Annotated in this window: 50 protein-coding genes and 10 pseudogenes; 24 read left to right on the plus strand and 36 right to left on the minus strand. The window is 68.5% G+C overall.

Going from position 1 to position 55,736, the window contains the following annotated elements:
* Positions 1-418: 418 nt before the first annotated feature.
* From ACX28W_RS33230 to ACX28W_RS33240, 3 genes are all read right to left on the minus strand, one after another.
* The gene (locus ACX28W_RS33230; protein ID WP_459003725.1) at positions 419-1,165 is read right to left on the minus strand and encodes an SDR family oxidoreductase; all 747 of its coding nucleotides are present in this window, start codon (positions 1,163-1,165) and stop codon (positions 419-421) included.
* 288 nt (positions 1,166-1,453) lie between these two features.
* Positions 1,454-3,154, minus strand: coding sequence for an L-aspartate oxidase (locus tag ACX28W_RS33235; RefSeq protein ID WP_459003775.1), 1,701 nt, complete (start codon positions 3,152-3,154; stop codon positions 1,454-1,456).
* A gap of 196 nt (positions 3,155-3,350) precedes the next feature.
* On the minus strand, positions 3,351-4,586 hold the full coding sequence (locus tag ACX28W_RS33240; RefSeq protein ID WP_459003726.1) for an NAD(P)/FAD-dependent oxidoreductase: 1,236 nt from the start codon (positions 4,584-4,586) through the stop codon (positions 3,351-3,353).
* A 211-nt stretch (positions 4,587-4,797) separates the two neighbouring features.
* Between ACX28W_RS33240 and ACX28W_RS33245 the strand changes: the two are divergent.
* Positions 4,798-5,001: pseudogene (locus ACX28W_RS33245) on the plus strand (indolepyruvate ferredoxin oxidoreductase subunit alpha); the annotation flags it as partial.
* A gap of 159 nt (positions 5,002-5,160) precedes the next feature.
* On the opposite strand, the gene ACX28W_RS33250 reads toward ACX28W_RS33245, so the two are convergent.
* Positions 5,161-5,583 (minus strand): OsmC family protein, encoded by a 423-nt coding sequence (locus ACX28W_RS33250; RefSeq protein WP_459003727.1) that lies wholly within the window; start codon positions 5,581-5,583, stop codon positions 5,161-5,163.
* A 289-nt stretch (positions 5,584-5,872) separates the two neighbouring features.
* A complete protein-coding gene (locus tag ACX28W_RS33255) occupies positions 5,873-6,316 on the minus strand; it encodes an SbtR family transcriptional regulator (protein WP_459003728.1) in 444 nt (147 codons plus the stop codon).
* 304 nt (positions 6,317-6,620) lie between these two features.
* On the opposite strand from ACX28W_RS33255, the gene ACX28W_RS33260 reads away from it, so the two are divergent.
* Positions 6,621-7,022 (plus strand): hypothetical protein, encoded by a 402-nt coding sequence (locus ACX28W_RS33260; protein ID WP_459003729.1) that lies wholly within the window; start codon positions 6,621-6,623, stop codon positions 7,020-7,022.
* Between the two features lie 76 nt (positions 7,023-7,098).
* Here the strand turns inward: ACX28W_RS33260 and ACX28W_RS33265 are convergent, their stop codons facing one another.
* Positions 7,099-7,698, minus strand: a complete 600-nt coding sequence (locus tag ACX28W_RS33265; protein ID WP_459003730.1) for a DinB family protein — start codon at positions 7,696-7,698, stop codon at positions 7,099-7,101.
* 98 nt (positions 7,699-7,796) lie between these two features.
* Between ACX28W_RS33265 and ACX28W_RS33270 the strand changes: the two are divergent.
* Positions 7,797-8,048 (plus strand): annotated as a pseudogene (locus ACX28W_RS33270) (IS200/IS605 family accessory protein TnpB-related protein); the annotation flags it as partial.
* A gap of 750 nt (positions 8,049-8,798) precedes the next feature.
* On the opposite strand, the gene ACX28W_RS33275 reads toward ACX28W_RS33270, so the two are convergent.
* Positions 8,799-9,296 carry an Ohr family peroxiredoxin gene (locus tag ACX28W_RS33275; RefSeq protein WP_459003731.1) on the minus strand — a complete coding sequence of 166 codons (498 nt, stop codon included), beginning with the start codon at positions 9,294-9,296 and terminating at the stop codon, positions 8,799-8,801.
* Between the two features lie 255 nt (positions 9,297-9,551).
* Here ACX28W_RS33275 and ACX28W_RS33280 point away from each other — a divergent pair, with 255 nt between their 5' ends.
* Complete coding sequence (locus ACX28W_RS33280; RefSeq protein ID WP_459003780.1) at positions 9,552-9,758, plus strand: hypothetical protein; 207 nt, start codon at positions 9,552-9,554, stop codon at positions 9,756-9,758.
* On the opposite strand, the pseudogene ACX28W_RS33285 reads toward ACX28W_RS33280, so the two are convergent.
* The 4 genes and pseudogenes from ACX28W_RS33285 to ACX28W_RS33300 form a co-directional block, all read right to left on the minus strand.
* A pseudogene (locus tag ACX28W_RS33285) lies at positions 9,682-10,095 on the minus strand (carboxylesterase/lipase family protein); the annotation flags it as partial. The gene ACX28W_RS33280 and the pseudogene ACX28W_RS33285 sit on opposite strands and share 77 nt — an antisense overlap.
* A gap of 142 nt (positions 10,096-10,237) precedes the next feature.
* A pseudogene (locus ACX28W_RS33290) lies at positions 10,238-10,340 on the minus strand (biotin/lipoyl-containing protein); the annotation flags it as partial.
* 109 nt (positions 10,341-10,449) lie between these two features.
* Entirely contained in the window at positions 10,450-13,137 is a 2,688-nt protein-coding gene (aceE, locus tag ACX28W_RS33295) for a pyruvate dehydrogenase (acetyl-transferring), homodimeric type (RefSeq protein ID WP_459003732.1), read from the minus strand.
* 142 nt (positions 13,138-13,279) lie between these two features.
* Positions 13,280-14,020, minus strand: coding sequence for an SDR family oxidoreductase (locus ACX28W_RS33300; RefSeq protein ID WP_459003733.1), 741 nt, complete (start codon positions 14,018-14,020; stop codon positions 13,280-13,282).
* Positions 14,021-14,494: 474 nt separating this feature from the next.
* On the opposite strand from ACX28W_RS33300, the gene ACX28W_RS33305 reads away from it, so the two are divergent.
* The 3 genes from ACX28W_RS33305 (at position 14,495) to ACX28W_RS33315 (ending at position 16,154) form a co-directional block, all read left to right on the plus strand.
* The gene (locus ACX28W_RS33305; protein WP_362088723.1) at positions 14,495-14,860 is read left to right on the plus strand and encodes a cupin domain-containing protein; all 366 of its coding nucleotides are present in this window, start codon (positions 14,495-14,497) and stop codon (positions 14,858-14,860) included.
* Between the two features lie 77 nt (positions 14,861-14,937).
* Complete coding sequence (locus ACX28W_RS33310; protein WP_459003734.1) at positions 14,938-15,531, plus strand: DUF5134 domain-containing protein; 594 nt, start codon at positions 14,938-14,940, stop codon at positions 15,529-15,531.
* Between the two features lie 413 nt (positions 15,532-15,944).
* Entirely contained in the window at positions 15,945-16,154 is a 210-nt protein-coding gene (locus tag ACX28W_RS33315; RefSeq protein WP_459003781.1) for a hypothetical protein, read from the plus strand.
* Positions 16,155-16,203: 49 nt separating this feature from the next.
* On the opposite strand, the pseudogene ACX28W_RS33320 reads toward ACX28W_RS33315, so the two are convergent.
* From ACX28W_RS33320 to ACX28W_RS33335, 4 genes and pseudogenes are all read right to left on the minus strand, one after another.
* Positions 16,204-16,299, minus strand: a pseudogene (locus ACX28W_RS33320) (cupin domain-containing protein); the annotation flags it as partial.
* A 517-nt stretch (positions 16,300-16,816) separates the two neighbouring features.
* The gene (locus ACX28W_RS33325; protein WP_459003735.1) at positions 16,817-17,290 is read right to left on the minus strand and encodes a carboxymuconolactone decarboxylase family protein; all 474 of its coding nucleotides are present in this window, start codon (positions 17,288-17,290) and stop codon (positions 16,817-16,819) included.
* Between the two features lie 498 nt (positions 17,291-17,788).
* On the minus strand, positions 17,789-18,721 hold the full coding sequence (locus ACX28W_RS33330; RefSeq protein WP_459003736.1) for an RNA polymerase sigma-70 factor: 933 nt from the start codon (positions 18,719-18,721) through the stop codon (positions 17,789-17,791).
* Positions 18,722-19,505: 784 nt separating this feature from the next.
* On the minus strand, positions 19,506-20,243 hold the full coding sequence (locus ACX28W_RS33335; protein ID WP_459003737.1) for an SDR family oxidoreductase: 738 nt from the start codon (positions 20,241-20,243) through the stop codon (positions 19,506-19,508).
* Between the two features lie 360 nt (positions 20,244-20,603).
* Between ACX28W_RS33335 and ACX28W_RS33340 the strand changes: the two are divergent.
* Positions 20,604-20,741 (plus strand): annotated as a pseudogene (locus ACX28W_RS33340) (alpha/beta fold hydrolase); the annotation flags it as partial.
* 46 nt (positions 20,742-20,787) lie between these two features.
* On the opposite strand, the gene ACX28W_RS33345 reads toward ACX28W_RS33340, so the two are convergent.
* Positions 20,788-21,255, minus strand: coding sequence for an RrF2 family transcriptional regulator (locus ACX28W_RS33345; protein WP_459003738.1), 468 nt, complete (start codon positions 21,253-21,255; stop codon positions 20,788-20,790).
* A 230-nt stretch (positions 21,256-21,485) separates the two neighbouring features.
* Between ACX28W_RS33345 and ACX28W_RS33350 the strand changes: the two genes are divergently transcribed.
* On the plus strand, positions 21,486-22,691 hold the full coding sequence (locus tag ACX28W_RS33350) for an NAD(P)/FAD-dependent oxidoreductase (protein WP_459003739.1): 1,206 nt from the start codon (positions 21,486-21,488) through the stop codon (positions 22,689-22,691).
* Between the two features lie 241 nt (positions 22,692-22,932).
* On the opposite strand, the gene ACX28W_RS33355 is transcribed toward ACX28W_RS33350, so the two are convergent.
* On the minus strand, positions 22,933-24,144 hold the full coding sequence (locus ACX28W_RS33355) for a serine hydrolase domain-containing protein (protein WP_459003740.1): 1,212 nt from the start codon (positions 24,142-24,144) through the stop codon (positions 22,933-22,935).
* A 706-nt stretch (positions 24,145-24,850) separates the two neighbouring features.
* Here ACX28W_RS33355 and ACX28W_RS33360 point away from each other — a divergent pair.
* The 5 genes from ACX28W_RS33360 to ACX28W_RS33380 all read left to right on the plus strand — a co-directional run bounded on the left by ACX28W_RS33360 (position 24,851) and on the right by ACX28W_RS33380 (position 28,713).
* Complete coding sequence (locus tag ACX28W_RS33360; RefSeq protein ID WP_459003741.1) at positions 24,851-25,729, plus strand: patatin-like phospholipase family protein; 879 nt, start codon at positions 24,851-24,853, stop codon at positions 25,727-25,729.
* 26 nt (positions 25,730-25,755) lie between these two features.
* Positions 25,756-26,949: a macrolide family glycosyltransferase gene (locus tag ACX28W_RS33365; RefSeq protein WP_459003776.1), complete on the plus strand. Its 1,194-nt coding sequence runs from the start codon at positions 25,756-25,758 to the stop codon at positions 26,947-26,949.
* A 3-nt stretch (positions 26,950-26,952) separates the two neighbouring features.
* Positions 26,953-27,441, plus strand: coding sequence for a hypothetical protein (locus ACX28W_RS33370; RefSeq protein ID WP_459003742.1), 489 nt, complete (start codon positions 26,953-26,955; stop codon positions 27,439-27,441).
* A complete protein-coding gene (locus ACX28W_RS33375; RefSeq protein WP_459003743.1) occupies positions 27,438-28,376 on the plus strand; it encodes a hypothetical protein in 939 nt (312 codons plus the stop codon). Before ACX28W_RS33370 ends, ACX28W_RS33375 begins: the two co-directional genes overlap by 4 nt.
* A gap of 154 nt (positions 28,377-28,530) precedes the next feature.
* Positions 28,531-28,713, plus strand: coding sequence for a hypothetical protein (locus ACX28W_RS33380; protein WP_459003777.1), 183 nt, complete (start codon positions 28,531-28,533; stop codon positions 28,711-28,713).
* Here the strand turns inward: ACX28W_RS33380 and ACX28W_RS33385 are convergent.
* Both ACX28W_RS33385 and ACX28W_RS33390 read right to left on the minus strand, forming a co-directional pair.
* Positions 28,691-29,650, minus strand: coding sequence for a UTP--glucose-1-phosphate uridylyltransferase (locus ACX28W_RS33385; RefSeq protein ID WP_459003744.1), 960 nt, complete (start codon positions 29,648-29,650; stop codon positions 28,691-28,693). The genes ACX28W_RS33380 and ACX28W_RS33385 overlap by 23 nt on opposite strands.
* A 781-nt stretch (positions 29,651-30,431) precedes the next feature.
* Positions 30,432-30,830, minus strand: a complete 399-nt coding sequence (locus ACX28W_RS33390; protein WP_459003778.1) for an ROK family protein — start codon at positions 30,828-30,830, stop codon at positions 30,432-30,434.
* A gap of 104 nt (positions 30,831-30,934) precedes the next feature.
* On the opposite strand from ACX28W_RS33390, the gene ACX28W_RS33395 reads away from it, so the two are divergent.
* Together ACX28W_RS33395 and ACX28W_RS33400 are read left to right on the plus strand one after the other, a co-directional pair.
* Positions 30,935-31,306, plus strand: a complete 372-nt coding sequence (locus ACX28W_RS33395; protein WP_459003745.1) for an SDR family NAD(P)-dependent oxidoreductase — start codon at positions 30,935-30,937, stop codon at positions 31,304-31,306.
* A gap of 272 nt (positions 31,307-31,578) precedes the next feature.
* Positions 31,579-31,743 (plus strand): hypothetical protein, encoded by a 165-nt coding sequence (locus ACX28W_RS33400; RefSeq protein WP_459003782.1) that lies wholly within the window; start codon positions 31,579-31,581, stop codon positions 31,741-31,743.
* Between the two features lie 116 nt (positions 31,744-31,859).
* Here the strand turns inward: ACX28W_RS33400 and ACX28W_RS33405 are convergent.
* The 10 genes and pseudogenes from ACX28W_RS33405 to ACX28W_RS33450 form a co-directional block, all read right to left on the minus strand.
* Positions 31,860-31,949 (minus strand): annotated as a pseudogene (locus ACX28W_RS33405) (hypothetical protein); the annotation flags it as partial.
* A 131-nt stretch (positions 31,950-32,080) separates the two neighbouring features.
* The gene (locus ACX28W_RS33410) at positions 32,081-33,613 is read right to left on the minus strand and encodes a glycoside hydrolase family 43 protein (protein WP_459003746.1); all 1,533 of its coding nucleotides are present in this window, start codon (positions 33,611-33,613) and stop codon (positions 32,081-32,083) included.
* 80 nt (positions 33,614-33,693) lie between these two features.
* Positions 33,694-35,594: pseudogene (locus ACX28W_RS33415) on the minus strand (glycoside hydrolase family 3 C-terminal domain-containing protein).
* 329 nt (positions 35,595-35,923) lie between these two features.
* Positions 35,924-37,093, minus strand: coding sequence for an XdhC family protein (locus tag ACX28W_RS33420; RefSeq protein WP_459003747.1), 1,170 nt, complete (start codon positions 37,091-37,093; stop codon positions 35,924-35,926).
* Between the two features lie 276 nt (positions 37,094-37,369).
* Positions 37,370-39,565, minus strand: a complete 2,196-nt coding sequence (locus ACX28W_RS33425) for a xanthine dehydrogenase family protein molybdopterin-binding subunit (RefSeq protein WP_459003748.1) — start codon at positions 39,563-39,565, stop codon at positions 37,370-37,372.
* Positions 39,562-40,542 carry an FAD binding domain-containing protein gene (locus tag ACX28W_RS33430; protein WP_459003749.1) on the minus strand — a complete coding sequence of 327 codons (981 nt, stop codon included), beginning with the start codon at positions 40,540-40,542 and terminating at the stop codon, positions 39,562-39,564. The genes ACX28W_RS33425 and ACX28W_RS33430 overlap by 4 nt, the downstream gene beginning before the upstream one ends.
* 6 nt (positions 40,543-40,548) lie before the next feature.
* Entirely contained in the window at positions 40,549-41,190 is a 642-nt protein-coding gene (locus ACX28W_RS33435; protein ID WP_459003750.1) for a (2Fe-2S)-binding protein, read from the minus strand.
* Positions 41,191-41,425: 235 nt separating this feature from the next.
* Positions 41,426-42,046: a flavodoxin gene (locus ACX28W_RS33440; protein WP_459003751.1), complete on the minus strand. Its 621-nt coding sequence runs from the start codon at positions 42,044-42,046 to the stop codon at positions 41,426-41,428.
* 346 nt (positions 42,047-42,392) lie between these two features.
* Positions 42,393-43,244: an aldo/keto reductase gene (locus ACX28W_RS33445; protein ID WP_459003752.1), complete on the minus strand. Its 852-nt coding sequence runs from the start codon at positions 43,242-43,244 to the stop codon at positions 42,393-42,395.
* A gap of 43 nt (positions 43,245-43,287) precedes the next feature.
* A complete protein-coding gene (locus ACX28W_RS33450) occupies positions 43,288-44,736 on the minus strand; it encodes an MFS transporter (RefSeq protein ID WP_459003753.1) in 1,449 nt (482 codons plus the stop codon).
* 163 nt (positions 44,737-44,899) lie between these two features.
* Between ACX28W_RS33450 and ACX28W_RS33455 the strand changes: the two genes are divergently transcribed.
* Complete coding sequence (locus ACX28W_RS33455) at positions 44,900-45,817, plus strand: helix-turn-helix transcriptional regulator (protein ID WP_459003754.1); 918 nt, start codon at positions 44,900-44,902, stop codon at positions 45,815-45,817.
* Between the two features lie 56 nt (positions 45,818-45,873).
* Here ACX28W_RS33455 and ACX28W_RS33460 read toward each other — a convergent pair whose 3' ends face one another.
* From ACX28W_RS33460 to ACX28W_RS33470, 3 genes are all read right to left on the minus strand, one after another.
* Complete coding sequence (locus ACX28W_RS33460) at positions 45,874-45,999, minus strand: hypothetical protein (RefSeq protein WP_459003755.1); 126 nt, start codon at positions 45,997-45,999, stop codon at positions 45,874-45,876.
* Positions 46,000-46,261: 262 nt separating this feature from the next.
* Positions 46,262-46,591 (minus strand): hypothetical protein, encoded by a 330-nt coding sequence (locus tag ACX28W_RS33465; protein WP_459003756.1) that lies wholly within the window; start codon positions 46,589-46,591, stop codon positions 46,262-46,264.
* A gap of 76 nt (positions 46,592-46,667) precedes the next feature.
* Complete coding sequence (locus ACX28W_RS33470) at positions 46,668-47,645, minus strand: quinone oxidoreductase family protein (RefSeq protein ID WP_459003757.1); 978 nt, start codon at positions 47,643-47,645, stop codon at positions 46,668-46,670.
* Positions 47,646-47,781: 136 nt separating this feature from the next.
* Between ACX28W_RS33470 and ACX28W_RS33475 the strand changes: the two genes are divergently transcribed.
* Positions 47,782-48,126, plus strand: coding sequence for an ArsR/SmtB family transcription factor (locus tag ACX28W_RS33475; protein WP_459003758.1), 345 nt, complete (start codon positions 47,782-47,784; stop codon positions 48,124-48,126).
* Between the two features lie 387 nt (positions 48,127-48,513).
* On the plus strand, positions 48,514-49,167 hold the full coding sequence (locus tag ACX28W_RS33480) for a TetR family transcriptional regulator (RefSeq protein WP_459003759.1): 654 nt from the start codon (positions 48,514-48,516) through the stop codon (positions 49,165-49,167).
* Between the two features lie 53 nt (positions 49,168-49,220).
* On the opposite strand, the pseudogene ACX28W_RS33485 reads toward ACX28W_RS33480, so the two are convergent.
* Positions 49,221-49,430, minus strand: a pseudogene (locus ACX28W_RS33485) (alcohol dehydrogenase catalytic domain-containing protein); the annotation flags it as partial.
* Positions 49,431-49,435: 5 nt separating this feature from the next.
* Between ACX28W_RS33485 and ACX28W_RS33490 the strand changes: the two are divergent.
* Positions 49,436-50,349, plus strand: a pseudogene (locus ACX28W_RS33490) (helix-turn-helix transcriptional regulator).
* 339 nt (positions 50,350-50,688) lie between these two features.
* Here ACX28W_RS33490 and ACX28W_RS33495 read toward each other — a convergent pair.
* The gene (locus ACX28W_RS33495) at positions 50,689-51,102 is read right to left on the minus strand and encodes a (R)-mandelonitrile lyase (protein WP_459003760.1); all 414 of its coding nucleotides are present in this window, start codon (positions 51,100-51,102) and stop codon (positions 50,689-50,691) included.
* Positions 51,103-51,161: 59 nt separating this feature from the next.
* Positions 51,162-51,482 (minus strand): carboxymuconolactone decarboxylase family protein, encoded by a 321-nt coding sequence (locus ACX28W_RS33500; protein ID WP_459003761.1) that lies wholly within the window; start codon positions 51,480-51,482, stop codon positions 51,162-51,164.
* A 214-nt stretch (positions 51,483-51,696) separates the two neighbouring features.
* Between ACX28W_RS33500 and ACX28W_RS33505 the strand changes: the two genes are divergently transcribed.
* The gene (locus ACX28W_RS33505) at positions 51,697-52,605 is read left to right on the plus strand and encodes a helix-turn-helix transcriptional regulator (RefSeq protein ID WP_459003779.1); all 909 of its coding nucleotides are present in this window, start codon (positions 51,697-51,699) and stop codon (positions 52,603-52,605) included.
* Between the two features lie 433 nt (positions 52,606-53,038).
* On the opposite strand, the gene ACX28W_RS33510 is transcribed toward ACX28W_RS33505, so the two are convergent.
* Positions 53,039-53,329 (minus strand): hypothetical protein, encoded by a 291-nt coding sequence (locus ACX28W_RS33510; protein WP_459003762.1) that lies wholly within the window; start codon positions 53,327-53,329, stop codon positions 53,039-53,041.
* A gap of 327 nt (positions 53,330-53,656) precedes the next feature.
* Here ACX28W_RS33510 and ACX28W_RS33515 point away from each other — a divergent pair, with 327 nt between their 5' ends.
* The 3 genes from ACX28W_RS33515 to ACX28W_RS33525 all read left to right on the plus strand — a co-directional run bounded on the left by ACX28W_RS33515 (position 53,657) and on the right by ACX28W_RS33525 (position 55,631).
* Positions 53,657-53,950 (plus strand): DUF2089 family protein, encoded by a 294-nt coding sequence (locus tag ACX28W_RS33515; RefSeq protein ID WP_459003763.1) that lies wholly within the window; start codon positions 53,657-53,659, stop codon positions 53,948-53,950.
* Positions 53,947-54,243 carry a hypothetical protein gene (locus ACX28W_RS33520; RefSeq protein ID WP_459003764.1) on the plus strand — a complete coding sequence of 99 codons (297 nt, stop codon included), beginning with the start codon at positions 53,947-53,949 and terminating at the stop codon, positions 54,241-54,243. The genes ACX28W_RS33515 and ACX28W_RS33520 overlap by 4 nt, the downstream gene beginning before the upstream one ends.
* A gap of 401 nt (positions 54,244-54,644) precedes the next feature.
* Entirely contained in the window at positions 54,645-55,631 is a 987-nt protein-coding gene (locus ACX28W_RS33525; protein WP_459003765.1) for a hypothetical protein, read from the plus strand.
* The last annotated feature ends 105 nt before the right edge of the window (positions 55,632-55,736 follow it).

A 55,736-nucleotide genomic window follows, 5' to 3' on the forward strand; every position in this document is an offset into this window, starting at 1 on the left:
AGCTCCGCTGCAGCACGACCCGCATCACCGACATCGTGAAGGCCGTACTCGTCCTTCACCGCTCCTCAACGTCAGGTTGAAAAGGCCTCAATGGTGTAGACGCCGCTCATCCCTTCATGGAGGGCCGTATGAGAATTAGTGGTTTCCTTTTGGTTGAGCATGGCGAGCCGGTTCCTTTGTGCGGGGATCTCAGATAATGGCGAATTCCGGCACACTGCGGCCGTACAGTCGAATTCAGGGCTGCTTTTCGAGCAAAGTGCTGCCGGTCATGAACGTCGAGCCTGGACCCACGAGAGATGAAGAAACGGCTCGTCCTGGCAAGGAAGGCCAAGGCAGTGGCTGTGTATGCGGGTGGAGTGAACCTGCGGCCGAAGCGCAGTGGTGGCCCGTGCCTGTCGGCAGGGGCCACCCACAGGACTTACTGCTGCTGCGCGACCCAGTCGGCGAACCGGGTCTCGGCGAGATGCGCGTCCGGACCGGGAACGAGCGTGGTCTCCTGCAGCTCGGCACCGGAGTACTTGGCGTGCGGGTCCGTGACAACCGTACGGGGGTCGTTCTTGGCGGCGAGTCCCTTACGGATGAGCTCATCGAGCTGGAACACGTCGGGGCCGGCGATCTCCACCACGCCGTTGACCGGGGCGCCGACCGCAGTGCGGCCGACAGCGGCGGCCACGTCGTCGGAGTAGATGGGCTGGATCTTGACGGGGGCCAGACGCACGGTGTCGCCCTCGGTCGACATGTCCGCGAGTCCCTTCATGAACTCGAAGAACTGCGTGGCGTGGACGATGGAGTACGGGATCTCGGACGCCTTGATCAGCTCTTCCTGCGCCTGCTTGGCACGGAAGTAACCGCTCTCCTGGAGGCGGTCGGTGCCGACCACGGACAGCGCCACGTGGTGCGTCACGCCGGCGTCCGCCTCCGCCGTCAGGAGGTTGGTGGTCGAGGTACGGAAGAAGTTCATGACGTCGTCGTCCGCCCACGAGGGCGAATTCGACACGTCGACCACGACCTGCGCGCCCTGGAGGACCTCGGCCAGACCCTCGCCCGTCAGAGTGTTGACCCCGGTGTTGGGCGAGGCCGCGACCGCCTCGTGACCGTGCTCGTTGAGCTTGCCGACCAGCTTCGAACCGATGAGCCCGGTTCCGCCGATCACTACGACCTTCATAACGGATTCCTCTCGGAGGTTCTCACGGTGCGCGCATCCTGCGATGAGCTGCTCACCCGTACTGAAAAATTCTGTCCGCACTAGAAGAGACAAGACAGTGGATCTACTTGTGACAGGGGGTTCGCCGGAATCGAGAAAATTTCCCGATGCGGACCTCGGAGGCCGGTTGCACGAGGAAGCGCGGCTGTTCATTCGCTCGCATCACGACTCCGTCGGCGGTCACTTGGCGTGCTCGAAGGAGAGCGCACGGGCATGCCGTCATTAGGCGCCTCGTAGGGTCGTACAAGGTTATTCGACGAATTTTCCATCAGTCGAGACCTCCTGCATCAGAGAGGCAATCTCTTCCGGGATGGCCGGAATGCTCTCGCGGGTGATCCCAGTCGTCGGGGACCACACGAGATTGACCTGCAGAGCGGGATCCATGTCCGGATAGTCGCTGCGGTTGTGGCAGCCCCGGGTCTCACGACGCTCAAGCGCTGCTTCGAGGGTGGCCCGGGCTGCCAGAGCGGCGGACTTGAGGTCGAAGGCGTGCGCGAGATCCTGGTAGCCGGCGATGTCGGGATGGATGCCGACGTTCTCCATCCTCTTCTCGATCACGCTGAGCTCTGCCAGTCCGGCGCCCAGGCCCTCTTCGTCGCGTACGACACCCGCATGCTCGGTCATGGTGTTGCGGATGGCGCGCTGCAGGGCGCGTACGTTCTCCGGACCGTCGGCCGCGAGAAGTTCGTCGATCTCCGCGCGAGCCTCCGCTATTGCGGACGCCGACCGCGGCTGCGCGGTCAGTGACTGCGAGTAGGCGGCGGCCGCCTGGCCCGTGATGCGGCCGAAGACCAGCAGCTCGATGAGACTGTTCCCACCGAGGCGATTGGCGCCGTGCAGCCCGCTCGACGCCTCACCGATGGCGTACAGGCCACGCACGTCAGTGCTGTGGTCCTCGGGACGCACCCACACCCCGCCCATCGAGTAGTGCGCGGTAGGCGCGATCTCGATCGGTTCGCTGGTGATGTCCAGCATCTGCAGGTCCAGAAGAGTCTGATAGACGCGGGGGAGCCGCGTCATGATCGTCTGCCGTGGCAGGTGGGAGACGTCGAGCCACACGCCACCCTTGGGGGTCCCCCGCCCTTCCTTGATCTCCGTGTAGGCGGCCAGGGCCACGCGGTCGCGGGTGGACAGCTCCATACGCTCAGGGTCGTAGCGGTTCATGAACCGTTCCCCGAGCGCGTTGCGCAGGATCCCGCCCTCACCCCGAGCGGCCTCGCTGACGAGGGTGCCGGCCGCGTTCTCCGGCTCGATGATCCCGGAAGGGTGGAACTGGACCAGCTCAGGGTCGCGCAGGCGGGCTCCGGCCTCCACGGCCAGGCGGAAGGAGTCACCCGTGTTCTCGTCGCGCCGCGAGGACGTGCGCCGCCAGATACGGGTATGGCCACCCGCGGCAAGAATGACGGCATCGGCGTGGATCAGGTAGCGCCTTCCGTTCGTGAGGTCGAAGCCGTAGGCACCGAAAACGGCGCCGTCATGCACCAGGAGCCGAGTGATGTAGACGCCGTCGAGCACGGGGATATTGAGTTGATCCGCGCGCCTGGTGAGCGTGCGCTGGATCTCCAGACCGGTGTAGTCACCGGCGAAGGCGGTCCGCCGGAACTTGTGCGCGCCGAAGAAGCGCTGGGAGATGCGGCCGTCCTCTTCCCTGGCGAAGGCCATGCCATAGCGTTCCAGGTCGCCGATGCCTCGGCCGGCGCCCTCAGTGACGATCTGGGCGGTGCGAGGGTCGGCGAGCAGATAACTCTCCTTGAGAGTGTCGGCTGCGTGCTGCTGCCAGCTGTCCTCGGGATCCATGGTGGCGAGTGCCGCGTTGATTCCTCCGGCAGCAAGGGCCGTATGGGTGTCCTCCTTGGGGCGCTTGCCGACTGCGAGGACGTCGATACCGGCCTCAGCCAGTTCGATTGATGCTCGCAGTCCAGCACCTCCGGTGCCGATCACCAGCACCATGGTGGACAGACGTTGTTCGGTGATAGCCACGATCTTCTCCGATCGCCGGGGTTGTCACTCAGTACGACCAGGCCGTACCGGGATCTGTGACAGCCTTCCGTTGCTGGCGCGCCCGTGAACCCGTGGCGGGCCCCACTGACACCAACGAGGGCGAGAGGCGATGTGCAGTCCGGCCCACTCTCGCCCGCGCCGGGCGTCACGGCAGGATGCGGTCCAGGGGTACGTCAGGGTCGCAGAGAAGCGCGTCGTCGATGTCCGACCCGGATGTGATGAGGGACCGGATCGGGTCCATGACATCCCACACGTTGACACTCATGCCCGCCAGCACACGGTTCCCCGCCATCCAGAACGCGATGAACCGTCGTTCGGACGGCTCACCGCGGAAGACGACGCGGTCGTAGCCGCCGGGTTCCGTGTAGCCCGTGTACTCCATTCCGAGGTCGTACTGATCGGTGTAGAAGTACGGCTGTCTGTCGTAGACAGCGTCCTTGCCGAGCATACTGAGCGCCGCCACCTCCGGCTGATGCAGCGCATTGGCCCAGTGCTCGACCCGCAGGTGGCGGCCGAGCAGCGGGTGATAAGCGTTGGCGACATCGCCTGCAGCGTAGATGTCGGCCACTGAAGTCTGCAGGTGCTCGTCGGTGACGATGCCGTTCTGCACGTCCAGGCCCGCCTCCTGGGCGAGCTGGACATTGGGGGTGATACCGATGCCCACCACCACGGCGTCCGCGGCCAAGTGGCGGCCATCAGCGAGCCGCACCCCGTCTACCCGGCCGTCTGTTCCGGTGAGGGATTCCACCTGCACGTTGGGCAACAGATCGACGCCGTGATCAGTATGGAGAGCAGCGAACACTTCAGCCGCTTCGCGCCCGAGCACCTTCAGCAGGGGAAGCTCCGAGTGCTCGAGCACCGTCACCTCGGCGCCGGCCATCCGGGCGGCCGCGGCGGTCTCAAGACCGATCCATCCGGCACCGATCACGACGATCTTCGCCCCCGCGCTGAAGGCGGACTTGAGCCGTTCGCTGTCTCCCACGCGGCGCAGATACAGAATGTTGTCCAGGTCCGCTCCGGGGACAGTCAGACGACGTGGAGACGAGCCGGTAGCCAGGAGCAACTTGGTGTAGGAAACCTGACGCCCATCGTCCAGTTCCACCTTCCGTGCCCGCCAATCGACCGCGCGCGCACGCGTGTTCAGCAGCAAGTCGACATTGTGCTTCCTGTACCAGTCATCAGGATGCACGAAGATCGAATCGCGCTCCTCCTTGCCCAGCAGGTAGCCCTTGGAAAGCGGCGGCCGAATGTACGGCTTCTCGCGCTCGTCGCCGATGATCACGAGCGGGCCGCTGTGGCCGTGCTCCCGCAGTGCCTCGGCCGCCTTGCCCGCGGCCAGACCGCCACCGACGATCACGAAAGTATTCACAGGGTTCCTCATCTCAGATGTCGCATGCTGCGAGTCATGTGGGGAGGGGTCACCCAACAGACCGCATAGCCCTTCATCCTGTGACAAGTCGGCTACGGCCCAGGCGGGATACGCGCCGGGCTGTCACAATGTCGTGATCTTCATGGTCCTACCTTCAGCCGGAAGACTGCCTGCCGCAAGTCGGTTGACCGCTGATCATCTCCGTCGGACGAAAGAGGAGAAAATGGCGTACGTCATTGCCCAGCTTGCGTCGACGTCAAGGACAGAGCCTGCCTCACCGAATGCCCTGTGGATTGCATTTATGAGGGAAATCGGACGCTCTACATCAATCCCGCCGAGTGCTTGGACTGCCAAGCCTGCGAGCCGGTCTGCCCGGTCGAGGCCATCTTCCACGAAGAGGACGTCCCACAGCACTGGGCGCAGTACACAACGATCAACTCCGATACTTCGAGACGCCCTCGGGGCAGCAGGGCGAGCCGTTCGTCCTTGACGGCGATCACCGCCTGATCGCCCAGTTGCCACCGCAGAGTTCGCACAAGAAGGACATCGCCGTCTTCATGGGCCCTCTCATGGACGTCTCAGGGGGTCATTGCGGCAGTGTCTGGCTGTGGGACTCGCGAGGCCTCGCCAGAACAGTGGGCACGGTGACGACTGAGGCCTCTCTGGTCAGGAGACGTTGCACAGGGCAGCGCCCGGCAGCTGCCAGCAGTTGCTTTATGTGGACAGGCTGCAGATCGCCGGTCAACCGGATGTTCTTGACGATCTGTCCTTGCGGATCGAACTGCACAGCCACCTCGACTTGGTCGAGCGGCCAGTCGTGTCTGTCCGCAGTGGCCCGGACGGTCATGGAGGTACACGACCCGAGCGCGGCCAGGAGCAATTCTCCGGGTGTGGGTCCCGTATCGGTGCTGATGGGCTGGGGTTCGTCCGCAGCCAGTGTATGAGGACCGACCGCAATGGAGCGGGCGAGACGCGGGCCTTCACTTACAGACACGATGCGTGCGTTCATCAGTCTTCCTCTCGGGCGAGGCGAGGTGCACCGCCGTGTGGCCGGTGATCACCAGGGCGGGGTGGCGAGTTACGTGGGATGCAGTGACTCGTCCCTCAACTGCTAAGACAGGAAGGCTCTCGCTCATGTGACACATTTCCCGGAAAGCCCCGGGCAAGGCGTCGGCTCCACGTGCCCGGGGTTGGGTGGAGCTCGGCCGGCCGGCACCGCCATAGGACCCACCGGCTTCGGGGAGAAGGCGCCTTCGGTGGGAACGAGTCCTGCCGACACTGTCGAAGGTCAGAGACTTTCACACAGTGCAGCGCTGCCCGGTCCTACCGACAGACCGCCGAACAACGCTGCTGAAACCGTCATACCGAACACGCGCATGGTGTCTCACGCGCGCGGCTGCGGAACAGAGAGCCACGCGCGACAAATCCCGAGTCATCAGCATCGGGCCTGACGACGTCGAACGTGCTGCGGCCATGCATCGCGGGTGCCCCGTGCGCACGCTGTGGGGCCGGTCATTCGTGCCGCGCCGGCGCCCCGCCGTCAGTGCGGCCACGACGAAGGCCTGGACGTCGGCGGCATCCACGTCGTTGGGCACCGCCCCCGCGTCCTGGGTGCGAGTGAGGAGCGCACCGAACAGCTCGCGCAACTGCGCCGACAGTTCCTCGGTTTCGGCGCCCATGAGCCTGACCGCCGCCGTGATGGCTTCTGCCAGGTCCCGCTTCGCATCGGCTTCTCCGGTCATCCGGGTGAGGAAGGCGAAGAACGTCGGCCCGGCGTCTGTGCCCGCCAGTGCGGCGCGGACGTCGTCGGCCAGCTGCTCCAGCTCGTCATCGCCGACTACCGCCTCGACGGCCGCGTTCTGGCCACCGGGAAGCGATTCGCCTTCGACATGGTGATGTTCGCCCGTATCAAGGACGGGCTGATCGCATGGTCGCGCAGCTAGTCCAACCCTGTGCTGCGCCGCGGCCGTCCGGCTGGGCGGGGCCCTGCGGGTGCTCGCCGCCCGGGCAGGGCTGTCCGACCGCTAGGACACGGCAGCGGCCGGGGTGGAGCACCTCACGGCCTCCCTCGGCGGGGGCGAACTCGACGACGGCGTGCTGGGGCCGGCCTTCTCGGCGAACTGGACCCTGGGCGACAGGTACCCAGCCGAGCTGCCAGGCACGGAGTTCTTCAGCGCGGGCCTGAAGATCGTGTTCGTCGCGCTCGTCCTCACCCGGCCGGATCAGCAGCTTGTCCCCGCGCAAGGGCTGGACTGGGCCCTGGAAGCGGCGGCCGCTTGGCCATCGGAGGTCCGCATCGACTCGTTCACGCGGCTCGACGACTTTGAGCTGGCCTGCCAGGTGGAGGCGGAGGAGCGGCTCAGAACGGGTGGTCTGTCTGCCTTGCGGGAGCTGGCCGAGGCGCAGGCTGATCAGTACCGCCGGGCGGCTGCGTCGCTGGTCGGATAGCAGGCGCAGGGCACAGGTCGCCTGCGCGCCACATGGCCGATCCCAGAGCCGGTGAAGTCGGTGGCAGCAGGGCGGATCAGCCGTTGCCGGCTTCCCGCGCCACGCGCTCCAGTCGGCGCCGGTGGTTCTCCCACCATGCCTGATCTCCTGGCGGCATGTTGTCGTTGCCCTTCAAGTACCCGACGGTTCCGTCGATGAGCTCTCTCACGATGTCGGCGTGGCCGGCGTGCCGCTGGGTATCGGAGATCACGCGTACCAGGATGTGGTGCAGTGTCACCTCTCGTCGTTCCTCCGGCCACCACGGGACGTGACCGATCGCGTCAAGTGCCAGCGTCGCGATCGTGCCGTTGGAGTGCTGCCACGCCTGGTGATACAGCCCGACGATCTCTTCGCGTGACTCGTCTGCAGTGGCCCACATGTCCGAGTTGGGTTCTGCGTCCTCCGTATACCACCAGGGCGGCGGCGCCTCGTCGAAGAATGGCCGTCCGAACGTGTCACCGAAGTACCCCAGCTCCACGCTGGCGATATGTTTGACCAGCCCCAACAGGTTCGTGCCCGTGGGGGTCAGTGGACGGCGGACGTCGTATTCCGAGAGCCCATCGAGCTTCCACAACAGGGCGTCACGCGCGTCTTGCAGATACCGGAGAAGGTCCGCTTTCGGATTCGGCTCGATCATGCCGGGCAGTCTTCCACCCAGCACTGACAGCCGGGCTCTACGGGACGCTGCTTCAGGCAGTCGCCTCGCGACATCGCCTCGAAATGACTCCCGGAGAGAAGCATGTGGTGGCCGAGGCAGAACGCACCGGTCGCGGAATCGCCCTGGAAGACCTCACGGGCATCCGCGAGCGGGTACGGCTTGCAAAGCCCCAACGGGCCACCCACTCCAGCTGGTCCTTCCACCAGCTCGGACAGTTCATCGCGTACAAGGCCCGCAAGGCCGGGGTGCCGGTGGTGTACGTCAATCCGGCGTACACCTCGCGCACCAGCGCCGAATGCGGGCACATCGACCAGGCGAACCGGGTCTCCTAGGGGGTGTCGTTTGGATCACCTCGGATCAGGCCGCGGCGCCTGGTGCGGCGCATCGCAAGGCGGAGCATTACCCGCGTACTGGGCGTACTCGGGTGATGCGACAACGCGGCGAGGTGCCGTGCCAGGCGCCGCGGACCCGGGGTGATCCAAACGACACCCCCTAGGCCCCCTTCGCGTGCCGGTCCTGCGGATTCGTTGATCACGCGGACCGGAACGGCCCAGAGCTCTGGGTTCTCCGTGGCGGCCCTGGACAGGCAGGCTCGACCCTGATCCAGGTCAATGGCGGTCACTCAGCGGTGATCCGCTGGCTGACCTCCACTGCTGCAGCCGGACCCTGGCGCCAGGGCAGGTCCAGCGGTGCAACAAACCCCAGCGGGCGTGCGGCGAGACTGTCCAGGACCACCGACACCCCTCGAGAGACCTCTGCTACGGTCCCGTCGCAGAGGTCACCGACCTGGATCCCAGCCAGAAACCTCCGGGAAGCCTCGTCGTCCGATGCTCCGCCCATGCCCGTCCAGCCTCTCATGGGGCGCCGTGCGTCAGCCCACAGGTGGACTCGTGCGCGGCGGCTGAGACAGCGACGGCGGTCGTGTAGCGGAGGCTGGTGTTGGCGCCGAGCAAGAAGACATGCGCACGACGGCTACAGCAAACAGCCTGAAACGGCATACGCATGAGCAGGTAACAGCCGATGTCCTTGGCCGACGGGGCTGCGTGTTCATCAGCTCGGACGATCGCAGATGTGCCGACTCAGGAAGCCAGCGTGATGGTCGTCGGCGTTCCCTGCCAGGCCATCCTCGCGTAAGGGCACAGCGAATCGGCCTTCTCCAGGAGCGGAGCGGCGATCTCAAGATCGACGTCCGGCCACTTGACCACCAGGTCGACATGCAACAAGTAGCCGCCGTCTCCCGGATCGCGCCCGAACGCCACGGTCGCGTCCACGGAGATCGCGGCGGGGTCGAGCGCAGCCTGTCGTGCCACCAGGCTCAGTGCTCCGTGGAAGCAGGCGGCGAAGCCGGCGGCGAACAGCTGCTCAGGATTCGTTCCCTGACCGTCTCCTCCCAGTTCGGCAGGCATGCGCAGGTTGAGATCCAGGGCTCCGTCGGCCGAGCGTGCTGTCCCCGAGGCCCGCCCGTGACTCGCCATCCCACCGCTCACTGTCACCGTCGTGGTGTAGATGGGGGCGAAGGACCCTCCGTCGAAGTCCTTGTCGGTGGACAGATTGGGCAATCGGATCTGCTCGGTCACCGCATGACTCCGTCAATGTTGCAGTACACGGCTGGGCGCGGTGCCGGCATTGATGCGGGCAGGCCGGTGTCCGTCGGCGTCGGCATCTCACGCCGACACGTGATGCGAGACGGCCGACTATGGGCAGAGCCCACCGAACAAACTAGGCAAAATGCCATACTTTATGCCCCTTCATCTCGTGGGTGCCCCGGGTTCGGGACGACTAGTTGACCGACAAGTCATCCCTCTTGTGACAGCCGCCGACATGCGGCCCGCTTGCCCCGTGCCTCAGCCCTCGTCATCCGCGAGACCGGCGTCACGCTCAACCGGACCCGGATGGACCGACAGCTCGAAGAGGCACTCACCCACGGGCCCGACGCCCTCCACCTGGCCGCCGTCTTCGGCATCAGCCAACGCGCCGCGATCCCCTCCGCCAACGCCGCTGAGGCATTCCTCGAGTCCTCACTCGAACAGAACCAGTAGTCCCGGCCGGCCGGGTGTCGAAGCGCTGAACGAGGCGTTGATCGGTGTCGTACGCGGGCCAACCGGGGTCGCCGTGGGCGGCGAACGAAGCCCATGCGGCGCGCATCCGGGTGGACAGGGCCTCTGCCTCCGGGGAGGGTGTTTCACCGATCAGCATCGCAGGCCGGCCGCGGTCCAGGCTGCCGAAGACGACGGGTACGTCGAGGCCGTGGCAGGCGCCGAGGGCGCCGCCCCTGCCCGGGGCCGGCCAGGCCAGCTCGTAGACATGCGCGCGGCCGCCGGCAGCCGTCTGGGCCTCGGCGAGGTGGAGCGACGGCATGCGGAACAGCCAGTCGGTCATCTGCGGTCTGGCCACGCAGCGACGACACCTCCGGCCCACCCCTCCCCAGGCGTCTGCGCAACCACGGCAGGCGGGGCAGGGGTGGCCTCGGGTTCAGCGACGGCGCTCCGCGCCGGCGGGGCTGCAAACGCCACTCCTGTGGCTCGTCGGCCTCGACCGTATCGCCGACCTGCTTCAGCCAGCGGGTGACCGTGCCTTCAGTGACGCTCTCGCCAAGCCGGCAGGCTTACGGAAGCCGTCATGACGTCGGTTGCTCCTCACGAATCGACAGGGCGCGGGGGCACCCTTGGTCTTTGCACGCCCTGCAGTGCGCAGGTTCACTTCCGGCGCACCGTGCCATCGACAAGATGCTCACCCCTGCCAGCCGTAGCGGTCGCGCGCTTGGACAACCGTGTCCGGGTCGACCGCGCCGGCCCTCGCCAACTGGTCCAGGGCGGCGACAACAATCGACTCGGCGTCCACTCGGAAGTAACGGCGCACGGCATCACGGGTGTCCGACAGCCCGAAGCCGTCCGTTCCCAGCGACGAGTAGTCCTGCTCGACCCACTGGCTGATCTGATCGGGAACCTGCCGCATCCAGTCGCTGACCGCCAGTACGGGCCCTCGTGTGCCCGACAGCGCCTCGGTCACGTACGGGATGCGCTCCTCACCCCGCAGCTGCGCCCTGTCGGCGTTCAACGCATCGCGGCGCAGCTCCGTCCAGGACGTCACTGACCAGACGTCAGCGTGGACTCCCCACTGGGACATGAGGAGCTCCTGGGCCTCCAGCGCCCAGTGGATGGCCGTGCCGGAGGCCAGCAACTGGATCCGCGGTCCTGTGTCGCGGGTCTCTGCCTGCCGGAACCGGTATATGCCCCGCAGGATCCCTTCTTCGACGGACGGCCCGGTGGGCATGGCCGGCTGCTGCTTGGGCTCGTTGTAGACCGTCAGGTAGTAGAAGATGTCTTCTGGCTGGTCGCCGTACATCCGCCGCAGCCCATCCCTGACGATCACCGCGATCTCATACGCGAAGGCCGGGTCGTAGCTCACAGCGGCCGGATTCGTGGATGCCAGCAGATGGGAATGCCCGTCGGCGTGCTGCAGTCCCTCGCCGGTCATCGTCGTACGGCCGACCGTCCCCCCGACGACGAACCCGCGGCCCATTTGGTCTGCCAGGGCCCAGAACTGGTCGCCCGTGCGCTGGAACCCGAACATGGCATAGAAGATGTAGAAGGGGATCATGGGTTCGCCATGTGTGGCGTACGACGTCGCCGCAGCGGTGAACTCGGCCAACGACCCGGCTTCGGTGATGCCTTCGTCAATGAGCTGGCCGTCCTTGGCCTCCCTGTAGTGCAGTAGCTGATCGGCATCGACCGGCTCGTAGTTCTGACCCCCCGGCGAGTAGATCCCGGCCGTCGGGAACAGGGATTCCATCCCGAATGTACGTGCTTCATCGGGGACGATCGGCACCCAGCGCCGCCCCGTCTCCTCGACACGCATCAGGTCCTTGACCAGCCGGACCAGCGCCATGGTGGTGGCCACCTCTTGTTTTCCGAAGCCCTTCTGGAGGGCTTCGAAGGGGCCGGACGGCGGCTGCTTCAACGGCTTGGCCACAACCCTCCGCACCGGGACGGGGCCTGCCAGAGCAGAACGCCGGTCACGCAGGTACTGCACCTCTTCGGAATCCTCACCGGGGTGCCAGTACGGCACCAGGTCCCCGCTCAGCGCGCTGTCCGGAATAGGCAGTTCCAGCGCGTCGCGCATCCGCCGGAACTGGGCCATGGTCAGCTTCTTCATCTGATGGTTGGCGTTGCGGGACTCGAAGTCCGACCCCAGCGTGTGTCCCTTCACCGTCTGGGCGAGGACGACGGTCGGCTTCCCCCTGTGCTCAACCGCGGCCCTGTAGGCGGCGTAGACCTTGAGGGGTTCGTGCCCGCCCCGGGAGTTCTCGAACAGATCGGTGAGCTGCGCGTCACTCAGCCCCGCAGCCATGCCGGACAACGCATCGCCGGTGAAGAAGTGCTTCCGTATGTAGGCGGCGTCCCGCACGGCGTACGTCTGGAGCTGTGCGTCGGGTACCTCGCCGAGGCGGCGGACGAGGGAGCCGTCGGTGTCCTGCAGCAGCACGGGGTCCCAGGCCTCGCCCCACAGAGTCTTCACCACATGCCAGCCCGCGCCGCGGAACCGGGCCTCGAGCTCCTGCACGATCTTGGAATTCGACCGCACCGGACCGTCCAACCGCTGCAGGTTGCAGTTGATGACAAAGGTGAGGTTGTCGAGACCCTCACGAGCGGCAAGTTCCAGCGCAGCCGTCGACTCGGGCTCGTCCACTTCCCCGTCTCCCAGGAAGGCCCATACGTGCGACCCGGAAGTATCCTTGATGCCCCTGTTGTGCAGATAGCGGTTGAATCTGGCCTGGTATACGGCGGCAAGGGGGCCGAGCCCCATGGAGACGGTCGGAAACTCCCACAGCCACGGCAGGCGCCGGGGGTGCGGGTAGGACGGCAGACCGTGACCGTCGGCCTCGCGCCGGAAACCGTCCAGCTGGTGCTCGCTCAGCCGGCCCTCCAGGAACACCCGCGCGTAGATGCCGGGCGAGGCATGCCCCTGCAGGTACAGCTGGTCCCCGGAACCGTCTCCGTCCTTGCCTCTGAAGAAGTGATGGAACCCGATCTCATAGAGCCATGCCGCCGAAGCGTAGGTCGAGATATGGCCGCCGAGACCCAGGCGGGAACCGCGGGTCACCATCGCGGCCGCATTCCACCTGTTCAGCGCGGTGATACGGGACTCCATGGCGAGGTCGCCCGGGAAGGCCGGCTGGGACGAGGCCGGGACCGTGTTGATGTAGTCCGAGGAGAGGAGCCCCGGGAGGGCTACTCCGGACCTGGCTGCGTACTCGTGCACGCGCCGCAGCAAGTACACGGCACGCTCGGGCCCGGCATGCCTGAGGACAGCGTCGAGTGACGCCTGCCATTCCTTCGTTTCCTCGGTGTCACGGTCGGGTAGCTGGTCCAGCTCACTCGTCGCGGAGGACTCTGTGGGCCGAGTCGGATCACTCATTGCAGCTTTCCTGTCAACGCGTGGGGTGGGGGAGGGGGAGAGACGGACGGCGTTGCCGGAACGAACATGCTTCTGGCGGCCGTCGAGAAGAGGTATGCGAGAAGAGATATGCGTGGGGAAGTCGCCGCACCATCCGCGTGCGTCAGCGCTGTGCGAGCCACTCGCTGAAGGTCGTGTGACCGATGTGGGCGTGCGGGTCGGGCAGAAGCGTGGGTTCCTTCAGTTCGGCGGCGAAGAGCCCGGCGCGCGCATCGGTGACGACGTCCCGCGTGTCCCCCCGGGCAGCCAGAAGCTTCGCCGCGAGGTCGTCAAGGCGGTACTCCTCGGGACCGGCCACCTCGAGCGTCCCGAACAGCGGCAATCCCACAGCGACGTGTGCGACCGCGGCAGCGACATCGTCTGTCGCCACGGGACGTATCAGAACAGGAGCGACGCGGACCTCGTCCGGGTGCGTGTCAGAGAGAGCCATGGCCTCGAGGGATTCGAAGGACACCGCAGCACGCACGATCGAGTGAGGCATCGGAGAGGCCCGTACATGGTCCTCCTGCAGCAGCTTCGCGCCGAAGTAACCCGACCGCAGCCGCTCGGCTCCCACCATCGACAGGACCACGTGATGCTCGACGCCTGCCGAGGCCGCCGAGGCCAGGAGGTTGGCCGTAGCGGTACGGAAGAACCGCACACCCGCTTCCTCGGTGCGCGCGGGCGCATCGGTGACGTCCACCACCACCTCAGCGCCACGCAAAGCCTCGTCGAGACCGTTGCCCGTGATGACGTCAACACCATGGCGGCGTGAAACGGGCACGACCTCCACGCCGTGATCACGGAGCCTGGCAACTGTTCTGGAGCCGATCAGCCCGGTGGCCCCTGCGACAACGACTCTCATCTGGGTCCCTTCCCGTCGCGGGGGCAGCGCCCCGCTTGCGTCCTGGTGACGGCGAAATCAGCCATGTGCACTACATACGACAGAACTCGCACCGTTGTTGTGACACTGAGTTGAGGAGTGTCACAGTGCATCCACTGAACGCTGCGGCCTTCGTTGCTGCGCGGAGGTAAACCCGTGCAGGCCGGGACCCGGCATCCGCTTCGAGCGGAGCTCTGGAGCAGCGACACCTGTCACAGAAGCAGGACTTACTCGGTCATCACTTTGAGGCAGCCGTGTGAGCCGCCTGAAACTGCACGGACGCTGTTACCGTCAGGCGAGGGATGTTGGTACACCAAATCTCACCATCTGACGGCACACAGTCATCTGGCCTCATGCAGGGCAACAACTCGGAGGTGCAACACAGTGTCAAGCAAGAACTCAGCGGGAGAGACCAACGAGAATCCTCGTTCCGAGGCGTGGAAGACCGCAGCGAAGATGCTGCAGGACACCGATCCGCTCACCGTCCCCGAGGGTGCCTCGGCGATGACCATCCTGGTCGAGTGGCAGCCTGGTGACCCCGGCACTCCTCCGCACCGCCACTCGGGGCCGGCGTTCGGCTACGTGATCGAGGGCGAGGTGCGCTTCGAGCTGGAGGGGGAGCCGGAACGCGTGGTCAAGGCCGGTGAGACGTTCTGGGAGCCGGGCGGTGACGTGATCCATTACCAGGACGGCAACGCCCGAACGGACGCGCCGTGCCGGTTCGTCGTGGCCATGCTGTGTGCGCCGGGTCAGCCGATGCTCACCCTGGTCGACGAGGAGGAACTGGCACAGCGGGCCCATCTGCGTGCTCCGCGCCCGTGAACTGACCAGCGGCTTCCTGTTCAGGGCAGGTCGGCTCCGACCGAAGTAGACCCACTCCGTGGGAGGGCGCGAGAAGCATGAGCGCTACTGATGTCGTGTGCTCCATGCTGACAGCGCTGTTCGCGGCCGCAGCCATCCACGAGCTGCGACACCGCGTACTGCCACGGAGCTCCGGGTGGCGCGTGCGGATCGACGGTCTCCTGCACACCACCATGGCAGTGGCCATGTCCGCCATGCCGTGGAGCTGGGGCGCTCCGATGCCTGCGAGGGCGCAAGCAGTCTTCTTCGCGGCCGCAGCACTGTGGTTCCCCCTGTCCGCGCTCAGCCGGCGTCGCGGGGCAAGACTGCCCGCGGTGGCACGGAGTTGGCCGTCCGCGGCCGGCATGGCCGCGATGGCCTGGATGGCACGCCCGACGGCAGGTTCGGGACACGAGGCTCTGGCGGTCCATGCCGGTCACTCGATGGGGGACCCAGGAACCCACGACGCAGGCACGGGGATACTGGTGCTGTATCTGCTTGTCTGCGCCCTCCGGTCGCTCACGCGCGACATGCCGGGGCTGCGACGGGACACGGGCAACCCGCATACCCCTGCCATCAAAGAGCTCTACGGCCACTTCTGGGAGGGTGCAATGCACCTTGGAACGGTCGTGACGCTCCTCATGCATCAATGACTGTGCCCCCAAGACCGCAGCTCGTGGGTGTTCCTGCCCGGCGTACGACCGGGCCCCGCCGGCGCGGCCTCGAAACCAACGGGGATCAGCACATCCCACGACTGAGCATCTCAAGGACACGTGTGAACGACAGCCCCGCCGCCCGCCGGCCCAGGTCTCAGGCGTCCCGTCGCCTGCGGTCCCTGGCACGGGGATGGCTGACCCTGCTGGCTCTGGCAGCAGCAGGGGGCGCGGCCGCCTGCGACCAGGCCGGCGGTCAGGACACAGGCGGCCGCATAGCCGTGGGCCGAGACTGCCGCTCCACACTCGCACAGGGGATGGAGCTTTCCTGCGGAACCAACGGATTCGGGGACCTGCGCCATGTCTGCCGGACCACGGACACCAGCGGCCATCGGTGCCTGCCGACGACAGCCGTGACGGTGCGCAACACCGGGCGCTCTGTCGTGCTGGTGACGGTCATCAAGGGGGCCAGGCAGGGCATCCGTGAACAGAGCAGAGAACAAGCGCTCGCACCCGGGCAGTCGGCTGTCCTGCGTCCCGGTGTAGGAGAGTTCCTGTTCGATATCACCTTGCGCAACATGGGGAGCGCACGGGGGAGCCTGCTGGTGACCCGGGTGCAGTGATGCCGACGCCCAGCGGGGACCGGGCGATCGTCGTTGCGGGGCAGCAGTCCTGCGGTACATGCAGGAAGTCGCCCTGCTGCCCGTCGATCCACTGTGCGCCGTCGAAAAGACGAACGGTGCCGTTGAGGATGAAGAAGGACTCCGACCCTTTCCTACGTCGGATGCGCACCGACGGCTGACGGGGCATGCGCGGACCACTGCAGTGCCCGCAAACCGCCAGGCCTCTCTCAGCGAGTCTGCGACCACGCCCCTCACAGGACAGACCGAGCACCCCCAGCGGGTGTGACGCCTCCTCGGCTGCCTGCGCAGCAGATCGCCCCCTCGCCCAGCCGCCCCGGACACCGCGCACGGGTGCGGGATGTGGTGCGGTTGTGGACAGGAGCCCGGGCGGCTGGCCCGCGGTGAGGAGCCCGGTGATGACGGGGAGACGGCGATGGCCGAGTGTGCCCCGGTAACTGGGCCGCGGCATGCGCAGATTGATCAGAGATGGCGGGCGGGTGTACGGCCTGTCCGAGCCGACCCATGGTGATCCTGGGCTGCGAGGCGGCGAAGCCATGGTTGAGCGGGACCGGTTGACGCCGGTAGTCCGTCTCCCGCCGTAGGTCGGGGCGGCGTGGAGACGGACCGTACGTGGCCGACCGGCCGGCCGGGGCAGGTGCCGGTCAGCCGAACTGGCCGGGCTGGTAGTCGCCGGCGGGCTGCTGGTTGATGACGTTGATGCGGTTGTAGGCGTTGATGACGGCGATGAGAGAAATCAGGGCGACCAGCTGGTCCTCGTCGAAGTGCTTGGCCGCGTTCGTCCAGGCCTCATCGGTGACACCACCGGCTGCGTCGGCGATGCGGGTGCCCTGTTCCGCCAGCTCCAGGGCGGCCCGCTCGGCCTCGGTGAACACCTTGGCCTCCCGCCAGGCCGCGACCAGGTTGAGGCGCTGCACGGTCTCCCCGGCGAGCGCGGCATCCTTGGTGTGCATGTCGGTGCAGAAACCGCAGCCGTTGATCTGGCTTGCGCGAATCTTCACCAGCTCTTGGATCACGGCCGGCAGCGTTGAGTCCGAAACCACCTTGCTAGCCGAGTTGATGTGCTTCAGCACCTTTCCCGCGAGGGGGTGACCGAAGTAGTTGAGACGCGATTCCACGGTGATCTCCTAGCCATGTTGCGGATACACACTACTGACCGGACAGCCCGGCGAGGTGTGACAGGAAGCCGAGTGTGATGTGCGTGACCGTGTTTGCCTGGTGTCGGCTCACTGCGGGAGATCCGAGGTGATCAGCTGGAGGAGAGCGATCGGACGGCGTCCACCGGATTCAAGGCCGGGGCGTAGGAGGGGGGTTGCACGATGGTGAGCCCGTCGTGTGTGGGGCCGGAGCCGTTGAGATCTTGAGGTGGTAACTGGGCACTGTCGGCGGGTTGTCAGCCGGCCAGGTCGCGCTGATCGTAGGTGTAGGCGGTGTCCGTGGCGGCAAGCCCGAGCGGCCATGTCAGGGAGCCGGCAGCACAGTCGCTCGGGTTCTGCGTCGGGAGGCGCCAGGGCGTGCCGGAAATCGAGCGCCCCTGCGGCCTGGCATTGGAGGATGCCTATGTCACCGGTGCGAGTGCGGGGCAGAAGGTTGAAGGGGGCCTGAGCACTTGGTCGTCATGTTGGGGGCGCGAGCGCAGATGTGGAGCGATGGCGTGAGCCGAGGAATGCGCTGATCTTGCTGGGGGTCCATACCCACATGAGCTGATGGATGCCCTCGGGCGATGCGGCAAGTGTCATCAGCATCAAGGGCTTACCGTCCTGGTGGAGCATGATGCCTGCGCGCCCGTTGACCTCAACAGCACCAACCTCGGCATCCCTCCAGTAATGCTTCGCGGCGCCGGCGGCTGCCAGGTGAACCACCCGTGCCCGGCCCAGAACGGGTACGCGAGCCGCCCCCCGGATACCGTTGCCATCGGACACACTGACCACATCGAGAGTGAGTAGGGACTCCAAGGAAGCGACGTCCCCTTTTTGCGCAGCCGCGACGAACTTCTCCAGCAAGCGTCGGTGCTCCGCGGTGCTCACGGTTTCCCGATGTCCGTCCGACAGATGCTTGCGGGCTCGGCTCACAATCTTCCGAACATTGACAGGGCTGAGCCGGAGGATGGCGGCAATTTGCTCGTACGGGTAGTCGAAAGCCTCCCGTAGTACGTACGCCGCCCGTTCGGTGGGGTTGAGCCTCTCCAGTAGAAGAAGGAGGGCCATTTCTACGGCCTCCGCCCGCTCAGCCCCCACCTCAGGATCCATGCTGGTATCGATGGGCTCAGGCAACCACGGCCCTACATATGTCTCCCGGCGCGCCCGTGCAGAGTGGGCGACATTGACGGCGAGGCGGGTTGTGGTACTCGTCAGAAAGGCCGACGGGTTAACCACCACCGACCGATCGGTGCGTTGCCAACGCAACCAGACCTCCTGCACCACGTCTTCCGCCTCGACCACACTGCCCAGCACCCGGTACGCAACGCCGAAAAGCCGCGGCCGAAGAGGCTCGAAGACGGAAACAGCCTGATCGAGAGTGTTGGTTGGGGGGAGCGGTTCGATATCCATACTGCAGCCTCCGATCTGGCGATTCTACCGGCGTGACTCCACATCCGCTGAACCGGGAGATAAAAGATCGGCTACCGCTCAGGGATACACGCTTAGTGACTGTCCCCTTTCCATATGTCAGCGACTTCCATGTCCGGCCGTATTGCCTTTCACGGACGACGGCGCTCACTCAAAGCCACGACTGCTGCAATCGCATCACCTCATGGATCAGACGCGTCCTAATTGTGGGGAACCCTGGGGCACATTATTGGCATGCTCGCCCGGTCACGTTGGCCAGTCTTCTGTCGCGCCAGCGTAGGAGAGCAGGTCGCTGCGACCAGATGCCCTCGACCGGTTGAGTTCGGGCGCGTAGGACGGCAGCTGGTAGACGGCCCCGGTGGGCAATGAACTCCCGCATGCCGTAGATCAGGTGGACATTGGGGTCCTTGGCGGCCTGGGCATCGATCGCGGCAGCCGTCTGCCGGGGGTCGTCACCGAACCGGCGCCGGACGCAGACACTCCGGCCGCATTCCCCTCGTCCGCCTCGCCTTCCCCCTCGGCTGCCGACGTCGCATCCCGGCCGGCCCCGGCCAGGACCTCATCCACCGTCTCCCGCGTGATCTGCAGCCTCGGCAGTCGCTCCTCTGTGGCGAGCTGTCCGTCAACTCCTCCATCCACTGCTGGAGTTCATCCACTCGCCAAAGCGTGGGGATGTCATGAGCGCTTGCAGCACTCGGCCGTTGGCGCACCGTCCACACCTGCGACCGCACCCCCCATGCCCTCACCGGCGGGCCGGCTGACCTCTCTACCGGGACGCCAGCCAGTCGGCGTAGCGGGTGGGGGCGAGCCGGGCATCGTCCTTGCCCGTGAGGACGTCTCCGCGAACGGCGGCGAACATGCCGGCGGTGTCGTCCGTGGTGACGGTGCGGCCGTCGGAACGGGCCGCGAGAGTGATTCTGCCGAGTTCGTCGAGGAGGAAGACCTCGGGTCCGGCGATGTTGCGGATCCCTTGCAGCGGGGCGCCCGCGGCGACTTCGGCGACCGCGTCGGCGACGTCCTGGGCGGCGATGGGCTGGATCGGGGTGGCGGGCAGACGGACGGTGTCGCCGTCGGCCGTCCAGGACAGGATCGCGTCGACGAACTCCATGAACTGTGTGGCGCGGACGATGGAGTACGGGATCGGTCCGGCTGCCAGAATCTTCTCCTGGAGGGCCTTGGCCCGGTAGTAGTCCAGCTCGGGCACCTGGTCCACGCCGACGATGGAGAGCACGACCAAGTGGCGCACTGCGGCTTTCTGGCCGGCGTCCAGCAGGTTTTCCATCGACTGCCGGAAGAAGGCAGGCGAGGCCTCGTCGAAGGTCGGGGAATTCGTCAGGTTGACGATGACGTCGGCGCCGGCAACCGCCTTCTCCAGGCCCTCGCCGGTGATGACGTTCACGCCCGTCGACTGCGAGTGGGGTACCGCTTCGTGCCCGCCCGCATTCAGCTTCCTCACGACCTGTGATCCGATCAGCCCGGTGCCACCGAGCACTACGAATTTCATGACGCGCCCTTCCGCCGGGGAAGCTCATCCGTGTCACGGCTCACCAACCCACTGAAGCACGCGCACCGCAAGATTGCACACGGCTCTGTCTCCCGAACGACGGCTGCAGGGGGCGGACGGGTGTGCTGTGGCAGCACACCGAGGAGACCACGGCGGCCCGTTCCGCCGGAAGCGGCGGTCTGACGCCGGGATGTCCATGACCTCGTGTGACAAGGTGTTTCCTCACACGGTATGTTCGTTGTGCGCGCCTCGATACACGGTTGCATATCTGTGCCGCAGCATTACCGGCGTCGGACCGGACGCCGACCGCTGCGACGCTGATGTGTCGCTGGACTCTCCTTTACCGTGAAGGATCCGATCGTGCCAGCAATCTTGATCCACGGTGTCCCTGACACCCATCGTTTATGGGACGGCGTTCGCCGGCACCTGACCCGCAGTGACGTGGAGGCCTGGGACCTGCCCGGCTTCGGCGCAGCGCTGCCGCCCGGCTTCAAGAGCTGCCCCAGGCGCGTCCCGACAGCGGTTGCCGCATCGTTGTGCGTGCTCAGTTCAGCGCAGAGCGCACTACCTGCCGCACCATCGGGACGCGGTCCAACTCCGCCCTGATATCGGCGAGACTCTGGGCGGCCAGCGCCTGGTGCCAGGCCTGTTCCGCCCGGCGCATGGCCGCGTTGACAGCACATGTGCCTGTCGGCGGCGGCGACAGCTCGCCGATCTTGCCGCAGCAGCGGATCTCTGTGCAGTGAAAGAGCTGGGTGCCCCCCTCGATGGCCTCCACCACATCCAGGAGGGTGATGGCCTCAAGGGGCTTGGCCAGACGGAAACCTCCGCGCGGCCCGGGCACGGAGACCACGAGCTCGGCTCGGGCGAGCTGCTGCAGCTGCTTGTTCAGGTAGGAGGCAGAGAGGCCGTGAGCCTCGGCAAGCCGGGCGCTGCCTACCGGGTTGCCGCCATTCATGTCCAGGTTCAGCAGCGTGTGCAGAGCCCACTCGACACCTTTAGCCATTCGCATATTACGGACATTACATGTCCAGGATCGAAGCGTGGTAGCCCCCTGGCCTGCGGCCCTCGTCCGGCTGGAGGGGAAGTGCGGAAGCGCCGCAAAGAGATCTTGACATCCAATATCCAGGATATGTAACGTCCAGAATATGCGGTGCAGGCCCCGCCGGAGGCCACCGCAGCAGGCAGCCCCTGCTCACGGAGCACTGGCTGATCACTTCGGCTTCGAAAACGGAGAAGTTCATGAAGGATGTCCTGATCATCGGCGGCGGCTTCGCAGGGGTGTGGAGCGCGGCAGGAGTCGTACGCGCCGCCCGTCAGGCAGGCAGCGCCGGCGACGAAATACGGGTCACGCTGGTCAGCGGCGGCGATGACCTGGTCATCCGTCCTCGCCTGTACGAGGACGCCCCGGAAGGCATGCGGGTCGCCCTCGACCGCGTCCTCGGACCCATCGGCGTACGCCGCATCACGGCGACCGTCACAGGGATCGACACCGAGGCGCACACCGTACGTGCTGTCGGTCGCGCCGGTGAGGAACTGGACCTGGCCTACGACAAGCTGGTGCTGGCCACGGGCAGCCAGCTCATACGGCCCGACTTCCCCGGCTCGCAGGAAATCTTCGACGTCGACACCCTCCCCACGGCGGCCGCGCTCGACAACCACCTGCGGCGGCTGCCCGATCAGGCACCCTCCCTGGGCCGCTACACCGCCGTCGTGGTCGGTGCCGGCTTCACCGGCCTGGAGATCGCCACCGCGCTGGGCGAGCGGCTTCAGGCGATCGCCGACCGCCAGGACTCAGCTGAAGACGTCCGGGTCGTTCTGGTCGACCGCGCCGACGTCGTGGGCCCGGAACTCGGCCTGGGCCCCCGCCCCCACATCCACGACGCCATTGACGAACTGAAGATCGAACGACGCCTGGAGCTCACCGTGGCATCGGCGACCCGCCAGGACGTCACCCTCTCGGACGGCGAAGTGATCCCCGCGGCAACCGTCGTATGGACGGCCGGTATGGCCGCGAGCCCCCTCACGGCCCAGATCCCGGGCGAACGTGATCGGCTGGGACGGCTGAGCGTGGACGCGCACCTGCAGGTGATCGGGGTACCCGACGTCTACGCAGCCGGCGACACCGCACTCGCCCCCGCAGAAGACGGCCACTCCACGACGCAGTCCTGCCAGCATGCCCTGCCCATGGGCAAGTTCGCCGGCCACAACGTGGCAGCCGACCTCCTGGGCAACACCCTGCTGCCCTTCACTCCCGACCCCTACGTCACCTGCCTGGATCTCGGCCCCGCCGGCGCCGTCTACACAGAAGGCTGGGACCGCAAGATCGCGCTGACCGGGCAGGAAGCCAAAACGCTCAAGCAGAACATCAACTCGCTCTGGATCTACCCGCCGACCGACGACCCGGAGCAGCTCCTTGCCCAGGCAGGCCGCTTCTCCAACGGCTGACAGCCGACTGCAGCCCCGAAAGCTCAGCCGGCCTCGCACTGCCGAATGATGGCCAACCACCGAGCCGCCCGGTGCGCAGGGGCTCTTCGCCCCTCGCGCACCGGGCGGTTTCCTTATGGTGCCCGTCGGTGAGAGGGCGGGCAGCGCCATCCGGTCGTCCGCGCGGCACACATGTGTGCGCACCGGCTGGGGAAACCGGTGCGCACAGCCTGCCGCTCGTCAGGAGCCGGTCACGGCACGGTCAGCGGCGGACCACCTGGGGGGCGATGTCCTCGGTGAATCGGTGACCCGCCTCAGGCAGCGACGCTGCAGCTGCTGCGCCGACACTGCCGCAGAACGAGGCCTCCAGCGTTCCACCGAGTGTGGTGTTGACGGTTCCGTTGTTGGAGGTGTTCGCCATCGACGTCATGCTCCGCCTGCCGTCGGAGGTGGTGAAGGCGTAGGTGTAGTAGCCCTGGACGGTTCCCGTGTGGCCGTACACCGTCACGCCGCAGGACAGCTTCCTGGCGCGCAGGCCGAGTCCGTAGGACTGGTTTCCGTCCGCGGTGACCGGAACCATGGTCATCATCTGCTCCAACTGCGCGGAGGGAAGCAGCGCACCGGAGACGAGCGCGGAGAAGAAGCGGTTCAGGTCGGCTGCGTTCGAGATGACCGCTCCAGCCGACTGTCCCCACGAGACGGTCTGTTCGGTGGAGTCCACCAGCGGGAGTGCGGTGTCGTCCTGACGAAGGTAACCCCGGGCGTAGGAGCCGGAGAGAGTGGTCTGCGGGTGCACGTAGGAGGTGTTCCGCAGCCTCAGCGGCCCGAAGATCCGCTGCTGGTAGTGGGTGGCCATGGGCACGCCGGTGAGGTGCTCGATGAGTTGCCCCAGCACGACAAAGTTGGTATTGGAGTAGCTGTAGGCAGCGCCCGGCTCGTACTTCAGGGGGTGGGCGGTCGAGAGGTCGATGAGCTCCTGGTAGCCGAACACCTTGTTCCGAACCGCCTCGAAACCCGGGACGGTGTTGTAGAACATGTCGTTGGTGTAGTCATAGAGCCCGCTGCGATGGCCGAGCAGGTGCCGTACGGTGATGCGGTCGTCGGGCAGCGACTTGGGCAGGTAGTCGTTGGCCGGGGCATCGAGGTCGACACGTCCCTCAGCGGCGAGTTGCATCAGCACCACCGTGGTGAAGGTCTTGCTGACGCTGCCGACGCGGAACCGGCGGCCGGTGTCCATTTTCGTGTGAGTGGAGGTGTTCGCCTCCCCCGTGACGATGTGGTATCTCGTGCTGCCCTCGTCGATGCGGGTCAGCACGCCGGGAGCACCCTGCGCCACGACATTGTTCTGCACGGAGCGCACGGCTGCAGTGTCAGGGGCGGGCCGGGAGGCGGTATCTGCGACAGCCGGAGAGGCCGCCAGGGCGGCGACCAGCGTGGAGCCTGCGAGCATCATGCTCACATCTTTGATTCGCATCCGAATCTTTCTGGTGTGAAGAGCTGGAATACGCCCCGCAGGGCTCATACGTCGACCGATTTCCGTCGCTGCCAGGGGAGTTGAGCCATAGCCCGCTCCACGTTCGGTGGGTGGGAGTCGGACGGAACACGGCGACCGGCCTTGGAGGGCGTCACATGCATTGTAGTGTCGAAACAGTGTGTTTTGCGATCAACGGTTGAATGCCTCACGCTGCAAGCGGTGCTGAGTCGTATCGGCCCTGAGCGCGTCCATCGGGACGTGGGCTTTCTCACTCCACGACAACGATCAGCGCGCCTCAGGTCCCGTGCGCGGTCCCCCAGGATCCGCCACAGGCCGTGTCCGGGAGGCCGCCCGATATCCAGGCCCGGTATCAGCTCCCCCGTGCAAACCCGGCATTGTCACCGGTCTCAGCGACGGTTTCACCAGACACTCCTGGCCACGGTGTCACAGATCGCTCAGCTGCCCGGTCCTAGTTACGAACGCAACCGATTTGGCCCCGTGGTGAGAAAGGCTGATCTTCATGAGGGTTACTTGTCGCCGGAGACCAGCCTTGGCGCGCTTTGGCTTCAGCGGGGGTGACTCGGCCAGTGGCCGGGGCCATGAGAGGCGTCGAACCATGCCGGGCGACAAGGGGACGCGTCCCCAGCCGGCGAGCCGGCCGCCCGGGGACCCGGAGTCGGTGGGCTTGCATGCCCTTCCTCGTCCCGTGGCCGTGGTGGTGGGCGCCGGTGGCGTGCTCGGAGCTGCGCATGTTGGTGTCGGGTACGCGTTGGAGCAGCGCGAATTCGTCCCGGACATGATCATCGGAACGTCGGTGGGCGCCCTCAACGGGGCCATCGCGGCCGCCCACCCCGACAGGGCCGCGCCGTGGCTGGACCACGTGTGGACCCGTTTGCGTCGCCGTGAGGTGTATCCGCTCGGCTACCTGTCCTCACGGGCCAGCGTCTTCACCGACCGCGGCCTGCGTCGACTGATCGCTCGGGCCGAGCTGCCGTCGCGGATCGAGCAGTTGGCGGTCCCGTTCACCGCGGTGGCCATGGACCTGGTCACCGGCGCTCCGGCGCTGCTCGACCACGGAGACCTCGAGTCCGCGCTGCTGGCCAGCGCGGCCATTCCCGGGATGCTGCCCCCGGTGGACCGTGAGGGCCGGACGCTCGTCGACGGCGGGGTGATCGCCTATGTCCCGGTACTGGCGGCCCTGCAGGCCGGGGCGGCCAGCGTGGTGGTGGTGTCGACCGGGCCGGAGAGCTCGCCGTTGAGCCCCACCGTCCCGCGCCGACGTGCCAGTGCGATCGCCGCCAGGGCCGGGCTGCTGTTGTTGCACCATCAGATCGAGCGTGACCTGCACGAGGTGTCCCAGCACATCCCGACCGTCGTACTGCCGACCGGCATCGAGGCCTGGCCCGCGCCGTGGGACTTCGGCCATTCCCAGCGGCTGATCAGCACCGCGTCCCTCACGGCGGGGCGTTTTCTCGACAAGCTGCGCATCAGCGGGCCGGGCCTGTATCGGATCGACGATCCTATGGCGACATCGGCCGGTCCGGGCGCGGTATCGACCTCCTCCATATCGGGGGTCAGCCTGTGAGTACCATCGCGTTCCTCAACATCGCCATGCATGGGCGCGTCAACCCGACGCTGCCGGTCGTGGCCGAGCTTGTCCGGCGCGGCCACTCCGTCACGTACCACACCTCGCCCGCGTTCCGTGAGGAGATCGAGGCCACCGGCGCGACTGTCTGCCTCTACCCCGGGGGTGACCAGCCGCTCCCCGATCCGCCGACGCCGGTCACGCTGTTGGAGGGGCTTGCGGGCACCGCCGTCGGCCTGCTGCCCGCTGTGCTCACCGACCTGCGCCGCGTACGGCCCGACCTGATCGTCCACGACAACGCCTGTTTGTGGGGCGCCGTCACCGCTCGCGAACTCAAGGTGCCGGCGGCATCGTCGTTCACAACGTTTGCGTTCAACCGGCATGTGCCCAGCCCCACCCGCGGCTCGTGGGACCTGCTGGCCGCGGCGACGGCTCGGCCCCGCAGTCTCCAGGGCTACCTGCGGTCGCGCTGGGGGCTGCACCGCCGCTTCGACGCGCGTGGGCTGCCACTGATCGACTTGGGAAACATCCGCCAGCCGCTCAATCTGGTCTACACCTCGCGGGCGTTCCAGCCTGCCGTCGAGGAATTCGACCAGTCCTACCGATTCGTTGGCCCGAGCATCGGCGCCCGCCCGGTCGACCCGTCGTTCCCGGCCGATCGGCTGCGGGACCCGGTGCTGTACGCCTCGCTGGGTACGGTGTTCAACGCCGACCCGCAACTGCTCCGTACCTTCGCCACCGCGCTCGCCCCGCTCGGCGGCACCGTGGTCATCTCCACCGGGCAGACCGATCCCGACGCGCTGGGTCCGCTGCCGACCAACGTCCTCGCCCGCCGCTCCGTGCCGCAACTGGAGGTGCTGGCCCGCGCGGCGCTGTTCGTCACCCATGGCGGGATGAACAGCGCCAACGAGGCCATGTACGCCGGGGTTCCGCTGCTGGTGGTCCCGCAGGGCGCTGACCAGCCGATGGTGGCCCGCCGCGTCGTCGAGCTAGGCGCCGGCCTGTCGATCCGTACGGAGGACGTCACCGAGGACTCCGTGCGTGCCCTCGCCCGGCGCCTGCTCGACGACCCACGGTTCCGGACAGCCGCGACCACCCTGCAGGCCGCCCAGCAAGAGGCGGGGGGATATCGGCGCGCCGCCGATGAACTCGAGCAGTACCTGCACGCGGCCGGCTCGACCGGTGAGTCGGCTCCCATCGATCCGTCACAGCGAGGCTGAGCGATGTCACCCATCGTCGTCGTTCTGCTGCTGTTCGCCGGGATGTCGGAGGCCGCCGGGCGCATTCTGCCTCTGGTAGTGCGCCGGCCTGGCATGTCGCGGACTCTTGTGGCCGGGTTGATGCTGGCCGGTGGCCTCGTCGAGGGTGCAGTGTTCGCGCTGTGGCCGCTGACCGCGTGGACCCTCGCCGATATGGTGCTGTCCTCTCCACCGCCAGGCGCCGGGTTGGTGTGGAGTCCGGACCTGGTTGCCCCGATGGTGCTCGCTGCCGTCCTTGCGTTTCCGTTGCTCGGGCCCTTGCTCCACCTGCTGCTCTTTGTGGGGGTCGGGGCCGGTCTGGCCGACCCGCTCGCCGCGGCGACCGGGCTGGGCTGGTGGAGCGCTGCCGGTTGCGTGACCGTCGCTGGGGCCGGGCTTGGTGTCGCCGTAGAGGCCGTTCGGCGCCTGGTCGTGAAGATCAGTGCGACTGAGGCGCGGGAGTCGATCGCATGAACGGTGTTCTGCTCTGGGTCTGCGCGCTTGGGCCGGCTCTGCTCGCCGAAGCTCTGCTGGCCCGCTACGAGGTGATGGCTTATGGCGCCGGCTGGCGGGCCCCTATCACCGAGCTCCCGGAGGGCGTGCCCTATGCCCGGGGTGCGGCCCCTGACAGTCCCCCGGATGCCTACCTGGTCTACCTGGACGGCATCGGTAAACGCCGCGTCCGCGACAGTCGGGACGGCGGCCAGCTCGTCAAGGCCCTGCTTGCCGGAGCGCCGGAGCTGCGGGTGCTGGGTCAGGTGCAGCCCTACTCGCCACTGGCCGACCCGCTCGCTGAGCGGCCGGTGTGGGCGTGGCTGCGCCGCCGCGTCGGGCTGCTGCTGTTTCTGCACAATGTCATGCAGACCTTCGTCGCCGCCGACCACCGGTACCGCCCCCTGTACAACCGGGCCGTCGGCTCCCAGATCGCCACTCAGCTCCGGCTCGCCGGCTACCAGCCCGACCGCGGTATCCCCGTGGTGCTGCTCAGCTACAGCGGCGGTGCCCAGGTCGCCACCGGCGCGGTTGACGAACTGCACACCCAGCTACGCTCCCCGCTCCTACTGATCACGCTCGGTGGGTTCCACAACGGCGCCAACGACCTCACCCATGCCGAGCACTTGCATCGGCTCACCAGCGCGAGCGACCGGATCGAGCGGGTCGGCACCTGGATTTTTCCCCAGCGCTGGAGGCTGTTCCGCCGTAGCGGATGGAACCGCGCCGGCCGCGCCGGGAAGATCACCGTGCATCGGCTCGACCCGGCCACGCACGTCGGGCCGCGCAGCTACATCAGTCGGGAGGCCCAGCTGCCCGATGGCCGCAGCCACCTCGACCGCACCGTCGACACCGTGATCGCGCTCATCCGCGCCCAGCACAGCGCGGCCGCGGCGACAGGCGACTCGTTGCCGTGAGGGCCTCGACCAGAGCGCGCAGCGGAGGGTCCGGCATGTTTGGTCGCGAAATCGACCTTGTCGGGCGCCTCCGCCGCGACGTCATCGGCTGAACTGCTCACGGAGGGGGCACGAGTCGACCCGCCCCGCGCTGGCCGCCGTCTACTGGACCAGCCTGTCGGACGAGGCGACCGCCAAGGCGTTCCGCGACCAGATCGAGGCGGCCTTCGCGTCGTGCCTGGGCCGGATCGCCCCCGAGGAGACCGAGCGGACACCGGCGTTCACGTGCCTGATGTCCGCGCAACTGGGCGGCCTCGTCCTGCTGCGCTACGTCCTCAGGACGAGGAGCGTTCCGTAAGCGGCAGGTCAGGCGTTGGTTTCCCCTGGAGGGCGGCAGCAGGGTCGACGTCGAGTCCGGCGACCAGGCCACGCAGGACGGGGCCGTACTCCGGGTGGGCGAGGGCGAACGCCATCTGGGCGACCAGGTAGTCGGCCGGGTTGCCGGTGTCGTACCAGCGGCCCTTGATGACCTGCCCGTACACCGCGCGGGTCGAAGCGTAGGCGTTGATGGCGTCGGTCAGGTAGACCTCGCCGGTCTTGTGCTCGTACCAGCGGCGGGTCTGCTCGCGCAGTTCGTCGACGATGCCGGGGGTGACGACGTAGCCGCCGATAGCCGCGTACGACGACGGGGCGGCAGCCGGCTCAGGCTTTTCGACCAGGCCGGTGATGCGCAGTTGGCCGCCTCCGAGGTCTTCCTTGACGATGGGCACGCCATAGCGGTGGGAGTCGGTGGGGTCCATCGGCAGGAGGGCCAGCACCGGGCAGCCGGTCTGCTCATACGCGCGGATCAGCTGCTGGGCACGGGGGACCTCGGCCACGAAGACGTCGTCGGGCCACAGCACCAGCACCGGCTCGTCGCCGAAGGCACGGGCAGCGTTCAGCACCGGGGTGCCGTTGCCGTACGGACCGTACTGGTCGAGGTAGGTGATGTGGCCCTGACCGGCCAGCTCTGCGACCTCCTCCACCGCGTCCGCGTAGGCCGTCTTGCCGTCTTTGCGGAGTTGCTCGACGAGGGCGGGGTTGGGGCGGAAGTGGTCCTGGATGAGGCTCTTGCCGCCGGAGACGACGATGGTGATGTCGGTGATGCCGGAGTCCACCAGCTCGCGCACGGTGTGCTCGATGACCGGCTTGTCGCCGACCGGGAGCATCTCCTTCGGTGTCGCCTTCGTCAGGGGCAGCAGACGGGAACCGAGTCCGGCGGCGGGGATCACGGCCCTGCGAATCGTCGGGGACATCACGTCTCTCTCGGTCGGGCGGCACACCGTACCGGCCAGCACGGCACACACCGACGTTACCAACGTCCGCCGCTGCCCATATGCACGGGGTGGCGGTGCCTTTCAGGCGCAATCGGGCGGCCTCTCGAGATGTTGTGACACCGTTGCTGTGGTTGTGGTGCGCCGTGCTGCTCCGCTCGCACACAGCAGGCAAACGGCGATCTGACGGGTGAGGCAGGAAGCGGTGAGCGCCACGGCTTTCAGGTGTCGGACGGTCGTGAGCGGCTCCTGCGTGCCAGCCTCTCGCGGACACCTTGGGCGCCTACGCCGGCGCCGGGGTGGTGGCCGCGCTCGGGGCGGTCCATGTGTTCCGGCTGGACACGCTGTCGTACGCGGTCAGCGCCTGGTGCGCGACACGGATCCGCGTTGTCGAGCACCGGGCCCGGCCGAAGCAGGGGCGGGAGCGGCTGGGACCGGCCATCTGGAATGGCCTGCTCTTCGTCGCGCGAACCCCGGTGGGCCGCCTGCTGGCGCCGAGCCTGTCCCTGACCGGCGCTGAGTGGTTCCAACTCGGGCACAGGGCGGTCGGCCTCGAACCACACGGTGGGATCGGTATCGATGGCGCCCGGCTCACAGGGGATCGACCAGGTCCGACCGCCCTGGCACTCGACAGCGAAGATCAGGCGCTGTGCACCCAGCAGGTCACGGGGCGACGCCGGGCGGGGCGCCGGTGGTTGGTCGGTGACAGACCCGGCCACCGTATCCCGACAAGAGCCGCCCCGTGCCCTACGGCGCCGGCCAGTCAGAACTCCAGGCGGGGGACCGGAGAGCCGCCCAGCACGTAGCCCTGGATGGCGGTGGCGGCGGCGCCACGCGCCCACTCGCTGAAGTCGATGGGCTGGATCTCGAGGGACAGTTCACGGGCCCGTGGATCGCGGTCGCGGCGGACCGCCTCGTCGATCGCAGCCCGGGCGACCTCGGCGAGCCGAATGCCCTCGCCGGTGAGCACGATCTTCTGAGTGGGCGTCAGATTGGCGACGGCGGCGATCAGCCGGCCCAGCGCCCGGCCCGCCGCCCGGACCACGGCGGCCGCGACCGGGTCGCCGTCGGCCGCGAGGTCCAGGCACCGACGGCCACCGGGGCTGCGCGGTCGCGATGCTGTCGACGGTCGGGCTGTGCCGCTCGGTGACGTATGACGAATCCAGTCAGTGGTTGCGCGTGTCCTTCCAGCGCCCGTGGTGCGGCGAGTTCACTGGCGATGCGATCACCGGTCGCCTCGAACTGCGAACCACGGAGCCAAGACCCATGACCAGTTGGACAGCGAATGACCTCCCGAACCTGACCGGCCGTACGGTGGTGATCACCGGTGCCGGCCGTGGCCTCGGCCTGATCACGGCACGCGAGCTCGCTCGTGCCCGTGCCCGCGTCGTGCTGGGGGTACGCGACACCGGCAAGGCCCGCCGCGCCGTCGCCGACCTGCCCGGCACCTTCGACGTCCGACCGCTCGACGTGTCGGATCTGACCTCGGTGCGAGACTTCGCCGACTCCTGGTCCGGCGACATCGACAGACCCCGCCTGGATGCTCGCCGCGCTGCACCAGATGGCGCCGGCCGGCACCGCAGGTCCTCCGGCCGCTCCGTCGCAAGACCTCCGGGAGTACGACCCCGAGTGGGGTGACGCGTTCCTCTGCGGGCGAGCCACCATCAACTGCGACCACGAGTCCATGCTGCGTCAGGTCAAAGTGCCGGTCCTGGTCACCCACCACTTCCATCACGTGGCCCCGGACACCGGGCAGCTGCTCGGCGCGATCACCGACCTCCAGGTGCAGCGAGCGCGACAGCCCGGCATGCCGCACTCCATGCACGGCCACGACCCGCCACCTACGTCGACACGATCACCGCGTGGGCCGACGACCTGGCCACCAGCCCCGCACCCGTCAGGAGTACCCGGTGAAACCCACTGCCTCCGAAGCACTGCGGCTCGACGCGGTCGGCCGCAGGCTGCTCTTCACCGATGCGCACACCGTCAAGAGGTTCTCCTCCACACCGGTCGGCGACGACCAGCCGGCCGAGATCTGGAACCTCGCGAAGTGGCCGCCGACGATGTGTCGCTGACCGTGCCTGCGCGTCAGCCCGGGTATCTGCTCGACGAACGTGCGTCGCAGACACGCCGAGTTCTCGCAGGCGAACCGGCGGACCCGCAGCCACAGGACAACACCTCGTCCGGCACTGGGCACATCAGCAGGAAACCGCGGGTAAGAACCACGAACGCGGCTGGACCAGGTTCCGCACCCGGGCACACGGCACGCTTCGCAGTGCATCGCGCATCAACGCGCACTATCTCGATATTCACGTCCACTCGACGGACACCCCGACCGTGTACTCGTACCTCAAGAACGATGCGCCCCGGCCGCACCGCCAGTTGAGCGCGGCCGGGGTGGGGAAGCACCTGTCAAGCGGACCGCAACTCGAACCAGTCGAAGGCCGCACTGCCCCGCGTGGCGTATACGCCGAAGACACGGCCGGTGAACCCGCCGGCGACCTCGGTGGAGAGGTAGCGGCCGTCGAGTTCGGCGAGGATCTCGAAGTGGCCGTCGTCCGTCTCGTAGCCCAGGCGGAGGGTGTCGGGGCCGCCGCTGCGGAGGCCGGGCGGAGGAGCCGCCGCCGGGTCGCGGGAGGTGACCGTAGGCGGCAGGACGTCGGAGGTCGTGACGTCGATCCGCAGCCTCACCGGGCCGGAGGGCACGGACCGTTCGGCGACAACGTGACGCAGCGGGCCGATCCTGGCGACCGCGCGGACGGTGCCGTCGGCCACCTCCACCTCGTAGTGGTGCGCCTCGTCCAGCCGTACCGCGAGTCCACCCATGCCGTCGTCGCCGACCTCGACCAGTGTGCGCGCGGTGCAGTCGGGGTCGCGCTGCCGTCGTCCCACGAAGAGCGCACCGGGCTTGTCGAGGCTGTCCGCGCGGGCGTGCAGCACCAGATGGCCCGACCGCTCGTCGAGACGGACGCCCTCCGGGTCGCTCCGTCGGAGCGACACCCAGCACGGCGCGAGCGCGGGGGAGTCGAAGTCGTCCCGGTCCGGCTCCGGCGGCCAGGGATGCGGCGACAGCGCCGGAGCCTGCGCACGCAGTTCCAGCGGCCCGGGCAGCGGCCACTCGTCCTCCCACCGCACCGGTACCAGGAATGTCTCCCGGCCCATGCCGTGATACATCGGGGTGTCGCCGCGCGGCCTGGTACCCAGCAGCACCATCCACCAGGTGCCGTCGTGCGCCTGCACCAGATCGCCGTGGCCGGTGTTCTGCACCGGATGGTTGGTACTGCGGTGGGACAGCACGGGGTTGGCCGGGTGGGGTTCGAACGGCCCCGGCAGCGTACGGGCCCGGGCCACCGACAGCGCATGCCCGCGCTCGGTACCACCCTCCGACAGCAGCAGGTACCACCAGTCGCCGATCCGGTACAGGTGCGGTCCCTCGGGATACTGCAGTCCGCTGCCCGACCACATCGGCACCGGTTCGCCCAGCAGTTCGCCGGACTTCGGGTCGATGCGGACCCCGCGGATGCCGCCCGACGAGAACACGCACCAGCAACTCCCGTCCTCCTCCCAGGCCAGGTCGGGGTCGATGCCCGGAACGCCGACCGGTACGGGATCCGACCACGGTCCCGCGGGGTCCTCGGCGGTCACCAGGACGTTGCCTGCCCCGGCGACCACGGTCGTGATCAGCCAGAACCGTCCGTCGTGGTAGCGCAGCGTGGGCGCGTACACCCCCGTGGAGGAAGGGGCCGTGTCAGGCAGTTCCAGCTGCGAGGGCCGGTCCAGGGCGTGTCCGATCAGCCGCCAGTGGACCAGGTCGCGGCTGTGCCAGATCGGCACGCCTGGTACGTACTCGAAGCTGGACGTGGCCACGTAGTAGTCGTCACCGGCCCGGCAGATGCTCGGGTCCGGGCTGAAGCCGGGTATTACGGGATTGTCGAAGAACGCCATGTCCGTCCTGGGGAGTGTGGTCAGGGGAGTACGCCGCGGGGAATCGTCCGCGCGGGGTCAGGAGGTCCGGTGGGCGGTGGTCAGGCTGTGAAGCCGAAGGCCGCCAGTCGGAGTTCGCCGATGAGTACCACGTACAGGTCGTGGATGCCCGGGAGTGGGGCCGCCAGCTCGGCGGTGGTCGTGGTCCAGGTGTACCGGTCGCCGGTGCTCGGTACGGGCAGGGTTGCGAGCAGGGTGCCGTCGAGGCCGACAGCACCTACCCAGACCTCGAGCCGGCCCTCGCCCGGCGCGGTGCGGGATACTTCGGCCGTGACGTCTCGGGCACCGGTCAGATCCACCGAGCGGTAGACCAGGGTGCCGGGCGCGTCCGGGGCCGTCGGCGCCACCGCGTCGCCGTCCGCGCGGGTGGCGTCCACCAGGACGATGCCGGTGTAGTCGTCGAAGCCGGCGGCGTTCATCCGGTGCCCGAGCGCCGTACGCGGAGTCGGCTCCGGGCCGGTGACCGTGAGCGGCGCCCTCAGCACCACGTTCCCGGCCGAGCGCGCGACGAGCACCTCGTACTCCCCGGGATCCACGGTGAAGGCCTCCTCGGCGACCGACCAGTGGGCCAGTGCTTCGGACACGTCCAAGGCGAACGCCACCTCCCGCGAGGCGCCGGGGCCCAGACGCACCTTGCGGAAGTCGGCCAGCTTCAACAGCGGCGCCTCGAAGCGGGCGTCGAGCGCGCGGACGTACAACTGGACGGTCTCCTTGCCGGGGCGGTCACCGGTATTGGTCAACGTGACGGAGACCGTGACGCTGCCGTCCGGGGTGATGCGCCGCGTGCTCACCCGCAGTCCGGTGTGGTCGAAGCGGGTGTACGACAGGCCGTGCCCGAAGGGGTACAGCGGCCGTCGCCGGTGGTACTGGTAGGTCCAGCCGGCCTTGATGATGTCGTAGTCGAGGCGGCCGGGCAGCTCGTCGTCGGCCCGGTACCAGGTCTGAGGGAGCCGGCCGGCCGGGTCGGCTTCGCCGAGCAGCACCGAGGCCAGCGCGTGGCCGGTCTCCTGACCGTCGTGCGCGGTCCACACCACGGCCGCGGCGTTCTCGTCGGCCCAGTCGACCGCGTACGGGTAGCTGCTCATGACGACGAGCACCGTCTCGGGGCGTGCCGCGACGACCGCGCGCAGCAGTCGCTCCTGCGCCGGGGGCAGCGCGAGACCGGCCCGGTCCTGGGTCTCCCGGCCGTTGATGTGCGGTCGTTGCCAAGGACCACCACCACGGCCTCGGCGCTGTCGGCCGCTGCCACGGCGTCGGCGGTGCCGTCCCGGACGACGGTACGGGTGAAACACTCCGCCTCCGCAGGGTCCTCGGCGGCAACGGTCACGGCCCCGGTCGCCGGGTCCACGGCGGCGTAGCGGCCGGTCAGGCGCACGGAGGACGAGGTGGTGCAGCGGTCGTCCTCGTTGTTGTAGGCGAGAAAGTGCTTCAACACCGGTGCGGTGCGCAGGAAATTCGGGTCGTCTCCCGCCATACCGCGACAGCAGGCGTCGGCCAGGCGGGCCGTCAGCAGCGGATCCTCGGCATAGCCCTCCTCGTTGCGGCCCCAGCGGGGGGCGCGCAACAGGTTCACCACCGGCGCCCACGCCTGGAGGCTGAGGGGGCCGTCGCCGGTCGTCGGCCGACGGTGGTGATGGAAGGCGCGCTGCTCGATCGAGGTGACCGTGGCGACCTGGTGCACCAACTCCTCGTCCCAGGTGGCGCCCAGGCCCACAGGCTGCGGGAAGGTGGTCGCCGCTCCGAGCCAGGCAACGCCGTGCAGAGTCTCTGTGCCCGTGCGGAACGCGGCAACGCCCAGCCGGGGAACGGCCGGAGCGTACTGGTGCAGCATCGCGATCCGCTCGGCAGAGGTCAGCCGCGACAGCAGGTCCTCGACGCGTACGGCGAGCGGGTGGCCGGGATCACCGAACGGGAGCCGCTCCCCAGGCGGCCCGGAGGACAGGTCGGCAGGCACGGAAGCGGTACTCACAGCGGGCAACCCCTCGGGCGTGCGGCAGTCGGCGACACGGCGCGGCACCGCGTAGGCGAGCCGCACGGCCAGAAACCTGTTGAAGCGCTTCGAAAGTTCGCATGCGCACCCCTGGCATGTCAACAGAGCCTCAAAGCTGCTTACTTAGGCTGACTTAAGGTCATAAAAGCTTTGTTCGATCCCTTGTGGGCACCGTTACCCGTCGCTATGGTCACGGCATCATCGAAGCGCTTCGACGAGAGACGAGGCGACCCATCATGCCCCACGAGTTGAATCGAAGGTCCTTCGTCTCACCGGGGCCATCAAGGGGTGAGGGACGAGGTCCCAGTAGAAGGGGCGGACACTGGTGATCTTGACGGTGTCGTTCGGTGATGGATGGGCCCTGTGCTCCGGGTCAGGGGCGTACCCGAGCCCTGATGCGTGTGGGCGACGATCTCCGCCGCGATGGAGATGGCCGTCTCTTCGGGAGTGTGGGCGCCGAGGTCGAGGCCGATCGGGGAGTGCAGGCGGGCGAGGTGCTCTTCCGGGACGTCGGCCTCCCGTAGTAGTTCCAGGCGGTGCTCGTGGGTGCGGCGTGAGCCCATCGCGCCCACGTAGCCCACTGGCAGGCTCAGTGCCAGGCGTAGCAGGGGGATGTCGAACTTGGCGTCGTGGGTGAGGACGCAGGCGACGGTCCGGGCATCCACGTCGGTGGCGGCGAGGTAGCGGTGCGGCCAGTCGGCCACGATGTCGTCGGCGTGCGGGAAGCGGGCGGGGGTGGCGAAGACGGGACGGGCGTCGCACACCGTGACTCGGTAGCCGAGAAAGCGGCCGATCTCGCTGAGCGCACCGGCGAAGTCGACGGCGCCGAAGATCAGCATCCGGGGGCGGGACGCGTGGGTGTGGACGAGGACGGACAGTTTCTCCGGGCAGGTCGCGGCGTCTCCGCCGACCTCGACCCGGCCGGTACGGCCCGCTCGCAGGAGTGCGCGGGCCTGCGCCGCGACCTCCCGTTCCCAGTCCTCGCCGTCCATGATTGCGTCGTGTGTGCTGCCGTCGCCGGTGACGCACAGGGTGCGGCCGAGGAGTTCTTCGGGCCCGTCGATGATCTGGGCCACGGCCGCGGGCCGACCGGACGTCACCTCGTCGAGGGCCGCGGTGAGGTGGGGCGAGCCCGTGGGAGCGATCCGCTGCACCAGGACGTCGAGTTCGCCGCCGCAGGTCAGGCCGACGGCGAAGGCGTCGTCGTCGGAGTAGCCGAAGCGTGCCCGGGTCGGGGGTTCGTCCGACTTGAGTACTTGTTGGCACAGCTCGTAGACGGCGCCTTCGACGCAGCCGCCGGAGATGCTGCCGACCGCGTCGCCGTCGGCGCTCACGGCCAGCGCGGTGCCGACGGGCAGGGGTGCGCTGCCGCTGACCTGGACGACGGTGGCGAGGGCGAAGGGGCGGGACTCGCGGCACCAGGTGTGCAGCGTGTCCGCGATGTTCAGCATAGGTGGGTCTCCAGTAAGGACAGCGGCTCCGGGCCTAGGCCCTGTCGTCACATTCCCGCCTGCCTCGCGACGCCATGCACGTACTCTCGCCGCACCGGGCACAGACCCACGTACAACCAGTACGAGGGCCTGTGCCCGGCACGCCGAGAGCACGCACCTACGGCACACATCAGCCGCTCCGCGGCGGGCGCGAGGCCCGCCCTCCGGGCGGACGACGGGAATGTGACGACAGGACCTAGGGCAGCGGTGTGTGTTCACCGCTGCCCGCGGCGTGGCTCAGATCAGTGCCTCGGCGGTGATGGGCAGGTCGCGTACCCGTCGGCCGGTGGCGTGGAAGACGGCATTGGCGATGGCGGGTGCCACGCCTACCAGGACGACCTCGCCGAGGCCCTTGACGCCGAGGGGGTCGGCCTCGTCGTCCCGGCCGTCGACGTAGATCGCCTTGAGTTCGGGGACGTCGGCGTTGACGGGGACCAGGTAGTCGGCCAGGTTGGCGTTGACGATCCGGCCGTCACGGTGGTCGGTGACCGTGTGCTCAAGGAGGGCCATACCGATACCGCCGGTCATGGCGCCGATGGCCTGGCTGTCGGCCAGCTTGGGGCTGATGATCCGGCCCGCGTCGAAGACGCCGAGCATCCGTCGCACTCGGACCAGGCCCAGGCGGGCGTCCACACCGACCTCGGCGAACACCGCGCCGTAGGCGTACATCGAGGACCGGGACTGCCCTGGGGTCCAGGAGCCGTCCGCTTCGAGATGCGTGCGGTTGTTGCGGGCGAGGAGCTGCCGGTAGGTCTCCCCGCGCGCGGGGTTGTCCTTCACGTGCAGTCGGCCACCCCGTACGACGACATCGTCGGCGTCGGCGCCGTACAGCGGTGAGTCCTCGTCCTCGACGGCGAGCTTGATCGCCTGCTGCCGCAGCTTGTCGCAGCCGTCCTGGACGGTAGAGCCGACGCTGGCCATGGTGAGCGAACCGCCGTGGAGCGGGGCTGTGGGCATGTTCGTGTCGCCGAGCCGAAAGGTCACGTTGCGGACCGCAAGGCCCAGGGCGTCGGCGGCGACCTGCGTCATGGAGGTGTACGTGCCTGGCCCCATGTCGCTGGTCGAGGACTCGACCAGGGCGGTGCCGTCGGCATCCAGCCGTACCCGGGCCTGGCCTGGGGCCCGCAGGGTGTCGTAGACCGCGGTCGCCATGCCTGTACCGATCAGCCAGTCGCCGTCACGGGTGGAGCGCGGCCGGGGGCTGCGGCGGCTCCAGCCGAACTCGCGGGCGCCGACGGTGTAGCACTCGCGCAGCCGCCGGGTGGAGAAGGGCCGCCCGCTGGACTGGTCGTTCTCGGGTTCGTTGCGCTGCCGCAGCTCGATCGGGTCGATGCCGAGCTTGTGGGCGAGCTCGTCCATCGCGCTTTCGATGGGGAAGGCGGCGCTGGAGTTGCCCGGGCCGCGCATCGGGGTCGGGGTGTTCACGTCCAGCGGCACCGACCGGAGCGTCTGGCTGACGTTGGGGGTGGTGTAGAGCATCTGCCCGGGCGCGAGGACGCCGCGCTCGGCGAACGTCTCGTACCTGGAGGTCTCGCCGCGCAGCTCGTGGGTCATTGCGGTCAGCCGCCCGCTGCGGTCGCTGCCCAGGCGCACCTTGTACTCGTATGCCGGCCGGTAGCCCACCCCGAAGTAGAGCTGCCGGCGCGTGAGGACGAGCTTGACCGGGCGGCCCACCTTGCGGGCGGCGAGGGCCGCGATGGTGATGTGAGGCCAGGCCCGCGCGGCGTTGCCGAACGCGCCACCGACGAACGGCGAGATGACGCGGATGGACTCCGCCGGAATGCCGAAGTTTGCGGCGAGTTCGGCCCGCGGGCTCTGCACCCACTGGGTCTTGTCCCACAGCGTCAGTCGGTTGCCGTCCCACTGGGCGACGGTGGCGTGGAGCTCCATCGCGTTGTGGTGGTTGCGGGCGGGCCGATACGTCATCTCCAGCCGTACAGGGGAGGATTGCAGGGCCGCCTCCGCGTCGCCGCGCGCGTAGGTCACCGACTGGCCCGCCGCCGGGGCGTCGGTCAGGTCGGTGGCGGGGCGCTCGGCGTCGTAGTCGACCTTCATCAGGCTCGCCGCGTGCTGGGCGGCCTCCAGAGTGGTCGCCACGACGACGGCGAGCGGCTGGCCGTGGAAGCGGACCTGGTCGTCCTGGAAGACGCGCAGCCGCTCACCCGGGAGGTTGAGCGAGCCCGGATTGGGCCCGTACGGCAGTTTGGGGGCGTTGCGGTGGTGGATCACCTTCAGTACGCCGGGCTGGGCTTCGGCGGCGCGGGTGTCGATGCCGGCGATCCGGCCAAGAGCGACACCGCTGTCGACCACGACGGCGTGCACCACCCCGTCGGGCTCGTGATCGGCGGCGTACTTCGCCTGCCCTGTCACCTTGAGTCGTCCGTCCACGCGGGAGAGCGGTGCGCCTACGGCTGCCTGCGGCTGGGGGCTCATGCGTTGTCTCCTACGATGCGCAGCTGGCGTTCGACCGTCCGCTTGAGCAGCTCGACCTTGAAGCGGTTGTGTTCCAACGGCCGGGCCCCGTCCGCGGCTGCCGCGGCCGCCCGGGCCCAGAGCCGTTCCGAGGGGCGTTCGCCGATGAGGGCTCGCTCGACGGCGGGCAGCTTCCACGGCACCGTCCCCACGCCGCCGGCGGCCACCTTGGCCTCGCGGATCAGGCCGCTGCGGACGTGCAGGGCGACGGCGGCGGAGGTGAGGGCGAACTCGTAGGACTGGCGGTCCCGCACCTTCAGGTAGCCGGACTTCAGCGGGCGCGGGTAGGCCGGGATCTCCACGGCGGTGATCAACTCGCCTTTGTTCAGGGCCTGTTCGCGGTTCGGGGTGTGGTCGGGCTGGAGCAGGAAGTCGGCGAAGGGGACGGCGCGCTCCCCGCCCGGGCCGAGCAGATGCACCCGTGCGTCCAGGGCGGCGAAGGCGACGGCCACGTCGGAGGGGTGGGTGGCCACGCAGTCCTCGGAGGTGCCCAGGATCGCGTGGGTGCGGTTGTACCCTTCGCGCGCGGCACAACCGGATCCGGGCTCGCGCTTGTTGCAGGCGGCGGTCGCGTCACGGAAGTACGTGCAGCGGGTGCGCTGCATGATGTTGCCGCCGATGGTCGCCATGTTCCGCAACTGTGCCGACGCGCTCAGCTCCAGCGCCTGCGAGATGACCGGATACGTGGTGCGCACCTTGCGATGGGCGGCGGCCTCGCTCATGGTGACCAACGCGCCGATGCGCAGGCCGCCGCGCTCGGTGACCGTGACCTCGTGCAACGGGAGTCCGCTGATGTCGACCAGGGATTCGGGGCGTTCGACGGTCTCGCGCATCAGGTCGACCAGGGTGGTCCCGCCGGCGATGTAACGGCCGCCGCGCCGACCGGCCTCGAGAGCCTCACGCGTGCTGGGCGCCTTGGTGAAGGAGAAGGGATACATCGGCACTCACTTCCGGCCCGAGGCCTGCTCGACCGCGCGCACGATCTTGACGTAACACCCGCAGCGGCAGATGTTGCCGCTCATCCACTCCCGGATCTCCTCCGCGGAACCGGTGTGGCCTTCCTGCATGCAGCCGACGCCGGACACGATCTGGCCCGGCGTGCAGTAGCCGCACTGGAACGCGTCCTGGTCGATGAACGCCTGCTGCAGCGGATGCAGTTGATCGCCCTTGGCCAGACCCTCGACGGTGGTGACCTCGGCGCCCTCCAGGCGCACCGCCAGGGTGAGGCAGGAGTTGACCCGGCGTCCGTCGACCAGAACCGTACAAGCCCCGCAGGCACCGGCGTTGCAGCCCTTCTTCGAACCGGTCAGGCCGAGGTGCTCACGCAGCAGGTCAAGGAGCGAGGTGCGGTTGTCGACCGTGACGGTGTGCCGCTCGCCGTTGACGGTCAACGAGACGCGGCTGCTGGGCGAGGTCTCGACGGCAGCGGCCTCGTCGACGCCGAGCAGCGACGGACCTGCCACCAGACCGCCCGCCGCGATGACACCGCCGGCCGCGGAGGTCGTTGCGATGAAGGTACGACGCGACGGTGTGGACGGGGCCCGGGAGGGGGGAGACGCGGCTGACTCGGAAGTTTCGGTAGACATGCTCACTCTCTCGACACGAGGAAGGTGGGGGACTTGCTGATCGGCGTGAGCCCACGACGGAGGTTCACCGCTGCCCGTCATGGCATTTCGGCTTCCGCCCAGCCTGGGGGGAAAGCCGGCCGTGTGGCAGGCCGTGTTGTGCCAGGTAACGGTGAGCCAGGGTGTGAGAGGGCCCCTCTTCCCACCTGTCCCACGGGGCACGGCAATGCAAGACTGGGCCGTTTGAGCACGGGGTTCAGCCCCGCAGAACGCCTACGCGCCGCAGCCACGACTCGACTTGGGCATCGGCTTCCCGGACTTCCTCGCCGCGCACCGCGAGCCCTTCTCCGATGGTCGCGCCCGGGCAGGACTTCGCGTAGTCGCGCTCGGTGGTACCCAGTCCGCTCATCGCGTACGTCGTGACCGGATGGACCGTCTTGCCGCGGAAGTCGTACCTCTCGGCGAAGGTCGACATGATCATGGGTGATCTGACGTTCCAGATGGGGCCGGCCAGCAGCACCACGTCGTAACGCTCGATCGAGGACGGGGGGTTGACGATGGCCGACCGCGCATCGGCGTCCTGTTCACGGACGTTGCGCGCCACCGTCTCGTCGTAGTCGTCGGGGTAGGGGTCGACGGCTTCGATGCGGTGCACGTCGCACGCGATGCGCTCGCTGATCATTTCGGCGAGCACTTCGGTGTTCCCGGTCTTCAGGGTCGTACGCCCGCCGTAGTAGTAGTTCTCGCCCGGCCGGGAGAAGTAGGCCAGCAGGACCCGCTTCCCGGGCGATGCCGGCGCGGCGGATCGCTCACTGGACTCCGGTGCCGCCCCGCTCGACTGCGAAGGGGAACAGCCGGTGATCTGGACACCGGTCATGACGGTGGCTCCTCCCAGGAGTACGCCACGAAGGAGCGCGCGTCGCCCCGGCGCGGCCGGTTTGTCTTTCCCGGCGCCGACTTCGCCGGCTGTCATCGGCCGGTCCCGCGAAGGGAACGGACGGAGTCGGGATCCGCGCGCACTGCCTGCGGCTCGGCTTCGACAGGGAGGTCGGCCGAGTACGCGGTGATGTTCTGGTGCTGGGACATGATGAGGCCCTGGTCCGTGACGTGGGCGCCGCCGTGAGGACGGCGAGGCGGAGATCCTCTCGCGCGGGTGCCCCGGTCCGGGCGGGTGAAGGCACCCGCGCGCGAGAGTTCGGGGGCGGTTGTCGCCGTCTGCCGGGTCAGCCGTCCAGGCGCCGCGCGCTGAGCCAGTTGACCATGGCCGGGTCCCGGTGGTCGAAGAACAGCGAGCCGCCGGTTTCCAGGGTGGCGATGGACGCCATCTGGTCGTCGGTGAGCTCGAAGTCGAAGATGTCGATGTTCTCCGCCATGCGCTCGGGGCGCACGGACTTGGGGATCGCGACGATGCCGCGCTGGGTCAGCCAGCGGAGCACGACCTGCGCCACCGACTTGCCGTGCTTCTCGCCGATCCCGCTCAGGACCGGGTTGGTGAACAGGTCGTTCTTGCCTTCGGCGAACCCGCCCCAGGACTGGATCTGGACGCCGTGCTCGCGCATGAGCTCCTGGTCGGCGGAGCGCTGGAAGAACGGGTGGGTCTCGATCTGGTTGACCGCGGGCGTGACCTCGTTGTTGATGACGAGGTCGAGGAGTCGGTCGGGGTAGAAGTTGGCGACGCCGATCGCCTTGACGCGGCCCTCGCGGTTCAGCTCCTCCATGGCACGCCACTGGCCGTACACGTCGCCGTAGGGCTGGTGCATCAGGTACAGGTCGAGGTAGTCCAGGCCGAGCTTGGTCAGCGACGTCTCGAAGGCGCGCTTGGTGTTCTCCTCCGCGGGCGCGTCCTGGACCCACAGCTTGGTGGTGACGAACAGCTCCTCCCGCGGAACGCCGCTGTTCTTGATCGCGCGGCGGACGGCCTCCTCGTTCAGGTACGCGGCAGCCGTGTCGAGCAGCCGGTAGCCGGCGGCGAGGGCCTCGGTGACGGCCTGCTCGGTCTGCTCCGGCGGGATCTGGTAGACGCCGAAGCCGAGGATCGGCATCTCGATGCCGTTGTTGAGGGTGACGGTCTGCATGGGATTTTCCTTCTGTGTGAAACAGGGTGGGGCAGGTGACCGGTCAGCGTTCGAGCAGGCGCGGGCCCGCGTCGTCAGTGGTGGCCGGAATCTGATGAGGGACTTGAGTGCGTAGCAGCACGGTGGCTATGACGCTCACCGCCACGGTTGCCGCGGCGATCAGCAGGCTGGTGTGCAGACCGGAGACGAACCCGGCTCGGTCGGCGATCAGCGCGCCGAAGACGGCGACGGCCAGGGCACCGCCGAGCTGGCGGGCGGCGTTCAGCACGCCACTGGCGACGCCGGCCCGCTCGGCGGGCACCTTCTCCAGCAGCAGCGCGGTCAGCGCGGTCACGGCCATCGCACCACCGGCGCCGACCGGCACCATCAGCACCACCGACAGCCACACCGGCGCACCGCCGGGCACCGCCACCATCGCCAGCAGACCCACCGCCATCAGGCACTGGCCGGTGATCACCGCCATCCGCGCACCGAACCGGGTGGCCAGGCGGGCGGCGACGGGGCCCATGAAGGAGGTGAGCACGGTCATCGGCAGGAAGGCCACGCCGGTGGCGAGCGCGCTCAGCCCGTGCACCTGCTGGAGATACAGCCCCAGCAGGAAGATCATCCCGTAGAAGCCGACGTTCAGGGCGAACCCGATGGCGACCGAGAGCGACATCGTGCGGGAGCGCAGCAGCGGCAGCGGCGTCATCGGATGCCGTCCACGGGCCTGTGCGACCAGGTAGACGACGGCCGCCACGACCGCCACCGCGAAGGCGACCAGGACCCGCACAGCGCCGAACCCGTCGGCGCCGACCTCGATGACCGCGTACGTCAGCGCACCCATCGCGGCGACGGCGGCCACCTGGCCGGTCCAGTCGAACGGCGCCTCCCGCCGCGGGGAGCGCGGGGCGCGCTGGAGGAGCGCCAGGGCCACCGCGCCGACGGGCAGGTTGACGAAGAAGATCATCCGCCAGTCGATGACGGTGAGCAGCCCGCCGGCCACGGGCCCGGCGGCCGCGCCGACGGAGCCGCTCACCCCCCACAGGGCGATCGCCTTCGCCCGCGCCGCCGGGTCGGGGAAGGCCTCCCGCAGCAGGGCGAGGGAGGACGGTACGACCATCGCGGCCCCGACCCCCTGCACCAGCCGCGCAGCCACCAGAACGCCCAGATTCGGCGCCAGTCCGCACACCGCAGACGCCACGACGAACAGGCCCAGGCCGACGGCGAACGCCTGCCGGGCCCCGATGCGGTCACTGATCGCGCCGGCGGACAGCAGGAACGCGGCGAAGGCGAGGGTGTAGCCGTCGACCACCCACTGCAGCCCGGTCATCCCGCTGCCGAACCCGCGCCCGATCGAGGGCAGGGCCACGTTCACGATCATCGCGTCGACCATGATCGTGAAGAAGCCGAGCAGTATGGCGGCCAGCGCCATACGCGCGCCGGACCTGCTTTGCGGCGGCGGCCCGGCCGCGCCGACTTGGAGCGGTTTGGGCGAGGCGGACGTGGACAAGGGAGGATCTCCTGCACTGGTCGGGCCGAGCTGACAGAAATCGAGCTTCGCGCCTTATCGGCCGCGGTGGCAGGCCGGGCTGTGCAGGGGAGCAACGTTCAGGGGTGTGACAGGGCCCCCCACACGCCTGCTACGCAGGTCAGCGCGGTGTGACACTGGTGATATGGCAGCCGAGCAGAGCACCAGCAGGAGCGCCGACATGGAACTGGGCCGGTTCCTGCACGCGCGCCGCACCCAGACCAGCCCCGACCAGGTCGGCCTCACCGTGGGCACCGGCCTGCGCCGCACCCCCGGACTGCGCCGCGAGGAACTGGCAACGCTCGCCGGTATCAGCATCGACTACTACGTACGCCTGGAGCGCGGCAAGGAGACCCGCCCCAGCCCCTCCGTACTCGACGCCCTCGCGCGCGCCCTGCGCCTCGACGACGCCGAGCACCAGCACCTGCGCGAACTCGCTGCCCGCGCCGCCCGATACGCCCCCGAACCTGCGCCGCCGCCCAGCCGCACCGTGCGCCCGCACCTGAAGCTCGTCCTGGAGACGATGCGGCCGAGCCCCGCCTACGTCATCAGCCGCAGCATGGACCTGCTCGCCTGGAACCCCGGCGGCCTCGCCCTGTACGCGGGCCTGGCCGACTGGCCCGCCGCCCAGCGCAACCTCGCCCGCTACCTGTTCCTCCACCCCACCGCGCGCACGCTCTTCCCCGACTGGGACTACCAGGTCCGCGGCTGCGTCGCCCGGCTCCGCACTGTTGCCGGCACCGACCCGGACGCCCCCGACCTCACCAGCCTGGTGGGTGAACTCCTGCTCAAGAGCCCCGACTTCGCCAAGCTGTGGGAGCGCTACGACGTCACTGGGCGCAAGAAGACCGAGAAGACCTTCCACCACCCCGAGGTCGGCATCCTCACCCTCAGCGGCCAGAGCATGCAGCTCGAAGGCACCCCCGGCCAACGCCTGGGTGTCTACACCGCCGAACCCGGCACCCCCGACCATGACGCCATGCTCTTGCTCGACATGACCGCGCCGCAGCCCGCCGGGCATCCCGACACGAAGGCCGAACAGCAACGGCGCACACAGCCCTGACGAAAACCAACTGCCTGCCCGGCAGCTTGCCATCGTCCGCGGGCGGCGTTGTGGGGTCAGGTCGAGGACGACGTGGTTTCGTCCTGGGATGAAGTCGGTTCGTCCGGCGTCGGCCGGGAGCCGGGCAGGTCGAGGAGGACGAGGGCGTCGTGGTCGGCGGTGCCTGGCTGGGGGGCGTGCACGCCGGCGGCTCCGACCTCTCCGTGAGCGTCCTCGCCGAAGGCGCCCACAGCTCAGCCGAATCCCCTTCGAGGTGCAGCAGGCGACTGCCGGGCGCCAGCAGGAGCGGCAGGGACGGTCCCAGCTGGGTCTGGGAACATCCCGACGTGCAACAGGCCATCGCCTCATACGACTTCACCAGAGCCCCAGGATCGACAAGATCATCTCTGTCCTGGAGGGCTTGGGAGTACCGGGAAGGCGGTCACTCGCCTTCGTGCAACTGGCTCAGGAGGCCATCGCCTTGAGCTTCTCGATGTCGGCCAGGCGCTGTGCCGTGCCGTGGGCCATGGGGCGGACCTGGAGGGCGGTGCCTCCGGCTGCCCGGAAGGCCGCGAGCCGTTCGGCAACGTAGGACGCGGGGCCGATCAGGGAGGTCGCCCGCAGCAGGTCGGCGGGCACGGCGGCCGCAGCCTCGTCCTTGCGGCCGGACAGGTACAGGTCCTGGATGGTGGCCGCGCCGAACTGGATTCCGCACACGCCGCCCAGTACGAGCCCAGGAGCGGGTATCTTCCCCACGACCCCGGAGAACGCCTGGGCCACACTGCTCTGATTCATTCCTTGTCCGAGTTTCCAGAATTTCCGTCGTCTTGGTGCGGGCGGGTCGCGTGGCGTGTGCGCGCAGCGGCTGCGCTCAGTCGGCCACCCGCAGCAGCAGCTTGCCCGTTGATGTGCGGCCGCCCATCAGCCGGTGAGCCTCGGCCGCGTCCGAGAGCGGGAACTCCGCGGTGACCGGAAGGTTCACCGTGCCGTCGGTGACCGTACGGAAGGCGCGCTCGGCGAGCGTACGCAGTGCCTCGGGCGCGGACTGCGCGAGAGTCAGGATGGAGAAGCCACCGACCGAACGGCCCTGCGCGTAGAGGTCGGGCTGCCCGACGTGCCACGGCTCCGCACCGCTTGCGTTGCCGAAGGACACCAGGCGCCCGAAGACGGCCAGCGCGTCGAGGCCGCGGCGAAGAGTCTCACCGCCCACCGGGTCGAGCACCAGGTCGACCCCTCGGCCGCCGGTGGCGCGGCGGACCTCCTCGGGGAATGTGTCGCTGGTGAACAGCTCGTCGTAGCCGTGCTTGAGCGCGTACTCGGCCTTGGCGGCTGAGGAGGCCACGCCGTACACCGCGCCGGCGCCCGCCGCCCGGGCCAGTTGCCCGGCCACCGTGCCGATGCCTCCGGCCGCGCCGTGCACCAGCACGGTCTCTCCAGCCTGCAGGCGCCCGACTTCGTGGAGGAGCGCGTGTGCGGTCGGCAGCACGGTGGGGAGCGTGGCCGCGGTCCGCAGGCCCAGGCCCTCGGGGAGCGGGAAGACGGTGGCGGTCTCGGCGACGACGACCTCGGCGTAGGCGCCGCCGCCGACGAGGGCGGCGACTTCCTGCCCCGGACGCAGGCCCTGGACGCCCGGGCCGACGGCCCGGATCCGGCCGGCGACCTCCAGTCCCGGGCGGTAGGGCAGCGATTCCACCCGGTACCCCTCGGCACGAGCCTTGAGGTCCGCGAAGTTGACGCCCACATAGGCGGCGTCGACGGTGACCTGGCCCGGCCCCGGCTCGGGTGTCTCGGCTTGGACGACCTGCAGCACCTCGGGGGCGCCGTACTCCTGGAACTCGACCGCGCGCATAAGCGGAACGCACCCTTCGATGAAGTGTTCAACGGAAAGCGAACACTGGGACTGTAAGATATTCGTCGAACACTCAGCAAGTGGCCGGGACACTCCGCGGTGTCCCGGCGAGGATGTGCGTGACGACGGGAGGGGCATGTCGAACCAGGCTGCGGGCGGTGGTCACCGCGCGGCGCCGGTGCACACGGATCCTGAGGACGTATCCGTCCTGACCGCGCTTTCCGCGGTCGCCGATCCCGTGCGCATCAAGCTGATCCGCGAGCTCGCGGGCTCCTCCGACTGGACGCGCAGCTGCGGCAGCTTCGACGTACCCGTTGGCAAGGCCGCACTCAGTCACCACTTCTCGGTCCTGCGCGGTGCCGGCCTGGTCGAACAGCGTGACCAGGGGCCCAAGCGGGTCAACCGACTGCGCCGCGAGGAGTTCGAAGCACGCTTCCCCGGACTGCTCGACCTGCTTCTCCGCGACGACGCCGCCGACTGAACAGACGGCCCGCCCAGCGGCCCGCCAGTCATGGGGCACGCACCACCGCGCCGGTCGTTCCACCGCCATGACCACCGCCCGTCCACCCGTCGCCGGGCCGTCGGCGAAAGCCGCCCGGCTCGGGCCGCCCGGACTCACCTGACCCGACCCGCCGCAGGGGCTGCCGCGGAGCGGTCGGCCCTGCGGCCGAACACCGACCCCGCGGTCAGCCCCGAGCCGCCCGGACAGTTGAAGTAGAAGAGTCCACCGACGAGTTCACCCGCCGGGCTGCCCACGGGTGTCGAGGACGCGTGCGTCGGGGTCGATGCGCAGGCCGCCGGGCCCTCTGCGATGGCCTGGGGGACGGGCCCTCGCGGACTGGTGTGACGTCCCGAAGCGGTGGTGATGATGACCAGCAGGACGAGGCGGGACGAGCAGGTCACTGCGACGCGCGAGGCGCTCCTGGACGCGGCGGAGCGGCTGTTCGCCGAGCACGGGGTGCACGCGGTCGCCAACCGTCAGATCAGCCTGGCCGCCGGGCAGGGCAACAACGCCGCGGTCAGCTATCACTTCGGCACCAAGATCGATCTGGTGCGCGCCATCGCCCGCCGTCATGCTGAGGGGATAGAGATCGGCCGTCTGCGCATGATGGGCGACATCGGCGACTCCACCGACCTGCGGGACTGGGTGGCCTGTGCGGTCCGCCCCGTCACCGAGCATGTCGAGGCTCTGGGCAGCCCGAGTTGGTACGGCCGGTTCATCGCCCAGGTGACGGCGGACCCGGCCTTGCGTGCGGTCACGACCGAGGAGTTCGCGGCCGCCTCACCGACAATGGAGAAGCTGCAGGAGGGCATGAATCGCTGTCTGCCCGACCTGCCGGCTGAGGTGCATGTCGAACGCACTGCCATGACGCGTCACCTCATCACGCAGATGACTGCCGAGCGGGAGCGTGCTCTTGCGGACAACAAGCCCACCTCCCACGTCAGTTGGCGCGAGACGGCGAACGGTCTGATCGATGCCATCGTCGCCCTGTGGCAGGCGCCGGTCACGCGGGAAGGGTGACTGTCGGCTCGTTCGGTGCGCTTCTGCGGACACGGTGCTCCACGCCGACGAGCCGAGCCGACCTCCTCCACGACCCCCACGTACTCGTGACCGATCGGTGAGGGAGCGTCGATGGGCTCGGCCCTGCGGTAGGGCCACAGGTCAGAGCCGCACACGCAGGCCGCCGACCCTCGGATGATCGCGTCCGTGGGCTTCAGGATCTTCGGGTCTTCGCGCTCCTCCACCCGGAAGTCACCGGGGGCGTGCATCACGACACCGCGCATGGGGGGTGCTCCTTGCATACGGGGGAACCGGCCGCGTCGGACGGGTCCGCGAGTTCCTCACCTCGCGGAGAGCCAAGATCACCCTGGAGCAAGCTGGGCTGCCGTCCGGCTCTCGGCGCCGCGTGCCGGGACTGCGCAGGAGCGAGGTCGCCACGCTGGCCGACGGCAGCGTCGATTACTACGGCAAGCTTGAACGCGGCCACCTCGCCGGAGTCTCCCCAGCCGTGCTCGAAGCGGTCGCCCGCGCGCTCCAGCTCGACGACGTCGAACGGGCGCACCTGCTCCACCTCGCCCATGCCCAAGAAGGCTCCGACACACTCGCCCACCCTCGGTCACGTTCCAGCCAGCAGCGGACCTTGCCCAAGAGTCTGCAGCGGACCCTGGACGCCGTTAACGCCGGGGGGCCCGCGTTCGTCGTCAACGGCCGCCTGGACGTGCTGGCCGCCAACCAGCTCGCCCGCGCTTTCTTCAGCGACATGTACAACAGCTGCACGACACCGCCGAACATGGCCCGCTTCCAGTTCCTGGACCCTGCGGCCCGCCGCTTCTACCCGGACTGGGAGCTCATCGCCGACATGACCGTGGATGTGCTGCGCATCGAGGCCGGCCGCAACCCGCACGACAAGGACCTGCACGACCTGGTGGGGGAGCTGTCCACCCGCAGTGACGCCTTCCGTACCCGCTGGGGCTCCCACACCGTGCGCCGTCACGGCACCGGCGTCAAACGCTTCCACCACCCGGTAGTCGGCGAGCTCGCTCTGGCCTGGCACGGCTGGCCGTGGACGACGAACCCCGCCTCACGCTCCTCATCTACACCGCCGAACCCGGCTCACCCTCCGAAGAAGCCCTGCGCCTGCTCGCCTCCTGGACTGCCTCCCAGGACGGTGCCTCCCCCACCCACCGCATCCCGAGCGGTTGACGAACCAACGGTTCAAGCACGCGCCTCCCCTCTGGGAGGCGACGACAAGCTGAAGGCCCGGCGAGAACGCAACCGTCCGCTGACACGGGCGTCGAACCAACGCTGCTGACCACCACGATGGACAGAGGCAGGCGACGGGCAGCCAAGCACGTCCGATGTCGGGCTGCCCGACTGCGTGAGCGGCAGCGCCGTTGCTGGCGGCCGCTCCAGCGACAGGGTGCGGTCGACGACGCGGTCGGGGTCGACGCTGCCGCCCGACGGCAGGCAGGAGTGCACTGTCCCGGCGCCACCGGGCGGCGAGGCTGGGTGAAGGCTTGTTGCTTTCGCGGCGTTCGGCCGTCAGCCGGTAACGGTGGCGAGGGCGGCGGTGTACTGGTCGTCGGTGACCGGCTCCAGCCAGGTAGTGCCGTCGCCGTTGCCGTCACCGACCAGCAGGGCGAGGTGGGCCATGAGGGTGGTGTCGGTGGCGCCGTGCCAGTGCTCCTCGCTCGCCGGGCACTTGACAGTCTCGCCGGCGCTGACGCGGACGACGTTGCCGTCGCGGGTGCCCACCAGGCCGACGCCGTCGGTGACGTGCAGGATCTGGCCCAGGGCGTGGGAATGCCAGGTGGTGCGGGCGCCGGGGGTGAAGCGCACGAGAGCGGCGGCCAGGCGGGCCGGCTCGGCGGGAGTCGCGATCATGTTGAGGTAGACGTCGCCGGTAAAGCGCTCGGCCGGGGCCTTGAGGGTGGGGGTCTCAGTGATGTGTTCCATGGCTGGAATCCTTGATCGAACGGACGGGTGCGGTGCTGGGGAGGTAACGATGCCGCTGTTCAGGCGCTTCGCTCGTCGGCGATCTTCTTGAGCTGGGTGATCGCTGTCATGGCGTTGGGCCAGCCTGAGTAGAAGGCCAGGTGTGTGATCGCCTCGGACAGTTCCTCGACGCTCAGGCCGTTGTCCAGGGCCACGCCCAGGTGGTAGCCGAGCTGCTCGCTGCGGTAGAGGGCGGCCAGTGCGCTCACGGTGACCAGGCTGCGGTCGCGCGGCGACAGCTTGGGCCGCTCCCAGACATCACCGAACAGGACCTCATTGGTGAGCTCAACAAGCTTCGGCGCGATCCCGGCCAGCTCCTGGGGTGCGGACTGCTGTGGCATACGAATGACTCCTTGATCAAAACGGGGTGGAACCGGCCAAGACCACTGTCTGGCGGGGACAGCCTTTGAGCAGCTGCCAGAGCCCGTGCCCCAGTCGGTTCCCGAGCCCCCAACCGCTGCCGAGACCGAGGAAACCGCAGCTCAAGGAGGTGGAGAAGGGTCTGCCGTTACCGGTACTGACAGGACCCCCCACAGGTGTACCGTCCGGCCTAGCCTGGAGTGCGTGAGCACTCAGAGCGACATCCGCGAATTCCTGGCCTCCCGCCGCGCCAAGATCACTCCGCAGCAGGCCGGCCTGCCCGCCTACGGTGGCAATCGGCGCGTGCCGGGCCTGCGTCGCGAGGAAGTCGCCCTGCTTGCCGGCGTCAGTATCGACTACTACGTCCGCCTCGAGCGCGGCCACCTTGCCGGCGCCTCAGAGGAAGTCCTCGACGCCGTTGCGAACGCTCTCCAACTGGATGACGCCGAGCGTGCCCATCTTTACGATCTGGCCCGCGCCGCCGCCCAGCGTCCTGGCCGCCGCAGCAGGCGCTCCCGCGGCCCGCTCCCGGACAGCGTCCTGCGCGTCGTGAACTCCATGACCGACGTCCCGGCCTTCATCCGCAACGGCCGCTTGGACATCCTCGCCGCCAACAACCTGGGCCGCGCCCTGTACTCGCCGCTGTTCACCGACGACGCCGCTCGGCCCGCCAACATCGCCCGCTTTCAATTCCTCGACTTCACCGGCCGCGACTTCTTCCCTGACTGGGAGGAGTCCGTGAACACCACCGTCGCCCTGCTGCGCACGGAAGCCGGGCGTGCCCCGCACGACAGCGACCTGACCGGACTGGTCGGCGAACTCGTCACCCGCAGCGAGGAGTTCCGTACCGCCTGGGCCAAGCACAACGTGCGCCTGCACCACACCGGCCGCAAGTCCTTCCGCCACCCCGCCGTCGGCGTGATCACCCTTGGCTTCGACGCCATGGAACTGCCCGCCCAGCCCGGCCTGACCCTCACCGCCTACAGCGCCGCCCCCGGCACACCCGACCACGACGCCCTGCAGCTCCTCGCCACCTGGGCCGCCACTGAACAGCCTCACCTCACCAGTACCGAGGCGAACGAGGGTCACTCTCGTCAGCGATAGCGCCACACCTGTTGCGCTCGATATTTTCACCAACGCCGAGTTAGGGCACTCGTGCACCTCGGTCTTCGAGTCCTCGCCCGAGGAGTCTGCGATTTTATAGACTGGATGCTGAAAAATTTACCCAAATGCTATTGACTCGTGGCGTATCTCGTGCAGGGTGATTACTAGACCACAACACCGAAAGAGCCACAAAGTCGGTGAGGACGTCTAGTCGGCGGAGTGACTTGGACAGGATGTGGTTTAGGCCCCCGGCAAGCCGGCGCGATACCGAGGCAACAGTGACGACTGAGGCTTCAGGACACGCGCAGCACTACCGGGGACTGTTTTGCCCTCCGAGCCTTCGCGCGGCCTGGCCGCGGTACGAAGGCTTTCCCGCGCCTGCGCTCCGCGGAACCGAAGAGCACCAAGCCCGCCTTTTCCGCGGCCGGATCGGTCAGTCTTCGATGTCGGGCTGGATCTCCAGGGTGAAGGCCGCGTCGTCGGGGCCGTCGCCTTCCTCGTCCTCCCAGACGATCACGCGCACGTGCCTCTGCCCGGTCCGGCGCACCTCCCACTCGGTCACCAGGTCGGTGACGACGAGGGCGGCGACGTATTCGGCGGCCTCTTTGGGATCATCGGTGATGATGGTCCCCCGCCACCGCTCGGGATGGCCGCCGTAGGGGCGCCAGCCCTGCGAGCCGTGCGGCTCGTCGACCCGGTACACCCAGCCCTTCTCGGTGCCCATGGCACCGATCCTTCCACTCAAGGAGCACCACGCGCCGCATCGGATCGAGCCCGCAGCGCGGGTCGACCGGCTACGACAACAGCCCCGCCGGCATCGAGCTGGAGGACAGGGGACTTCCTCGTGACCCGGACAGGCCCTAGGGGTGGCCGCGACCGGGATGCGCACCAAGCGCTGTGGGATGACGCCGGAAGAGTTGGCCGCGGGAGCGTGGGGCGGGCTGCTTGGCAGTAGCCGCCCGCCAAGCAGTACCGCGCAGGCCTCAACGGTCAGCAGCCCGCCGGCAAGGAAGGTGCCCCGCACGCCGCCGAGCGGCAGGGCGAGTCCCCCTTGGTCAGCGCGGCACGCGGAAAGCGGGAGCCGCCGCAGCTGGCTCAGCTCAGCATCGACGACCAGGTGTTCGTTGCCGCGTTCGTACGGTCGCACGGTTCGATCAAGGAGATGGAGCGGATCTTCGGGGTGAGCTACCCGACGATCAAGTCCCGGCTGAAACGGATCGCCGAGCACCACGACTTCGTCGACACCGACCCGGCACCCACCGGCGCCGCCGACGTCGTTGACCGCCTGCGGCGCGGGGAGATCAGCACCCAGGAGGCGCTGGCCGAGTTGGAGGGGCCCCGATGATCCCGCACCTGGTGACGGTACGCCATCGCCGTCCCAACGGTCGCTGGCTGCGGCGGCCCACCCGCGTCAACATCCGGGTCCCCTTGCAACTGCTGCGCGCCGGAGTCCGGCTGGCGAGCCTTGTCCCTCCGCAGGCGCTCACCAAGGTCAACACAGAGCTGAACAAGTCGGGAGTACCGATCGACCTCACTGAGCTCAAGCCGCAGCACCTCGAGGAGCTCATCGATCAGCTCGACGAGGTCAACATCGACGTCGACGACCCCGACGCCAAGGTGCAGGTGTTCTGCGAGTAACACCGCCACGGCGCCGGACGCCCGCCCGGACCGCCGGGTCAGGCTGCCGTCCGGCCGGTTGGCCACCGCGGTTCCTCACAGGACGTCGTCATCCTGCTCATGGCCAATGCCGGCGTCATCAACGCCGCTGGCGACGCCGCCCCCGATACCTGGCGCCGCCTCGTGGCCGTACCCTGCGCCGTGTCGTCCCCGGTCCACCCGCCCACGTGCTCGGTCGCCAGGGCCCACAACAGCTCGATCACGAGCCGGAGTCGTAAACGTGTCGGCGGCGACCGGGAGGGCCGAGAGGACGGGACCCGGACCGGGCCCGTGAAGCGCCGGTGAAAACCCTGTGGAAGCGGTGTCAGTAGGGCCGTTTATGCTGCACCGGACGATCACGCGGGACCAGGGGAGGGCGCGGCATGTTCGGCAAGCTGTTCGGCAGGGATGCGGAGAGACCAGAGGCGGATCCGCACGCCCTGCCCGTCCCGCGCAGGCAGAAGAACGGGATGTACACGCTGCGCGCGCTCGGGGACACGCGGGTGCTCACCCTGGTGGAGGCCGCCGACGCGGGTGACTGGGAGGCGGTCAAGGCGGCACTGGCTCCCTTCGACCTCGGTCGCGACCACCAAGTCCTCGGCGAGCTGGCCGACTTGGACGGTGTGCAGGACTGGATCGGCCAGGCGGTCGAGGAGGACAAGGAGCACCGGGCGACGGCCCTGCTGATATCCGGGACGCGCCACATCAGCTGGGGCTGGGAGGCGCGCACCGCCGAGCGTGCCGTGAACGTCACGCAGGAGCAGTGGCGGGTCTTCCGCGAGCGGCTCCACATCGCTGAGGAGCAACTGCTCGAGGCCGCCGAGTTGCGGCCGGACTGGGTCACGCCGTGGCGCCGCCTCCTCACCTCCGGGCGCGGCATGTCGCTCGGCCCGGACGTCAACGAGACCCGCCGCGACGCCGCCCTGCGCCGCGATCCGCTGGACCTCGAGACCCACCTCGAGTGGGTGTCGCAGCTGCAGCCCCGCTGGGGCGGCAAGCCGGGCCAGGCCCTGGCGTTCGCCCAGGAGGCGGTTGCCCGCGCCCCGCAGGGGCACCGCCTCGGCTGCGCGATCGCCATGGCGTACATCGAGGAGTGGGTCGAGTCGGAGCGTGGGGACTACCTCGAAACCTCTGAGATTCAGGCGCAGTTGCGGGAAGCGGCGGACCACAGCATCCTCCATCCCGCCTACGTGTGGCGCCCGGGCTGGCAGCACGACTTCAACATGTTCGCCATGGCCCTGTCGCTGGCCGGTGAGCGCCACACCGTCAAGCGCGTCTTCCGAACGCTGGACGGTGCCTACACCCAGTGGCCCTGGACCTACTTCGCGGAGCCCGAGAAGGCGTTCGCCCGCCACCACCGCCGCGCCTGAGCACCTGCCGATCCCAGCCCCGTGCGCCCTCGCCACCGCCGTGCCTGAGTACCCGCCGGCCCCGGTGCCGCCGGCCCGCCACCCGTCGCCCCTCACACTCCGGAC

This window comes from Streptomyces sp. SD15, from assembly GCF_054462255.1.

What these genes read in the sequence shown, in the direction of transcription:
- ACX28W_RS33230 (WP_459003725.1), bottom strand. Translation starts at nt 1,165, where the DNA reads ATGAAGGTCGTAGTGATCGGCGGAACCGGGCTCATCGGTTCGAAGCTG.
- ACX28W_RS33235 (WP_459003775.1), bottom strand. Translation starts at nt 3,154, where the DNA reads ATGGTGCTGGTGATCGGCACCGGAGGTGCTGGACTGCGAGCATCAATC.
- ACX28W_RS33240 (WP_459003726.1), bottom strand. Translation starts at nt 4,586, where the DNA reads ATGAGGAACCCTGTGAATACTTTCGTGATCGTCGGTGGCGGTCTGGCC.
- ACX28W_RS33250 (WP_459003727.1), bottom strand. Translation starts at nt 5,583, where the DNA reads ATGAACGCACGCATCGTGTCTGTAAGTGAAGGCCCGCGTCTCGCCCGC.
- ACX28W_RS33255 (WP_459003728.1), bottom strand. Translation starts at nt 6,316, where the DNA reads ATGACCGGAGAAGCCGATGCGAAGCGGGACCTGGCAGAAGCCATCACG.
- ACX28W_RS33265 (WP_459003730.1), bottom strand. Translation starts at nt 7,698, where the DNA reads ATGATCGAGCCGAATCCGAAAGCGGACCTTCTCCGGTATCTGCAAGAC.
- aceE (WP_459003732.1), bottom strand. Translation starts at nt 13,137, where the DNA reads ATGAGTGATCCGACTCGGCCCACAGAGTCCTCCGCGACGAGTGAGCTG.
- ACX28W_RS33300 (WP_459003733.1), bottom strand. Translation starts at nt 14,020, where the DNA reads ATGAGAGTCGTTGTCGCAGGGGCCACCGGGCTGATCGGCTCCAGAACA.
- ACX28W_RS33305 (WP_362088723.1), top strand. Translation starts at nt 14,495, where the DNA reads ATGCTGCAGGACACCGATCCGCTCACCGTCCCCGAGGGTGCCTCGGCG.
- ACX28W_RS33310 (WP_459003734.1), top strand. Translation starts at nt 14,938, where the DNA reads ATGAGCGCTACTGATGTCGTGTGCTCCATGCTGACAGCGCTGTTCGCG.
- ACX28W_RS33330 (WP_459003736.1), bottom strand. Translation starts at nt 18,721, where the DNA reads ATGGATATCGAACCGCTCCCCCCAACCAACACTCTCGATCAGGCTGTT.
- ACX28W_RS33335 (WP_459003737.1), bottom strand. Translation starts at nt 20,243, where the DNA reads ATGAAATTCGTAGTGCTCGGTGGCACCGGGCTGATCGGATCACAGGTC.
- ACX28W_RS33345 (WP_459003738.1), bottom strand. Translation starts at nt 21,255, where the DNA reads ATGCGAATGGCTAAAGGTGTCGAGTGGGCTCTGCACACGCTGCTGAAC.
- ACX28W_RS33350 (WP_459003739.1), top strand. Translation starts at nt 21,486, where the DNA reads ATGAAGGATGTCCTGATCATCGGCGGCGGCTTCGCAGGGGTGTGGAGC.
- ACX28W_RS33355 (WP_459003740.1), bottom strand. Translation starts at nt 24,144, where the DNA reads ATGCGAATCAAAGATGTGAGCATGATGCTCGCAGGCTCCACGCTGGTC.
- ACX28W_RS33365 (WP_459003776.1), top strand. Translation starts at nt 25,756, where the DNA reads ATGCATGGGCGCGTCAACCCGACGCTGCCGGTCGTGGCCGAGCTTGTC.
- ACX28W_RS33370 (WP_459003742.1), top strand. Translation starts at nt 26,953, where the DNA reads ATGTCACCCATCGTCGTCGTTCTGCTGCTGTTCGCCGGGATGTCGGAG.
- ACX28W_RS33375 (WP_459003743.1), top strand. Translation starts at nt 27,438, where the DNA reads ATGAACGGTGTTCTGCTCTGGGTCTGCGCGCTTGGGCCGGCTCTGCTC.
- ACX28W_RS33385 (WP_459003744.1), bottom strand. Translation starts at nt 29,650, where the DNA reads ATGTCCCCGACGATTCGCAGGGCCGTGATCCCCGCCGCCGGACTCGGT.
- ACX28W_RS33395 (WP_459003745.1), top strand. Translation starts at nt 30,935, where the DNA reads ATGACCAGTTGGACAGCGAATGACCTCCCGAACCTGACCGGCCGTACG.
- ACX28W_RS33410 (WP_459003746.1), bottom strand. Translation starts at nt 33,613, where the DNA reads ATGGCGTTCTTCGACAATCCCGTAATACCCGGCTTCAGCCCGGACCCG.
- ACX28W_RS33420 (WP_459003747.1), bottom strand. Translation starts at nt 37,093, where the DNA reads ATGCTGAACATCGCGGACACGCTGCACACCTGGTGCCGCGAGTCCCGC.
- ACX28W_RS33425 (WP_459003748.1), bottom strand. Translation starts at nt 39,565, where the DNA reads ATGAGCCCCCAGCCGCAGGCAGCCGTAGGCGCACCGCTCTCCCGCGTG.
- ACX28W_RS33430 (WP_459003749.1), bottom strand. Translation starts at nt 40,542, where the DNA reads ATGTATCCCTTCTCCTTCACCAAGGCGCCCAGCACGCGTGAGGCTCTC.
- ACX28W_RS33435 (WP_459003750.1), bottom strand. Translation starts at nt 41,190, where the DNA reads ATGTCTACCGAAACTTCCGAGTCAGCCGCGTCTCCCCCCTCCCGGGCC.
- ACX28W_RS33440 (WP_459003751.1), bottom strand. Translation starts at nt 42,046, where the DNA reads ATGACCGGTGTCCAGATCACCGGCTGTTCCCCTTCGCAGTCGAGCGGG.
- ACX28W_RS33445 (WP_459003752.1), bottom strand. Translation starts at nt 43,244, where the DNA reads ATGCAGACCGTCACCCTCAACAACGGCATCGAGATGCCGATCCTCGGC.
- ACX28W_RS33455 (WP_459003754.1), top strand. Translation starts at nt 44,900, where the DNA reads ATGGCAGCCGAGCAGAGCACCAGCAGGAGCGCCGACATGGAACTGGGC.
- ACX28W_RS33465 (WP_459003756.1), bottom strand. Translation starts at nt 46,591, where the DNA reads ATGAATCAGAGCAGTGTGGCCCAGGCGTTCTCCGGGGTCGTGGGGAAG.
- ACX28W_RS33470 (WP_459003757.1), bottom strand. Translation starts at nt 47,645, where the DNA reads ATGCGCGCGGTCGAGTTCCAGGAGTACGGCGCCCCCGAGGTGCTGCAG.
- ACX28W_RS33475 (WP_459003758.1), top strand. Translation starts at nt 47,782, where the DNA reads ATGTCGAACCAGGCTGCGGGCGGTGGTCACCGCGCGGCGCCGGTGCAC.
- ACX28W_RS33480 (WP_459003759.1), top strand. Translation starts at nt 48,514, where the DNA reads ATGACCAGCAGGACGAGGCGGGACGAGCAGGTCACTGCGACGCGCGAG.
- ACX28W_RS33495 (WP_459003760.1), bottom strand. Translation starts at nt 51,102, where the DNA reads ATGGAACACATCACTGAGACCCCCACCCTCAAGGCCCCGGCCGAGCGC.
- ACX28W_RS33500 (WP_459003761.1), bottom strand. Translation starts at nt 51,482, where the DNA reads ATGCCACAGCAGTCCGCACCCCAGGAGCTGGCCGGGATCGCGCCGAAG.
- ACX28W_RS33510 (WP_459003762.1), bottom strand. Translation starts at nt 53,329, where the DNA reads ATGGGCACCGAGAAGGGCTGGGTGTACCGGGTCGACGAGCCGCACGGC.
- ACX28W_RS33520 (WP_459003764.1), top strand. Translation starts at nt 53,947, where the DNA reads ATGATCCCGCACCTGGTGACGGTACGCCATCGCCGTCCCAACGGTCGC.
- ACX28W_RS33525 (WP_459003765.1), top strand. Translation starts at nt 54,645, where the DNA reads ATGTTCGGCAAGCTGTTCGGCAGGGATGCGGAGAGACCAGAGGCGGAT.